Here is a 57,671-nt window from a genome sequence, read left to right as displayed (position 1 = left end):
TCTTTAGTATGAAAATATGGTATTTATAGCTTCCTAACAATTAAGCCCTATAAGTTGAATATTTAAACAATTCATTTAAGAAACATCTACACGCTTTTTATAAATTTTATTTTACTTTTACTATAAATCCCTAAGTTCAAGTGATCACACATGACTAAAAGAACAATAAATATTTATGGAGCCAGACAAAATAACCTTAAAAATATTTCATTAAAAATCCCAAAACATGAAATTGTTGTCTTTACTGGAGTTTCTGGCTCAGGTAAATCTTCTTTAGTTTTTGAAACCATTGGCGCAGAAGCTCAAAGACAAATTAATGAAACTCAAGATAGTTTTGTCCGTAATCGTTTACAGCATTTTGGCGTGGCAGACGTTGATAAAATTGAGAATCTAAATGTACCTGTCATTATTAATCAAAAGCGTTTAACGGGTAACATCCGCTCAACCGTTTCAACAATTACAGATATTTATGCCAATCTTCGCTTACTATTTTCACGTATGGGTGAACCATTTGTTGGATATTCGAATGTTTTTTCTTTTAATCATCCCAATGGCATGTGTCCAAAATGCGAAGGTATTGGTTTAGAACAAACAATTGATATTTATAAAATATTAGATTTAGATAAATCTTTAAATGAAGAAGGCGCTATCAATTTTCCTACCTATCAACCTACTGCATGGCGTTGGACTCGATATGCAGATTCAGATTATTTCGATTTAGATAAAAAATTAAAAGATTATAGTGAAAAAGAATGGGACTTGTTGTTGTATGCCCCTCAGCACAAGCCGTTGAATCCAACAAGTAAATGGAGAAAAACTGCACTTTACGAAGGATTGGTGACCAGATTTGAGCGTAACTTTCTAAAAGGAGAAACGCGGGAAAGAAATCGTTATGGGAATAAACTTGAGCAGATTATTACAACCAAAGAATGTTCTTTATGTAAAGGCCAACGGCTTAATCAAAAATCTTTATCTTGTAAGATTAACGGTAAAAATATTGCGGAATGTACAGCTCTATCTGTATCAATGCTTTTAGAGTTTATAGAGTCCATAAAAAGTGAGAAATTTGAAACCGTTTTACATGAACTCATTAATAAACTGAGTAACTTAAACTTAGTTGGTCTCAGTTATTTAAACCTTAACCGTGTGAGCAATACATTATCGGGTGGTGAATCACAACGAATCAAAATGGTTAAACATTTGGGTAATAGTCTAGTTGATCTACTCTACATTTTTGACGAGCCCAGTATTGGGCTACATCCAAAAGATTTAGATAATATTATTAAAATCATTCAAAAGATTAGAGATAAAGGAAATAGTGTTTTACTGGTTGAACATGACCCTGATCTTATTAGAACAGCTGACCATGTCATTGATATGGGTCCTCTTTCTGGTGTCAATGGTGGTCAAATTATTTACCAAGGAACTTTCGAAGAGTTAAAGAACTCATCAGGTTTAACAGGCCAGTTTTTTAAAAGACCAAATACCTATAAGAAAATACCCCGCATTCGTTGTGAATGGATTTCGATTAAAAATGCTCATTTATTCAATCTAAAAAATATTGATGTCGACATTCCCAAAAATTGTCTAAGCGTTATTACAGGTGTTGCGGGTTCTGGAAAAAGTACGTTAATTAGTAAAGTGTTACCACAACAATATCCTGAAACAAAAGTGATTGATCAATCCGCAATTACTGCAAGCATTCGGTCAAATTTACTGACCTATCTAGACCTTCTTGATCCGATTCGCCAACTATTTGCCAAAGCAAATAAAGTGAGTGCTAAGCTCTTTAGTTTTAACAGCGAAGGTGCTTGTCCTCAATGTAAAGGATCAGGTATCGAGAAAATTGAACTCGCATTTTTAGATGATGTTGAAATGACATGCGACCTTTGTCATGGCTCAGGATACGCCCCAGAGGTGTTAAAGTATCACTATAAAGATAAAAACATTGCTGAAATCTTGAAAATGACTGTTACAGAAGCCAGCCACTTTTTTGAAGATCGTAATTTGCAGCAGCAATTTAATTCATTGATAAACTTGGGGTTAGACTATATTGCAATCGGCCAACGCTTAAATACTTTTTCTGGTGGCGAGCGGCAAAGACTAAAACTCTCAAAAGAGCTCAATGAAACGGATAATATTTTTGTACTAGATGAGCCGAGTACAGGCTTACACCCTTCTGATACTGCAAAATTGATTAGTTTATTAAATAGCTTAGTTGAAAAAGGTAATACAATCATCGTTATCGAACATAATTTAGACATTATTAGCCAAGCAGATTGGATTATTGATATTGGTCCATTAGCTGGTGACAAAGGTGGTGAATTGGTGTTCTCTGGTACTGTTACCAGTTTGCTCTCAGCAGAAAAATCATTCACAGGCCACTATTTGAAAAAATATCTAGAGCTGTAAAGATTTGATTAACTAGCTTGGCACAATCAAGTTTAAATATGAGAGCCCTCTCGACTCTCACATCACTAATTGCAGGAAGAAATACTCAAGCAACTTCTCCCGCTCATTCTCTTGTAGCGCTATGACCGATACTTAGCCTGAATCATCAACATAATAATAACGAACAAAGAAGGGATCGCAGCAATCACAAATAAATGGGTAATAACCAGAAATTGAGAAAGATAACCACCAAATAACGGCCCAATGACCGAACCTAAACGGGCAATCCCAATACTCCAGCCCACTCCAGTGGTACGAAGTGAAACTGGGTAATAACTTGCAGACAGCGCATTAATGGCAGGTTGCCCACCCACAATCGCAAAGCCAGCAATAAAAATGATGATAAATAATAAAACGATATGGCTAACAACATAGCCAATTAAAGCAACACTAATCACTGCAACTAAAAAAACAGGAATTAGTACTTTATAAAATCCAGTTTTATCGATTTTAAGGCCCATTACAACGCTACCAATCGTACCGCCTAATTGTAAGGTAGAGCCGATCATCAGTGCCTGATTTAATGAAAGTCCTGACTCTTTAGACAAAGTCGGTAGCCAGTTCGCCAGAAAATAGAGACTGATCATATTTAAAATACTGATGATCCAGATGGAATAGGTAAAAAATGCACGCTTATTTTTAAATAACTCAAGCGGTGACTTCTTAACCTGAACTTCAGTCGTATTGATGATTTTCATCTCTGAATTGAAGGTCAATGCAGGATAAAATTTCTTTAACCAAAATAAAATTTTGGGCGTATTTTTACTATTTTCACTTAAAAAATATAAAGACTCAGGCAGCTTAAAGAACGTAATAAAGAAAATAATTAAAGGAACAATACCGCCAAAATAGAAAATTGCCTGCCATCCTCCCCAAGGAACTAATAAAGCAGATATGCCTCCTCCCAACATTGCCCCGACCGTATAGCCACAAGAAATGACCATCATGGTGAAAATACGAGATTTATATGGAACAATTTCGGAGCTATAAGCCATTACATTTGGCATGATACCTCCTAAAAAAATTCCTGTAATAAAGCGAATTGCAGTCAATTGCTCAATATTGCCGACATGTGGTGTTACCAGCATCAATATGGAGAACATAAAGGTTGAGATCAGTAATATTGGACGGCGGCCAAAACGATCTGAAAGTGAACTTAGTAAAAATGATCCGACAAACAAACCAAATAAGCTGGCGCTAAACACAACGCCTAGCATGGTTTTATGAACGCCCCATTCTTCTATAATCATTGGGGCTGCGTAAGCCATAGACTGAATGTCATACCCATCCATAATCATCAGCAATAAACAGGTGAACAAAATAAATTTCTGATAACGTCCAACTTTCTGCTGATTGATCAGATCACTTAATGCAACTTCTTTCATGGTCATCCCTTCTCCATGTTGCGCTTTCAATTATTCTCATTTTAATTACGTTATTCATAATTAATTTACGAATAACGTAAAACAAAAATAACAATATTCTCCCCACAAAGTCAAAAGATTATTTTTTGATTTATCGCACGGCGCTTCTGGTCTACTCACCACATCATATTTTTTAAATTATTATTTTATATTCAATTACTTAATTTAAAAAAACTCTAACTCCGCATCTCCTTATTCCAAAATTAAACTTCAATCAAGCATCAGAGGAAATTGAGTATTTCCCCTGACGCATTTAACTTAAGATGAGATTTTTTTCTTAGAAGTTAGCTTTTCCACGGCGCCCAAAATGAAGATAAAGAATACGGGAACAAAGAAAATAGCCAGAATCGTTGCCGAGATCATGCCCCCAAATACACCCGTACCTAAAGCATGTTGAGTCTCAGAACTTGCACCTGTTGCAAGGACTAGAGGAATTACACCGCATGTAAAAGCAAGAGAAGTCATCAAGATTGGCCGTAAACGAAGTTTGGCTGCCGCAACTGTGGCTTCAATCAAACTCATTCCTTCCTCTTTCAGCATTTTTGCAAACTCAACAATCAAGATGGCGTTCTTTGCGGATAGACCAATAATCGTAATGAGTCCAATTTTGAAGAACACATCATTCATTAGACCTCTCGACATAATGGCAATAATTGCACCGAAAATACCAAGTGGAACAACCAACATCACAGATAGTGGAATCGCCCAGCTTTCATAGAGTGCAGCCAATACAAGAAACACCACTAACATTGATAAACCAAGTAAAAAGGCCATTTGAGATTCAGACTGCTTTTCTTGTAGAGAAATGCCTGTCCATTCATAGCCAATGCCTTTAGGCAACTTAGCAATCAATTGTTCCATTTCACGCATTGCCACACCCGAAGATGTATCGAAGTTAGGAATACCGGCAATACTTAAAGATGGTCGTCCGTTGTAACGATTATATTGTTGCGGTGCTTTGTTCCATTGAGGCGTTACCACTTCAGACAACGACACCAATTGACCACTCGAACCCATCACTTTCAAGTTCAAGATATCTTTGAGTTGCATACGTGATTTAGCTTCAACTTGTACAATCACTTGTTGCATACGTCCCTGATTAGGGAAGTCATTGATATACATTGAACCCATTGAGGTTGAAATGATGTCTGAAACGTCTGAAAATTTAACACCAAGGGTATTAAGCTTTTCACGGTCAATTTTTAAAGAAATATTGTCGCCTTGTGGTAAACCTTCATTCCACACCATATAGAACTTTTTGTTCTTGGCAGCCATCTGCATAAGTTGGTCTTGGGCGGCCAATAATGCAGGCATACCTAAGTTAGCACGGTCCTGTAAACGTAAACTAAAGCCTGAGAATGTACCCAGTTCATCAATAGCAGGTGGAAGTACCGCCATTGTTTCACCTTCGGAACTGTTCGCCATTGATGCATTGACTGCATTTGTCATTTCAGTTGCCGAAGAAGTACGCTCGTTGAAATCTTTTAAGGTCGTGAAAGCAACACCTACGTTTTGTCCTGCACCGCTAAAACCCCATCCCATAATCGTCGTATTACTTTTGACATCGGGTTTGTCTTTAAGCGAATTTTCAAATTCATTCACTACATTTCGAGTACGTTCTGTCGTTGCATCTGATGGTAATTGGAAAGACGTCATAAACCAGCCTTGATCTTCCTCTGGCATAAATGCTGTTGGCCAATACTTCATTCCTGCAAAGGTAATACCTGTAATCACCACAAAGATCATCATGACTGGAACTGTATGTTTGATGATTTTAAGGAGCATCAATTCATACTTTTTGGTCACTTTATCAAAGCTACGGTCAAACCATGCAAAGAAGCCTTTCTTCTGATGATGACCATCAATTGGTTTTAAAATGGTTGCACAAAGTGCAGGTGTTAAAATGAGTGCCAATAAAGCCGAGAATAAAATAGACACGGACATGGTCAGCGTAAATTGTTTATAAATGATCCCGACCGAACCACTGGCAAAAGCCATTGGTAAAAACACAGCAGACAATACTAAGGTAATACCAATAATAGGACTGGTAATCTCTTTCATTGCCTTAGACGTTGCTTCTTTAGGATTTAATCCTTCAGTTGCCATAATCCTTTCGACGTTTTCAACCACGACAATCGCATCGTCAACAATAATCCCGATGGCGAGCACCATACCGAACATGGTGAGCACGTTAATTGAAAAGCCAGCAAGCAACATCACGGTAAAAGTACCGAGTAACGCAATAGGTGCAACAATCGCTGGAATAAGCGTATAGCGTACATTGTGTAAGAATAAATACATCACAATGAAAACCAGAACCATCGCTTCAAGTAATGTATGAATTACCTTTTCAATTGAAATTTTAACAAACGGCGCGGTGTCGTAAGGAATACTAAACTCCATGCCTTCAGGTAAATTTAATTTTAATTCTTCAATTTTTGCTTTAACACCTTCTGCTGTTTTTACTGCATTGGCACCAGGGCTTAACTGGATTGCGGCAGCAGTAGCGGGTTTACCATTTTCTAAAATAGCAAAGTTGTAGGCTTGTGATCCCATTTCAACATTTGCGACATCGGACAGACGAATTACACTTCCGTTGGTTTTGCTTTTTAAGCTGATATTCCTAAATTGCTCAACACTTGATAGCTGACCTTGCGCTGACAATGGAACCGTAATCAGTTGACCTTTATTTGCAGGTAAATCGCCTAGGCGCCCCGGTGCAATTTCAATATTATTTTCACGAATGGCATTGTTTACATCACTAATTGATAAACCATAGGAAACCAATTTATTTGGATCAACCCAAATGCGTAAGGCTTTCTCTGCACCAAAAGATTGAACTTTACCAACACCTTCTACACGTTTTAGCTCTTCTACGACATTTCGAACCAGATAATCACTTAAATCTACTTCTGAATATTGACCATTAGGCGAGTTAATACCCACCAACATCAAGAAACCCGAAGATGAGGCTTCAACCTGTAAACCTTGCTGACGTACAACCTGAGGTAATCGTGATTCAATACTTTTGATTTTATTCTGGACATCAACCTGAGCCATTTCGACATCTGTACCCGGTTTAAAGGTTGCAGAAATCTCCGCTGTGCCCGAAGTATCGGTTGTCGCACTATAGTAAAGTAGATTTTTTACACCCGATAACTCTCGCTCAATTAAGGTAACAACACTATCGTTAATTGTTTTAGCAGTTGCTCCCGGATAAGTCGCACTAATGTTGACTTGAGGAGGCGCTACACTAGGGAAACGAGCAATCGGCAATTTTGGAATACTCAGTAACCCAAACAATATAATGAAAATTGCAATCACCCATGCAAAAACAGGACGTCGAATAAAAAATTGAGACATCATGGTTGAGCTCCTTGATTTGTAGAAGGTTTTGTTTCTACATTTGAAGCACTATTTTCTGATGCAGGCTTTTTCCATGTCGTCATTGCCAGTTTTTGATTTGGCTTGATACGTTCAATACCCTCAACAACGACTTTGTCACCGACTTTTAAGCCTTTGTTGGCAATATAGTACTGTTCATATTGCTGTCCGATTTCAATAGGACGAATATCTGCTGCCCCTTTTGCATTGATGACGTAGACCTGAGGCTCACCATTGATATTGCGTTGAATCGCTTGTGCTGGAACTAATAAGGCTTGTGGAATAGAAGCTCGGTCAATATTGACTCGTACATACATACCCGGGAGAAGTTTTCTCTCAGTATTATTTACTTCAATACGGAAGGTCACATCGCCTGTTTCAGGGTCAACATTAATATCTTCAAACAACATTTTTGCTGTGACGTTATATTCTTGTCCTTGGCTATTAGAAATACGCACCGTTTTTTCACTGTTTGCAGATAACTCACCAGTTTTTAAAGCTGCTTGTAAGCGTTCATATTCACTGATTGATTGCTTTACATCGACGTAGACTTTATCAATCTGTTGGATTGTGGCCATAGTATTCGTATCGCCTTGACCAACCAATGCGCCTTCAGTGACAAAAGACTGCCCAATACGACCTGAGATCGGCGCTCGGACAGTGGCATATTGCAGATTCAAATTTTGTCTAGCCAGCAATGCTTTCATTTGAGCAACATCGGCGAGAGCCTGACGATATTGAGCTTGAGCATTACTCACTTCTTGCTTACTAATCGCATTACTTGGTAAGAGTTGCTCATAACGTTCTAACTGGACTTTAAGTCTCGCAACCTCTGCCTCAGCTTTATTAAGTGAAGCTCTATTGCTATTTACATCTGCCTCAAAAGTTTCTGAATTAATTTTATATAAAGCTTGCCCTGCTCTAACTTCACTACCTTGTTTAAATAAAACTCTTTCAATAATTCCTCCAACTTGCGGACGTATTTCAGCTGTACGGAATGCATGTACCCGTGCAGGAAGATTTTCACTGAAATTAACCGATTGTGGTTGAATGCTTAATACACTGACTTTCGCTGGTGCTGGCTCAGCTTGAGCCGTTTCTTGTGAACCACACCCCTGTAATATCAGCCCAATAGATAAAAATAAAGGAAGTAAAAGATGCTTTTGCATACTGTCCAAACTTAGTGAGTTTTTGATGCTGACATTATTTTTGATGAGTGTGTAGCGATCGTCACTAAAGTGTGGAGTAAGTGTGGAGAAGTACCAATAATTTAGCGTATGATAATTTGAAGTACCTCATATAGCCCGTTTTCTATGTTTGATCATTCTTTTTCTTTTAATTGCCAAGATAAAGTTATCCTCGTTGTAGAAGATGACTACGACATTGGCGACATTATTGAAAATTATTTAAAACGTGAAGGAATGACAGTTATTCGTGCCATGAACGGAAAGCAAGCGATTGAGTTACACGCTAGCCACCCCATTGATTTAATCTTACTTGATATTAAATTACCCGAGCTCAACGGCTGGGAAGTACTCAATAAAATACGCCAAAAAGCTCAAACTCCTGTAATTATGCTAACGGCGCTAGATCAAGATATTGATAAGGTCATGGCATTACGAATCGGTGCAGACGACTTTGTGGTTAAGCCATTTAACCCCAATGAAGTCATCGCTAGAGTTCAGGCAGTCTTAAGACGGACTCAGTTAACAAACAAGCCATTTAACAAAAATAAGGTCTACAAAGATATTGAAATTGATACGGATACGCATAGTGTTTATCTGCATTCTCAAAATAAGAAAATATTGCTTAATCTCACTCTGACTGAATATAAAATTATTTCCTTCATGATTGACCAGCCCCACAAAGTTTTTACCCGTGGTGAACTCATGAATCATTGCATGAACGATAGTGATGCTCTAGAACGAACTGTAGATAGCCATGTGAGTAAGCTTAGAAAGAAATTGGAGGAACAAGGAATACTTCAAATGTTGATTAATGTGCGTGGCGTAGGATATAGACTCGATAATCCACTAGCTGTAAAAAATGACGCCTAAATAATATTAAAAATATAGCTAGGGAATTTTCTATGAAAAGTAAGTTAGGAATTAGCAAGCAGCTCTTTATTGCATTAAGTATTGTTAATTTAAGCGTTACGCTTTTTTCCGTTGTGCTGGGTTATGTCATTTATAACTATGCGATTGAAAAAGGCTGGATTACTTTAAGCTCACTTCAAGAAGATTGGACCACTTTTCATTTTGTAGACTGGATCTGGTTGGCTACTGTTATCTTCTGTGGCTGTATGATTTCACTCGTGATCGGGATGCACCTCGCAAAACGTTTTATTGTACCGATTAATTTTTTAGCCGAAGCAGCCAACAAAATTAGTCAAGGTGATCTCTCTGCTAGAGCTTATGACAACAGAATTCACTCCGCAGAAATGTCCGAGCTTTTATATAATTTTAATGATATGGCGCAAAAGCTAGAAGTTTCTGTTCAAAATGCACAAGTCTGGAATGCTGCCATAGCGCATGAATTAAGAACGCCAATTACAATTTTACAAGGCCGCCTACAAGGCATAATCGACGGCGTTTTTAAGCCCGATGAAATTCTATTTAAAAGCCTTTTAAATCAAGTTGAAGGTTTATCTCACTTAGTAGAAGACTTACGTACGATAAGTTTAGTAGAGAACCAGCAACTCAGATTAAATTATGAGTTGTTTGACTCTAAGTCTGTAATTGAAAAAGTTCTCAAGGCCTTTGAAGACCGCTTAGAACAAGCCAACTTGGTCCCAGAGCTTGATTTAACGACAACTCCGGTACTGTGTGACCGTCGCCGTATTGAGCAAGTTTTAATTGCGTTAATTGATAATGCTATTCGTTATTCAAATGCAGGAAAACTTAAAATCTCTTCAGAAGTGGTTTCAGACAACTGGATATTAAAAATTGAAGATGAAGGCCCCGGCATTGCAACTGAGTTCCAAGATGATCTGTTTAAACCCTTTTTTAGATTAGAAGAGTCAAGAAATAAAGAGTTTGGTGGCACAGGCTTAGGATTAGCTGTTGTACATGCGATTATTGTGGCACTTAAAGGTTCCATTCAATATAGCAATCAAGGCTCAAGAAGTATTTTCACCATAAAGATTCCTATGGATCATTAAAACACTGAAAGTCTTCCGCGGCTTATTTTAATTTTTACCCGCTTAACTTATACAAATTTTTTATGCTAAAACTACGATTACTAATTTAAGTAAAAATAAATCTATATGAATAGACTTGAATGTAATCGCATGTTTATTTCGATCATTGAGCAAGGAAGTTTTGTTAAAGCTGCCGAAAATTTAAATACAAGCGTCGCACAAGCATCCAAGCTTATTTCAAAACTAGAGAACGAATTAGGCGTACAGCTTCTAAAAAGATCGACACGCTCATTAAAGCCCACAGAACTCGGATTAGCTTATTACCACCGAATTAAGCAACTTATGGCAGAGTTTGATGAAATTGAAATTAATATTAAAAATCAATCTCGCGCCCCAGTCGGTAAACTAAAAATAAGTGCTCCTAACTCTTTCGGAACAGTGCAATTAAGTAAAACACTGGTTAACTTTGCCCAGAAATATAGTCAAATTGAATTAGACGTGAGCTTTACTGACCGTACGGTGAATGTCATTGAAGAAGGATTTGATATCGCCATTCGAATTGGAGAGCTTAAAGATAATAATTTAATTGCGACTCATTTATCTCAAATTAGATTTGTATTGGTCGCATCTCCCCTTTATTTAGAAAAATTTGGCTATCCTCAAAGCCTACAAGACCTAGAATCTCATTCCTGCATCATCGATACAAACTTTAAAGATCCATATGAATGGGCTTTTTTTGAAAAATCACCTTCGAATGTATTACATACCATTAATGTAAATGGTCGAATTCATTTTGCGAATACAGAAGCCTGTTTAGCTGCAACCATAGCAGGACTTGGCATCGCCAGATTACCCATGTTTATTTTGAAAGATGCACTTATCGACAAAAAGATTATTCCTATTTTAGAAAACTATGAATTACCGCGAAGAGGTCTCTATGCGGTCTACCCACCAGCAAAACATCTAGCCAACAAGGTGAGAACCCTGATTGATTACTTAAAAGAGCAATATGCATATCCTGCCGAATGGGAAATTTACGAGTAATTATTTCCAAAATAGAAATAAATATTCAATTTTAGCCTACTTAATCACTTAAAAATTCAACAGTAGTATGTATTCATCAAGCTAATTCTCATCGAGACATACAATGAATACATCAAACACAGCTCCTTATGCGGCATTACTACTCCGTATAACCCTAGCACTTTATTTCTTTGCCCATGCTGGTCTCAAACTATTTGTATTTACACCAGCAGGCACAGCACAATTTTTTCAATCTGTTGGAGTTCCGGGATGGATGGCATATGTGACTATTCTCTGGGAGATTTTAGGAGCAATATTATTATTCGTTGGTTTTAAACCTCGAATTGTTGCCATTGCACTGATTCCTGTCTTATTGGGTGCAATATTTACTGTACATGGTGCAGCTGGTTTCTTTTTTACAAACCCTAATGGTGGCTGGGAATTCCCATTTATGTGGATTATCTCTTTAATTGCTCTTGCACTCATTGGTGATGGACCGTTTTCTTTAAGTAAATCTTTTAAAAACTAAGCTCGTTAATAGATGAGATGCCATTACATGAATGGCATCTAAACACCAAATATTCAGCTCATTCAGGATATTCAAATGAAAGATCTATTTGTAATTTTATTACACGGCGTAGGTAGTAATGGTGAAGACTTAGAAGCAGTTGGAGAGTTTTTTAAGGCCAACCATTCTAATTTAAATTTTGTCGCACCCAATGCTCCTTTTAGCTTTATGAACAGTAAAGAGGCCTATCAGTGGTTTAGCATTACTGGGGTTAATGAGGAGAATCGCTTTAGTCGCATTAAAGAAGCCAGAGCTCATTTTGATCAAAAAATACAAGAGATCATTACCCAAAACCAATTAGAAAATCATTTAGATAAAGTCGTTTTTTTAGGATTTTCTCAAGGTGCAATAATGGCTTTAGATGCGGTCGTTTCAGGGCGTTGGCCTATTGCTGGGCTGATTAGCATCGCTGGAAGATTAGCAAGTCCAATCAATAATGAAATGAGTAAAAATACGAAAATTTTATTAATTCATGGTGAATCAGACACCGTTATTCCTCCAACCGAAAGCCAAAGTGCATATCAACAAATGCGTGCAGCAAACTTAAATGTTGAGTTGAATATTTTACCCGCTACGGAACATACCATTTCACATTCAGCGCTTCAGTTAAGTCTTGATTTTTTAAACACTATTTAACCTATTTGGCCTACATCCAAATCTGAACTTAGATTGTCTTAAATCTAAGTTCCGTACTTTCTCGTCTCAAATTATTCTTCGGAGTTAAAAATGACTACATCAATCCGTGCAGAAGATATTATCAGCCCCATTACTGATACTATAAAAGCGAATAAACACTCACCAAAAGAAGCAAAAAATCTAGGTTTATTTGCTTACGATAAACCAACCTCAGAAAATACGGTTTTATTACTTATTGATCATCAAGTTGGTTTAATGGCTAGCGTTCGTGATACATCGAGCCTCGCTGAATTAAAAAGTAATGTCCTTGGGTTATCTCGTACGGCTAAAGCTCTTAATATTCCAACACTGATTACATCATCAAACGCACAATGGCAAAACGGCGACACTCTCCCAGAAATTAAATCATTGTTCCCTAATAATTCAATTTATCGACGTACAGGGATCATTAATGCATATGAAGACCCGACTTTTCGTAAAGCACTTATTAATTTATTAGAAGCAACAGGACGAACTCATATTATTATTGCAGGCGTAACCATTGGTACTTGCTGTACTTTCCCAACACTATCGCTATTAAATGATGGATATAAAGTCTACCCAGTCATTGATGCATGTGGCGCATGGAATCAATATGAAGTTCAGGCCGCTACATTACGCATGGCAAATGCCGGTGCAGAACCCGTAACGACCTTTAGTCTAGCTTGTGAATTACAGGCCGATTGGAAAAAGCCTTCAGCAGATCAAATGCTTGAGCCTTTCAAAGAGAACTTATCGGAATATGGGTTTGTACTACAAAACTTCTGGGATAATGTCGGCGCCCCAGCAGTTGAAGATCCTTTCAAAATCAAATAACTGATTTTGCTTAAGCTTTGTATCTTTGATTTTTAGGTAAATTTAGAGATACAAAGCTTTCTTTTGACCTTTTCTCTTTAAATTCTTATTGAAGTGTCATATCTAATCTAACCCAGATTTATAAAATAATTTTTATAATTTAAATAATGGATAATGAAATATGGATCGTTTTAAAACTATTTTACTTATTGCAAGCACATGTTTAACAACAACTCTTTATGCCAAGCAACAAGTCGTCTGTGTGTTTGACCCCATTGGTAAATCGGGAGATGCTTTCGCTTTAGCCAAAGACTATGCGCTTGAAGCCAAAAATTGGGGAGCTGATCTATCTTTAAAAGCCTATGTTGATGAACGTGTTGCAGCTGAAGATTTAAAAGTTGGAAAATGTGATGGCGCTATTATTAGTGGTTTACGTGGGCGTCAATTTAATAAATACACAGGATCTTTAGATGCGGTTGGCGCATTAACAAATATGAAAACGGCAATTAATGCCTATAAGTTGTTGTCTTCACCTATGGCCGCAAAAAACATGGTGGTCGGTCCTTATGAAATTGCAGGTTTAGGGACAATTGGCCCTGCATATTTATTTGTAAATGATAGAAGTATCAATACACTCGCAAAGGCAGCCGGTAAAAAAATTGGGGTATTTAAATATGATGAAGCTCAACCAAAGCTTGTGCAACATGTCGGCGGTCAGGCTGTATCTGTAGACGTGACCAATGCTGGTGCGAAGTTTAATAACCATGAAATTGATATTGTCCCTGCTCCTATTGTGGCATTTAAACCTTTTGAGCTACACAAAGGTTTAGGTGAGAAAGGAGCAATCATTCGTTTTCCTTTAACTCAAATTTCAGCAAACTTCATTATTCGTAAAGACCAGTTTCCAGCAGGTTTTGGGCAAAAGTCGCGGACTTGGGTAGCCAGCCAATTAAATAGAACCTTTGGCATTATTGCTAAATATGAAAGTGATATTCCTTCAAAATATTGGATGGATATTCCTAAAAATGAACAAGTAAATTATATGAAAATGATGCGCGAGGCACGTATACAGCTAACCAAAGCAGGTATCTACGACCCTAAAATGATGAATTTTTTGAAAAAGGTAAGATGTAAAGAAAACCCAAGTAATTTTGAATGCGCGTTAAACGATGAATGAACAATCAAAACATATGCACATCTTATTTTAAGAGGCTCTACCCTCAGTTATTCATTTCCTCTCGGGCTTGTTGTGGCGTTTTACCCGACCACTCTTTATAAGCCCGTGTAAATGGGCTGTGCTCGGTATAACCTAACAGCTCAACATATCACTAACTAATATAATTTCAATATTAAGAGAAGTTAACTTAGCGCTATCTTTGACTTAAAGCTATTATGATGAAAAGTATTGTGCTTTTAATACCTAATTTCTAATAGAGAAAGCGTTTTATGAATGTTTCGCCAATCATTGTACTTGATTTCGAGACCACAGGAGTCAGCCCTGAGGCTGGTGATCGTATTACAGAAGTCGCGGCTTTACGTATTGTAGAAGGTGAAATCACAGAACGTTTTGTTTCATTAATAAACTGTGGTGTAAATATTCCATACTACATCACAAAGTTGACTGGTATTACTCAAGATATGGTTAATCATGCTCCTTTAGTGGAAGAAGTTATTCCTTCTCTATTGGACTTTATTGGAACAGATCCTTTACTTGCTCACAATGCAGGATTTGATGAGAAATTCCTAAAAGCAGAAAGTATTCGACAGGAGTTAAGTCCATCACACAATGGACTCATTTGTTCTTTGAAACTTGCTCGCCGTATTTTACCCCATCAACCCAGTTATCGACTTGGGGCAATGGCAGACTTATTCAATATTAAGTTTAATGGCACAGCTCATCGTGCAGAAGCAGATGCTGAAGTTACGGCTCAATTATTTAACTATCTTTGTACGAATATTTGTAACACATATGGCTTCAATAGCATTGATCAAAATTTATTGTTAGCCATTAATAAACTTACTATATCTAGAGTACCGAAATACCTAAAAAATATAGCTGCTCAATCCTTACTTCTTAAATAGCAATCCATAGGCGACATTCCCTGCTAATTTACAGGTGTCCTCATGACAAATTTAAGATCTCATTTTTCGACGTAAATCATGAATAGAAAATTAATTAGTACTATTGTTCTCATTTCTGTGTTTGGAGTTGCTGCTTGTGGTAAAGCTTCGAATGAACAGATGGATACTTCGAAAAACAGTTCTAAAAACGTAAAAACTGAACTATCAGCAAGTGATAAAGCGATTTTAGATAGATATGACTCTATCACAAATGAAGTTGTAACCTCAGGTGAAGATGAAAAGATAAAGCAAACTTTAGAGCCTTTAATTCCTGAAATAAAGAAAGTTACTGCTAAGAAACAAAGAGAAATGGCATTAATGAATATTTATATGTTGTCAGGAATGTACAAAGAAGCTTATGAGCTAAATGAGCAACAGATTAAAGATAATCCCTTGCCTCAACGGATAATGTTTAGATGTACATTGCTTAAAAAATTAAATGAGGCCAAAGTAAAAATTCAACAGTGTCACGAAGCTTCAGCGCAACTCATACAAACCGAATTAAGTAAATCATCTAACAAAAATGATCCCCAGTACACAGACGCCGAATTTGTATATTTAACTGAAATGTATAAAGCTGGTCACACTGAATATAAAGCTAAAATACAGAAATTTATTGATGAGACTAAAGATGTCGCATCAAAAGATAGATATAAGTCTTTGTATGATAGCGATATTGAGTCATTTTATAGTACTGATTCACCAAATTATATACCAGAATCATTAAAGTAAAACTTGAATGAAAAGCCCGAATATTCAGGGCTTTTTTTAGTTTATTTTACGTAAATAGAGACATTTTACATTATAAAACAATTTATATTATATTAAATAGTAATGTTTATAGTATAATTAATTTTGCCACCCCCCAAAAAACTAAATCTTTCCTTAAGCATATTAATTTAGGACTACAAATGCATACTAAAGAAATGTTAGAAATCTGTTTTAAACAGAATTTAAATGGTGCGCAAATTGACAAATGTATTACTAGTATAGCGGGTAATTCATTAAGTATTGAAATTCCATTAGTTCCAATTCAAATAAATAATCCTCAAGAACTCTTAATAATGATGAAAAATGCTGACCAAATTCACATTTTAGTCGATGGAGGTGTTTTTCATTTTAATGCTATTTATAATTTTAATTCTAAGTTTCCAGCTTCAAGAGTTTATTATGCAAAAGCAAAAGAACTTACGACCGTAGCTAGACTACAAGCGTATCTTCAAAAAAATGAAATTAATTTATTACCGATAACAGATAAACTATTTGGGGAAAGTATCGAAGCTCAAAATTATTCTATGCGTTTTAATGAGTGGGAAATTGACCGTAAGAATAAGAATCTTATTTTTACTCAGTTATTAGATGGTCGATTAAAAAATACTGCTGTTGAAAAAGGAATTTGGCTTTCTACAAATAACCATTGTTTAATTTGTAATACCGAAACTAATACAATATCTACTACCACAATAGTCTCTAAATCAGGGTTAATAATTGGTATGCAATTATGTAATAGACATGCATTGGAATCCCAAGAGAGGAAAAACCTGATTAACTTCTTGGCTGAAAATTATGGAATACCACCTATCTTTGTAGCTGATGCAGAAATAACAAATCATAATAGAGCTGCTTTAGTGATGACTGCAAACATGCTGAAAGAAGAGCTTAATTGTAAATTAGAAAAAATTTGTACTGAAGAATATACAATAACTGCAAAGCGAGAATCAGGGTGTACTATCATATTACGACAAACAGCTCTTAATAATTATGCATATATAATTAAAGACCCTAGTGGTAAAGATATTGCACGTATCGATTCTGCTAATGATCATGAGGTAGCATATGGTCCAGACCATCTACATATAAACCTATCTAAATCAAAGTCGATAAAGAAAAATAAAATGAGTGTCGAATCAAGTTTTACATACGGTTATGCGCCTTTGGATATAAATATTATTAAGGAAATGGTTATATATGCCGAGCAAAATTATACAACCTAAAGTTAATTAAATAGTCTAAATTTTTAAATAGAAAGCCACTGAAAAGTGGCTTTCTAAAACTAGTCTAATAAAACTTAATATAGATATCTAAACTTTAATAAGTTTTTAATATTATTAACTAGTACTACTAGAGGATATAAAATCAATAACTAAATTTTATAGTAATTCCTCTTCCCCCAACACCCTCTCATTAACTTTATCTGAACTTAAACGCTGAATGATTTCTCCATCAATCATATGTGGAAATAGTGTGGCATCGCTAAAGGTTGCATTGCATCAAAAATATACAATAAAAAAATTGGAACAGATTATTTTTTACAAGCATTTAATTCTAAATATTAAAAACACTATCATATTAAAAGAGTCCACACCTTTATAGTGTGGACTCTTCCTTTAATTTAAATTCAGGCTTTACCCTCAATATTAAGTTTTAAAAATTGACTCTACATTATTTGTAAAAAATCATCTTCCATTAATAGTTTCAAATTATGTTTAATTTTACGTCAAAATTGCAAATATTTTTCATACCTTAATAACCCAAAACTTGTCTAATAGATGTAAAAAATAATTTACTAGTAATAAAAAATAATAAGAAACTAAAAATAAAATAAATAATAATATTAAGTTTTAGTTTAGCTAAAATTAAAATTGCTTGTACTAAGTTAAGAATATTTAGTAAGAAACCTATACATATTAACAAGACTGCCCATAAAATATCAAAACTTGGGATAAGGGTTATAGAGGTTTCAGGGTGCTTTGCCAAATAGATACCTAAAAGCATTACTGTAGCTGCTATACCATAATTTCTTACATGATCAAAAATAAATTTTAGATCGACCTTTTTAGGGTCATATTCCAAAATATGGCGTAATAGTCTCTCAGACGTTTTCTGTGGTTTTTGATCATTATCTGTCATAAATTTTCTCTATAGTCATTCTGAAGTCTTATAACCTCACTTTATATTAAACTATATTATACAGAACAGTCTGTATAGTTCAATCTGAAAAATAAGAATTCAAAGATGTATTCATGGCTATTCCTAACTTAATCATCTACTCAAAATTATTTCCCCCTCACCCCATTCCCCTCAAAAACACCTCAACCACTCTCCCATCAACTTCCCCTAAACTTAAGCCCTGAATAATGGCGCCTTCGATCATATATAAAAATAGTTTGGCATCGGTAAAAGAAACATCGGCGTTAAGTGCTCTAAGCAGGCTATAGATTTCGTTGATAAGCCATGTTCTATATCGCACGGCGGTTTGATAGGCTTTTGGATGGGTTAGTTTTGTCTCAAAAATGGCTTTAAATAATAAGTAATACAGCCCGTCTAGGTCTGCATGTAAAAGATAGAGCTTTTTGAGTTTATCCATTGCATTTGTGTCGCGGTCGTATTCAACCACTGAAACCACTTTTTCTTTTAGGCGTTCTTTTTGCACAATCAGGCAAATTTCAATCAGCCGCTCTTTAGAGTGAAAGTAGTTATAAAAAGTTGCTTTTGTAATTTCAGACTCTTTCACAATTCTGTCGATGCCGACCATGTGAAACCCGTTGTAGTGAAATAACTCAATTGCTTTATTTACGACTTGTAATGCACGTGTTGGGAGAACTAAATTTGGCATAGTTTTACCGTTATAAAAAATTATTGTTTTATACAAATAAGATGTAAAAACCGCTGCCTTTGGGAGAAAAAAAGGCATAGCAAAGCCGTAAGACGGTGCTCAGCACATCTCAAGTTTTAATTGTCTAAGTTTTAAGTAATAACGAGCTAAAGCCTGGAAAAGCCTTACGGCGATCAAGCTGCGTTAAGTGTTTTAAGCTGTGTTGTTATAGCTTTTGGCAAGGGCTGCCAAGAAATGATGAATGTGCAAAGCCAACTCCTTATATATGGAGTTCTGCCAACACATTAGAATTATGGTGGCAGAACGAAAGGGGTTCGCAGACTGGCTTCAAGACCCAGCACACCCGAAGGTGTCCCCCTCCGTTCCGCCATAGAGGGGGCACGAGGGTATACACACTAAAAGAATAATCTTTTAATGCTCTTGAAGAACGGTCTGCGACAACCGACTGGCAATGTAGGCCAGCCCCCAAATGGTAATCTTCAATATTTGAGGTGTCAATGTGAAATTGGCTAGAAATTATTTAAATAGTTATTATTTTTCATTTAATTACATAATTAAGGAAATTCTTAAGTAATATTTACAAGCTAATTTTATATCATTAAGTTAAAGTTCAAAATCATTAAAACTGAACGTCTAGCTTGGCTTAAATTTTGAGCACCTATTTTATTTTTATGAGTCTATATCAACAAATAAAAAATATTCTAGATTATTTAAGTAATTAATAGCCACCTCCCACCTATTAATGACATAATTTATAAAATTAAAATGTTTTATCACCACAGTACTAATATTTATAAATATTTCTATAAGGATAATTATTTTATATGAAATATCTATTATTTTTTAATGATTAATATTTATTAAAACAACACCCAATAAAAATTTATAAAAAACTTTAAATTAAAATATTAATAAAACTTAATAGTAACACCACAAATTTAATCAAGCTAAAATATAATATTTATACCAATAACATTAAATACTTATATTAAAAATAAAACAATAAAATTATTTTCAATTAGTGCTTTAATTATCAATATTGGTCACATTTTAATTAAAAATTATCTTTCTTGATAAAAAATAAAACCATTTCCACATCTAAAAACAACATAGTGAAAAAATACCAGTAAAATATAATTTGTATCAAAAACGGTTTATTTTTTAATAAATATAATATTAACAACTCAGCTCAAATGGTATTTTAATAAAGGCAAAATATAAGCCTAAGGCATATAAATAAATCATACTTTAAACGCTTTATAACCAATGGTATTTAAAATACCAGACAAAGCATCCAGCGCGATTACTTTTATAAACAATAAAATAAAGCGATTGGATAAAACATAATTTAAGAGGATTTAATCATGTCAACTTCATCCAACACTGTTGTTATTACCGATGATACTGGGCTATTAACCAATATCACATATATTGATGGTTCTGTTGTATATACAGACGGCGAAACCTGTGAACCGCCACCCTCCATTACTAAAAAAGGAAATGTTTGGACGATCACTTTAGACTGTGACCGTAGCGGCTCTTCGCAGGTTGCTAATAGTTATGTTGAACTATTACAAAAAGGTAGTCACATGTTTGCTGATAGTCAAAGTAGTGGAGACACCCCTAGTAAACTTAACTTCTACTTTGGCGTTAATTTGCAAACTTCGTCGGCTTCTATTCCCGTATATCTCGCTCAAGGTCACTATGTTGGTCATAACAATTGGTGGTTTGGTAGCTTAGCCGTAACCAATATTGGTGGAAATAAACCTGTTCTATTAATCAATGGTACGAATGTCGCTTTAACGGGCGGTAATAGCTCATTCACTTTATCAAATATTTAAAGCTTATGAATTCATTTAAAAATAAGCAGTCTCATTTCGAGGCTGCTTTTTATCTATGCCTAATTTGAGTATTCAGTATAAAATTATGACTTAAGCGTCCCATCTCACAAATTAGGCCGTGTTATATACTTAAAGTGATAAGAGCAAAAAATGACTCAAAATAAAGTTGAATTAGCAGAGAAATTATCAAAAGAATCGCATCAAGGTCAAAAGTATGGTCCTCATGATTACTTTGATTACCATATTAAAGGTGTGGTCAATTCATTAATTGAGCACCAATTTTCAGAAGCCTATATTATTACAGCCCTTCTACACGATAGCGTTGAAGACACACCTCTTACTCTAGACAAAATTGAAAGCTCGTTCGGAAAAGAAATCCGTGATGCCGTTGATGCATTAACTAAACGGGAAACTGAAACACGCGAAGAATATTTAATTCGTTGTAGTTCGAATCCGATCGCTCGAGTTGTGAAACTTCATGATGCAGCCTTTAATGCGCATAACTCGCATAAGGACAATAATCACTCACGTGTAGATTATTACCTTCAAACCTTGTTAATTGTTTCAACAGCGCAAGATAGGTTGAAATGAAAAGACAACGAAATGAATCCGTTGCCTTTTTAATTTTAAGATTGTGCAAATGCCCAAATGTCTTTTGAGGCAACCGTGTCAGATACGAGTCTAAAACTCATAGGTTCTAAGTCTTCATCTACAATGACATAGCCTTTCGAGTTATTTTTTAGCGCATCACACTTATTATCGGTCAGTTGATAGTTTGCCGTATTGGCTAATGCACTTTCAGTAATAACACCTGTAAACACACAATTTGGGTCTTTCGAGACAATTTTGCCTTGTGCATTGACCTCGGCATTGATCGTTGTTCCATCTGGAAAAGATAAATCGTATGTGCCGGCTAATTGATTCAGAGAAATTTTCTGATCATCAATTTTTTCATAATGTGCTAATTCAACTTTCATCGCTTGATTAGCCTGATTACTCTGCCAAGCTTTGGTTTTTGTGTCATAGCTCATCACAATTTTGGCACGGTTTTCGTCATCATCTAAAACCAATAATTTAGAACCATCCGCGCCAGAATAGTATTTACCCGCCATTGGTAACTCTTGATCCGTTTCGGTACTAATAATATAAGTACCGACATCTAAGCTCGGCCCTAATGCAGGTTTTTCAGTCGAGACTTGGTCATCATGATCATTGTCATTACAAGCCGCCAAGCCCATTCCAAGAAGTAAAACCAACAAACAACGTTTCATGGTCTTTCTCCTTACTTGTTAAATAGGCTTTTTAAACGAATTTTGAGCCATTCTTGAGCTGCTGGTCGCTGATCGTAAGCAACTTGCATTGCAGTTACAGCAATCTTGCTTTGCATGACGGCGCTTTCATCCGACATTTGCGCGGCAGTTGGCGCAGATGGTGCAGCATCAATTCCTAGACCAAATTGGTTATTGCCTTTATTGTCTTTGGTCACTTGGAACTTCAATTTATATAAGTCATACGTCCCAATTTTTGAGAAAGCAAACGGCGTGCTGGTTGTTAAATTTTTAGGGAAATTAACATTTAGCGTGATGCCTTTTGGCAACAATTGGCCCTTGCCTGCCTTAGCTTGTAATTCTTTTAATAACACTACGGTTTGTTTTGCCACAATCGCAGAGTTAGGGTTGTTTAAAGTCTTATCATCTACCGTGTTTGTATCGGCACTTAAGGCAATAGATGGAATGCCACGGCCTGCCGAAAACTGTACATTGCCAATCGTGCCAGAGTGTACAACGACTTTTCCGACATTTTGTCCTTCATTCGGGCCAGATAAAACTAAGTCTGGCGCTTTACCCCAGCGTTTTGGTGCAACCACATCTAGTCCATAAACTGTTGCCATCACTGGTGTGCCATGTGTGTAATTCCAGTCACCATTGGTATAACCTGCTTTGGTAAAGGTTCCAGCAGCAGGTGCGCCAATTGGTGCTGCGCCATTGTGACAACCGTTTTCAGCCGCAATTTGCTTGTCATTATCCGCGGTAATCGTCGTTGAGCTGTACATCACAATTGCGCCACCACGACCACTTTGTGGTGAACAAGGTACAGACACAAGCACGTTATGACCATTTGCTTTTAATTCGTCATAAAGTGCTTTGACATTGCTGGTTAGACCGTCATCGTTAACCAATAAAATATTTAGTGCAAAAGCTGGAGTTGTACACAAAGACAGAATAAGGCCACCCAATAAACTTTTTTTCATCACTTAACTACCATGTTCTTAAATTTCGTTTTGTATAGTAGTTGCGCTATATGTACGTTTAGTGACTACGCATCAATAAAAATTAAAATACTTTTCCATTAAAAATTAAATAATTATATTATAAATTATTGCTATGTTTTCTTTTATAAACTGATCTTAAACTTCAGCGCTCGTATTCAAAATGACAAAACCCACTTCCGTGGGCTTCATTCAACATATCAATTCAAGCTTTAAATTAAATTCGCCCAACTTCTAAATATGGAATTAAGTTTTTATCAAAATGTGGTCTTGGGTCGCCTTCATAACTAATAAAACCGTGCATTCCTGTTAAGCGTTCACCTTTATAAAACTGGTTTAGCTGATAGCGCGGGTCTTTATGTGAAAGTGTAAAGCTCACCACACCAACGCCCTGCTGTTTTGATTTGTTATAGGCATCTTCGAGCATTTTATGATGCAAAGCTAAATCTTCGGGATGGCACATAAGCGTATGTAACACATGGTACTGAATAGAGTCACCGAGTTTAGGCAAGCGCATGCCCTTAGTAATTGGAGTCAGCAAGTTATAGACGGGTCTAAAAATTCCAATGACTGAACTGTAATGCAAAATTTTGGTTTGCTTAATACTGTGCTGATCCCACAAACCAAACATGCCCACCAGTTTTTCACCCTTAAAATAAAGTGAAAAGTCTGAGAGTTTTATCCCTGAAAAATACTGATGCTCTTGAGCCAGTTCTTCAAAGTTATAGGCAGGAATAAAGTTATAAAACTCGGCCATGTCGCCAATAAACTGATTCATGGCTTCCACATGCTGAGCTTCAGCAACACATGTCTGAATCTCTTGAATGTCACTCTGCTGAGAAGTCTGCTTTAAAAAAGCCGTGATTTTTCGTTTTGCACCTGTACTCGTCAGACTTAATGTCTCGATGAGTCCTTCATCATAATAATCGGGCATTCCCGTTTTACCTGTTTGGATGGCAGCGCGCGCCGCATGGTTATCATCAAAAATAATCATTTGGCTATAGTTCGGTTCATGCATGGTTTGTTTTACATGCTTCGCTAGAACCTTAACCAGTGATTTACCACGATAGTTATGATCTACCCGTAAATCACCCGCATAGCGTAAGTTTTGAACGTTCCGATCGACATAACATGGGCGGTAACCGTTGCTATAACAAGCGACATTTTTTTGACTCTCGGTGTCTTCAATCACAACATGTAATTTATGCCGATAGACAATGTCAGATGCTCTAAAATAACTCGGTTCGCGCTGAAAGCTAATTTGTATGCCTTTGGTGGTCATCGGTACGGCGATTAAGTCTCGTAAAGCCTGATCATCTGCCAAAGTTGCTTCTCGGGTAATCAGCGTATTGTCAGCAAGTGGTGGATTTATTTTATTCATTATTCACCTGTTGTGCGGTCTGAACGGGAACCAAGTTATTTAAACGCCCCATTTGGTCGAGTAGTTGATAGACAAACACCACTTCGTCTTGGTCATTTACGGTTTTTTGAGTTTCTGCATCGAGTAACTTTTGTTCGGTATTGAGCAAATCAAATGTGGTTTTGGTTCCGACATCGAACTCTTTACGTGTGTAGACAAAGGCGATAGACGCTGCTTCTATGGCATTTGCCAGTGCTTCTTTATTTTGTCGAATGGTTTGAAGCTGTGCATAGGTCGTGCGTGTACGCTTATTTAAATCTAGTTCAAGACTTCGCGTTTTTTGGTTAGCCAAATATATATCGGCCTGTGCTTTTTTAACGTTGGCGCGATTTAAACCATCGTCATAGAGCGGTACATTAAGCTGCACCCCAACCATATAGTTATTACTTTCCGAACCAATATAGCTTGCTTCATCTTGCTTTCCAGCACGGCTGGTGAGCATCACCGTTGGCCACAGTTCACGCTTAGTTAAAGCGTATTGTTTCTCGGCAGCCTGCTTTTCGTATTTACTGCGCATTAAAGCTGGATGGTTTTTGGTTTGAGCCAAAATTTCATCTAAGTTAGCCGGAATAACTGGCAGTTGTTTAATGGCGACAAGGTTCTCAGGCGTTACACCTGTCACTTGGTAAAACTGCGCTTCGCTTACGGTTAAGTTAGATTGGGCCTGTGTAATATCGGCTTGGCCTTGTGCGACTTGTGCCAAAACCTGAGCCAAATCCGCACGGGTAATCATTCCCACGTCAAAACGGCGCTTTGACTCATATAAAGACCGTTGCAGATTTGCCATGGTCTTTTGTCTAAGTTCTAAAATGGCTTTCTTTTTTAATACATCGGTATAGACCATCACGGTATTTAAGATGGTTTCCGATCTTTGATCTGACAAACCTTGGTTTTGTGCCGAGAGCTGACTTTCGGCAACATCTATTCCTAAACGGTGTCGACCAGACGTGTAAATTGGATAATCTGCCTGTAACTGCAAACTTCGGCCTTTACGATTTCCTTCGGTTGGAAACAGGACGTGTGAAGGCGTATCTATTCTTTCATAGTCCAGTTGTCCAACTAAATTAACTTTGAGTCCGTCACGCTGTTTGGCTTGCTCAAGCATAGCAGTGGATTGGTTTACGCTTAAACGGCTGACCTCAAGCTGACTTTCATGCCTTAAACTGGCAGACAAAGCCTCATCTAAAGTCATAGCGTGTGTGTTCGACACAACCAACACGCCTAGATACAAGGCGTGTCGAAGTGTTAAAAACCGAGTGTTAAATGGCTTCATCCCTTTCATAGTTGTTCCAAACTATTGAGGGTGACTTTTTTAAGTGGCTCAGGTTTGATATTGCCTTCGATAATGCCATCAAACATGACCAGTTTCTTGTACGCATTCCAACCATTATTGGCTTGGCGGATTTGAGGCTGGTCGAGTTGTCCTAAGTTTCGAGCAAGTTCGTAATGGAAGTTTTGACGCAAAATACTGTCGATATATTCATTGTTAATGCTGTGATGAATGTCGCCTTCAAAAAGCACGCAATAAAATGGTTTAACCTGTTGCTGGGTATCAATCGCGAGTAAAGAAATCGCTTTCGATTCGGTTTCATTTAACTGCGACAATAACTGATGAGCTGTTTCAGGAGCGAGTTTTTCACCGACCAGATCTACCCCAAAACGACGACCTTGGAACTCAAAACACGGAATTTGCTCTATAAAGCCAGTGACGCGTAAGCAATCATCCAGACAGTAACGCAGTAAGCCATTACCTGAAGTAATGAGCGGGCTGACCACATCACCTTGTTTAAGTTGCCACGACGGAATGATTTGCCCTTGTTTATCGCCTTCTAAATATTCAAATTCGTAGAAGTGACTTTGGTAGGCCAGTGGGTATTGATCGTTATAGGGAATCGTGACGACACCTTCAGTCGCCCATAGCCCTTTGCCTTCAAACTGAACACTGGGTAATTTCTCTTGTAATTTTTCAGCCCAAGCTTTTGAACCTGCGGTATCCCAACTCGACACTAAACTTAACTTTGGCCAGAGCTTTTTAAAGTCAATCTGTGTACCGTTTGAACTTGCAATTAAGGCTTGAGCACTTTCAGGGCTATGCGGCGCAGTGACTTCTTTTAATGAAGCCTGACGGTTACCCCATGAACCACTTTGTAAAACCTCAATCACGTCTCGTTGTAGTGACTCCAAACGCTCAAGCAATTGCAGCGCAAAAGTCGGACTCCACACCGAAATCATGGCTAAGTTACGGTTTGCGACCAAATAGCAAATGGTAGCAAACAGTGCATCGTCAGCATTTGCTGCAAAAGCAACATTACTTGGAACTGCTTGGGTAAACTTAGATAAAATTCGCTTACCTACACCGAGTAGCGCACTATCATCATTTAGGTTTTTGTCTTTTAAAACTTCACGCTGGCTTTCAGGCAACCACGACACCGACCAATAATGTGTGCCCGAACTCAACTGTGGACACTTGCGGTATAAACTTGCCATCCACGGCGCAATCGCATGGTCAAGTTCATCTAAAAAAAGTTTGGTATATGGAATAAACTTGATTTGCTCACTCGAACCACTGGTTGGCTGAAAACGAACTAGCTTACTGCTCGACAGTGAAAGCTTTTGTTCACGGTAACGTTGAATGTCTTCTCGCCATGCGCCATAACGTGTCGCAGGAAATGCTTTTACAAACTGCTCATAATTTTGAACTTTTTTATCTTTCGCAAATGTAGAGGTCTGTAAAATCGAATGCAAGATTTGGTGTTGTGTCGCTTCTAAAGCGTTAAACTGTTTTTGGAAATTACGGTCAGATGCATCACACCATTTTTTTAAAATCAGGTGCGAACCCAAAGTTAGCCATTCATTAGATTTCATTGGATGGCCTCTCTACGTTTTGTTTTAGACGTTACACAAGCTTCAAATTTTCCCTTGCTTGTAGGCTTAGTGATGAGCTTCACGGGGAACCGAGCAATATCTTTCCAGCCAAGACGGCCAATACATGGCAGTTCTGTGCCTGCTTTCCATGTCGGATTCAACTGCTCAAAGAAATGAATATTTGGGTTCTTTTCTCTCATTTCGGCAGTAATTGGTGCGACCTCACCTTTTAATGGCTGATAGTCATCTCCAAAATTTAAGAGTCCCGCATCTTTGTCATAATATTCGCCAAAGAATTTCTCACAGTAGTGCTCGACGACTTCAGAGAGATGCTGGTTTTCATCTTTAATGTTTGGGTAATACACATAGTAGTTATTGGCAAGTAGCAAGTAGGTCTTATAGCCTTTAGAAATCAGGAGCCAATAGAGTTCGTTAAATGGATATTTGATTCGAAGCTTAATCATGAGTTTGAGCATGGTACTTTGCAGACTACGCGTACCCCAAAATTTCTTCAAAATGACCGTATCACCGCTAAATAATACGGTGTAGTCCTTACCATTTAAGTAGAAATGCTGCACCACAACGGTAGAGAAGCCCACAATCTCATTTGTTTGAGAGTCAAAGATTAAGATCGCACCGCTTTTATTTTGGAAATCATCTACGAAAATAGAAAATCTCGTATTTTCATAATACTGTTCGTAAATGGAATACATCACTTTTAATCGCTCAGTATCGATTTGCTCTTTTTCAAAATATTGACCATAAGTCGTGTTTTTCAGGTTCAATTTTGAAATTAGTTTATACGTTGTATTAATCATAATCCTTTAACCTTCCACCTCTAATTTGCGAGTTCCCCGATCTCATCAACCGATTTTAGAAAACTCATCTCAATGTTCTTTTTCTATGAAGGGATACGTTTTGATATGCCCTATTGTTTTTCATTCTTTGAAAGCTGCTCTTTATTTCTAAATCGCTACATGTTCATTTTCTTCCCCCGATCCATAAAGATGGTTAAAAATGCGGTCACAAACATGATGATTGCGAGCATGCGTAATAAATCATTAAAACTCGATGTCAGTGCCTGAAAATGAATGTCGCGATAAATCACACTGAGTGCGATTTGCTGTGCATTTGAGCCAACTTCCTGATATTGCGCCGTGAGCTGGTCGAGTCTTTCTGTGAAAATCCAGTTTTGCGGTGTCATCGACTGATTAAGCTGCGTGACATGTAGCGCAGTCAGCCAGTCTAATGATGAGTTAATCAGTGCTAGCCCAACCGCGCCGCCAATATTACGCATCAGGTTATAAATACCGCTGGCATCGGCAACTTTACTGAGTGGCAAAGTGCTCATGGCTAAATGCGAAACCACAATCAGGCAAATCATGAGGCCAATACCACGGTAAATTTGCGGCCAAAACATAAAGTCGTAATCACTATGAATGCTGAGGTGCGAATTGAGCCAAACACCAAAGCCAGCCAAAATCATTCCGACAAATACAGTTTTTCGGGTATCAAAATTGGGAATAAGCCATGCAAGGAATGGTGCAAAACAGAACATGACAATGCCTGTCACCATCATGACATGACCAATTTGGCTACTGTTCATTTCACGGACTTGCCCAAGAAAGACGGGAATCATGTAACCCAAGCCATAGAGCGCCATGCCAATCACAAAAGTTGTGATGGCACTTAAGGTAAAGTTTTTATTTTTAAATACAGATAAATCGAGCAAAGGCTTTGGCTGGGTAAAACTTCTAGAAAAGAAAATCATGCCGCCTACAACGCAGATCATAAAAGCAATCCGAACGCCTGTGTCTGCAAGCCAGTCATGACGCGCGCCTTCATCAAGGAAATATTCAAGGCCACCCAAAAACATCGCCATACCAACGAGGCTAAACCAATCCATGCTTTTAATGAGTGAATAGTTCGCACGGTCGATATTTGGACCCGAGTAGATGACGGTCGCAATGATAATGCCCGGAATAATATTGATCAGGAACATCCAGTGCCATGAGAAGTTATTAGTGAGCCAACCACCAATGGTTGGACCAATGGCCGGACCCAAAGTACTGATCATTCCAAACATGACTAAAGGCAATGAGCGTTTTGCTTCAGGGAAAAGTAGATACAATGCGGTCATGGAGGTCGGAATCATTCCACCGCCCATAAAACCTTGAATGCCACGAAAGACCAATAAACTTTCTAAGTTCCATGCCAACGCACAAAGTAAAGAACTGACCGTAAAACCAATTGCACAGATGGTGTAATACACCCGTGTTGAAAGCACCCGCGAGACAATACTCGACATGGGAATTGCAATAATCTCGGCAATTAAATAAACCGTTTGCACCCAAGTGACTTCGTAACGACTTGCACTCATCCCAGCTTGAACTTCGTTTAGAGAACTCGCCACAATTTGAATATCAAGAATCGCCATAAAGTTGCCAAAAATCATGGCAGCAAAAATTGCCCATGCCGTCTTTGCGGGAAACATCCACTCGGCGTCAACGTGCTTATTCATTTGTTATTACCTAAAATTTTATTATTAAGTTCTTAGGTCAACGGTGGCACTGACCGACATTCCGGGTTTTATCAAATCAATATGTGGACTTGAATCTATGGCAATACGCACAGGAATACGCTGAACAACCTTGTTAAAGTTGCCTGTGGCATTGTCTGGTGGCATGAGTGAGAAAGTTGCGCCTGAAGCTGGTGAAAAGCTTTCAATTTTTCCGCTAAAGGTTAGGCTTGGGTAAGCATCAAGTTTTAATTCAACTTTCTGCCCAATATGCATTTTTTCAATTTGGGTTTCTTTGAAGTTGGCTTGTACATACAAACTGTTTTCAGGAATAATCGCCATTAAGCGCGTTTGCGGAGAAACACGTGAGCCTTTTTGAATTGCAAGACTACCGATTTTGCCGTCTACAGGACTCACCACTTTTGATGAAGCCAGATCAACCTGATATAAATTTAAGTTTGCATGAGCACTTTGAATATCTGCTAAAAGCTGCGCTCGACTGGCTTGCAAACTCCCCAACTGAGCTTCTGCTGCATTGACGGCGGCTTGAGCTTTGCTGAGTTGAGCTTGGGCTGTTAAATATTGAGACTGAACCCCTTCAAAGTTTTGACGGGTAATCACGCCATCTTTTAGTAAATCTTGATAACGTTCAAAATCTTTTCTTAAACGAGTTAAGTCTGCTTGCGCTGCCACTACACCACTATTTGCTTCAGTAATGGAAGATTTAGCAGACTTTTCATTTTGCTGTTGTACACCCAGCGCCGCTTCTTTTAAGCTGACGACAGAACTCGCCTGATCATAACGAGCTTGGTAATCGCGGTGGTCTAATAATGCCAAAGTTTCCCCTTTTTTTACAAACTGATTATCGTTAATTAATAACTCAATCACTTCGCCTGAAATCTTTGGCATGACCCAAGTAACATCTGCCTGAACATAAGCATTATCAGTAGATTGATAAAATCGGTATACAAAAAAATAATATATAATGCCTGCGACTAAAAATAACAGTAGGACACTAAAAACACCCCAAGTTATTTTCTTTCGACTTTGGAAATTAGTGTCAGTTTCTAGCTGAGCTACGTTATCCATATTCATTCCGTTTATTTGTAATATTCGATTTTTTATTTACACCAATAAACTATTAGCGTCTTTTTTACGTAACTTTTCACTTGGTTTATTCAATGAATCGTGACAGCGTAAAATTTGGTGCAAATTATGGTTCTTAAATCGATTAAATATCATTGACCCTTTTGACATATATTTTTTCTATTTACGCCAATACACGGCATGCTATAAAAAATATGTTTAAAAATTATGTAATTTCATATTTTCTAAAAAATTTAATTATAAAAATTTTCTTTAAAAATTAATTTAAACAAATAAAATCAATAGATTACAATTAAAATTATTAATATAAAAATGATTAATTAGTAGAAAAATTTATTGCATTAATATTAAAAATTGGCGTTTACTTTGTATAACTTGTGTTGATTTAATTAGAGCAATATGTAATTCAAAAAAATTCTTCGAGAATTTTTATAATATTTATAGAAGCATAAAATATAAATATAAATATTTATCAACCATAGTAAAACACAGCTTATTAAATATGTATTTTCAATATACTTATGATTAACAATATTAAATAAAATAATATAAAAGCTTTCCGACCAAATCCAACTTATTTTTGAGAAACCAATCAATATTCAAAAACAAAATTACTCTAAAAAAGAGTTACTTTTAACTCTTTTTTATTTAAAAAATAGAGAATTATCGGTTTATTTTTTTACTTATTTAAAACCTTAAATATTTCTTCTAAAGTTATCCCAATCGCAAGTATTTCACTATCGTGATGAGGTAAACCATCGATTTCCAATCCAATTGGTAGTTTCGATTTCGCTCCCTTTCCAATGGGTAAACTCAGCCCTGGTAATCCGATATTACTTCCAGGATCTGTATTTCGAATTAGTGTATGGAAATTTTCAATTGAATTGGATTGTTCATTTGCGAGTGGTGCAACAATCGGTGATGTTGGGAGTAATAAAGCATGTAAGTTATACGCTTTAAATGTGTTTTGGTAGAGTTCAAGCAATTGAGGCCGAGCTTCACTAATGGCCTTTTCATAGAAAGGTAAAACAGGAACAAGTTGACCCGTTTGATCTTGAATTAATTGGGGAAGAATATTCTGTTGAAAAATTGCCTGTACATCTGGGCTTGAGATCTGATCAACTACAGTCTCAATGGTCAAATTTACATGATGATGTTTTAAATATTGAATAAGGTCATATTTGCCTTCATAAACAACCACTGGAAAAGAAATAGCGTGATTGAGTTGTTCTAAATTCGGCATATCGACAGGAATAATTTCGACTCCCGCATCTTTTAACAGCCCAAGCGCAATATGAGCCTGCTCACGAACATCTGCATCTAAATGATTCCAAAAATATGGATTAAAACCGAGCCTAATTTGATGAGGCTGTAATGGTTCTTTTTTTGGCTCTTGAGTAATAAGCTGATCAATTAAAATAATGTCAGATACTGTGTGTGCAATCGGGCCAGCAGTATCCCGCGTATGTGAAATTGGGGTAATACTGTCTTGTGAGTATCTTCCTACCGTTGGACGAAAGCCGACACATCCATTTAAGGCACTTGGCAAACGAATCGAAGCACCCGTATCTGTACCAATCGCAATTGGAACCATTCCAGCGGCAACAGCCACAGCACTACCAGAAGAAGAACCACCAGCAATGTGCAATGGGTTTACAGCATTTCGTGTACCCACAACACCTTCAATGTGCATTGCAGTATTATAACCGGTTACCCCAAAGGCCAATTCATGCATATTGGTTTTACCAACAATCATCGCACCGTGGTCAATAAGCTTTTGAATAATCGGTGCGGAACTTTGAGGCTTAAAATCAGCTAAAGCTGATGTGCCTGCACTATTTGAGAAACCAGCAACATGAATATTATCTTTAACCGCAATTAAAATACCCATTAAAGCTGGACATGGTTTTCCACTCAGTAGATATTCATCCCAATATTGAGCTTGTTGAATTGCTGAAGCTTTATCTGTGCTAATAAATGCATTTAAAGACTCTTGTTTTTCCATAGTGTCGAAGTAATGATGCACGAGTTCTTCACAAGATACTTTTCTTTCATGAATCAGTTTAGTCATGGCATCTACTGAAGCATTTGCTAAACCCTGTAACTCAATCCAATTATTTTTTTCAACTGCATTTGACATGGTGACTTAAAATCCATTTAAGTTGTGACCTTAAGAACTTAGTACAAATTGCTTGATAATTCGTATCCTCAAAATTGAGGATTGCTTTGCTTTAATGTTGAATGAGTAAAGCCATTTCAGTGCGATTATTGCAGCCTATTTTTCTCATAGAGTTGTTCAGATGGGTTCTTAATGTGGTAAAGCCAATACCAAGTAAATTTGCTACCTCTTTATCACTTAAACCTTTAGAGACCAAATGAACCACTTCTTGTTCACGTGGAGTCAAACTATATTGTGTTGATAAATCTAGTGGTAAGGCTTGGGTAAAATAAGGTTCAAGCAGATTTAATATTCTTTTTTCACGCTCACCAAACATTTCAGCGTCTTGCGCACGCCAAATGCGTAAATCACCAATATTCATACCATTTCGAACAAAATAAATATTTATACCGTGATACAAACCATAGGTTTTTAAAAACTCATTGTAATAGCCTGTTTTTTTCAGGTCTGCCAGAGGCATGACTTCATTTACAAATGTCGGTTTCTGGAGTTTATGAAGCTGTGCAGTAATAGGGTCATCAAATTGCCAAATACTCTCATAGTCCTCCATCGCTTTTGGGTCGATTTTCCATATCACACCCTCTCTCGATAAATTATGTGTTGAATCCCAAATATAAGACGCGGCAAAATCAGCCCGTAACAAGATGGCAATATCTGCAATGATATTTTCACGTAAATTGTATTGCCCTTTTCCTGAGCCAAGTTTCCATAATATTTCAGAAAACAATGTAAACTCAGACGGGCTGAAATCCTTTTCTAAAAGTGCGGTCATCGTCTACCTATTTAACGAAATCCATCGAATTTTAAGAAGATCGGTTAGGCACTTCCTTTGAACTTAATACCCATCCCATCCTTTTCTATAACATATCTATTTTTTGATTTGGTAGGTAAATATTAGTTATAAGTTAAAAACGCGGGTTCAACTCACACCATCCCATGTGAAAGTCACTATTTTCATCTTAAATCCCAATCTTGCTCTACCCCTCTATTTCTACATTCCAAGAAAGATTTTAAATGAAACTTTCCAATCGCTTTAAGTTTATCTTCATCGCTAGAATATAGGGGGTATTCATATGCCTGAAGAACTATTTGTCGTTGCTTCATTTTCATATCTTCAGGAAGACTTCCTTCATCTGCTGTTTTATATACATAGTCAAAAGATAGTCCATTTTGTCTCCCTTCCATGATTGCTTTTGCTAATTCAGAAAGAGTTTTACATTTACTATCCCTTGTTTGTATTTCGTATTTTTTATCAATCATCTTAATAAGCTCTTCCTTGGAAGGAAGCTCTATATTTGTATTTGCGAGACAAATTTTAGGCATCAACACTACGGCAACTAATAAAACTATCTTCTTCACCTCAATCCACCTTATTCTAAGCCAGCCAATTCTTTTTGAAATGCATCGGCGCAAGTCATATACATCTTGTTGCTGAACTCAGTAATAGCATTATCTTGATTCTCTTTTGTAGACCACTTTGGTTCTCTATAGGCTTCATAAATAATTTCCCTATGATAGGACTTTATTGGCTCTTCCATATTTTTTTGTTTATTAAGTACAGCAATATTATTTGCAATATTCTCCCCTAACTGTCTAGAAGTCATCACTGATTTTGCATACTCACCAATTCCTCCACAAATTACATCTATTGCATCGTTTTTTGTCATTTTCTTTTCTGCATATACATTTACCGAAACCAAAGCAGTACATAGAATAATAAATATTCGGAACATTTTAATCTCGCTTATTTTCATGATATCTCAAGATACTAGCTATCTTTTGGAATAAATACCCAATTAAAAAACCATTAAAGATTATCCCAATACCTGTAATAACCATAATTCCTGACCATACAGTCTCAGTACCATAATAAGTTCTCGGTACTTCAACTCGACCAAACACAAGGATAAATATAAATCCAGATATAACACCTAGAACAATTAATCCCCATCCAATAGCATTACAAACATCACTTTCTTTCATGCCTTGATTTTCTACATTCATCTCAATCAACCTTGTTAAAGTTCTTCAAAACTTTGTAAGTGATATCTTGATTAGTAGCATCAATTACTTCTAATAAAGCGCCTTTATAACCTATTTGCTTAGATTGGCTTAAATCATATTCAACATCATTATTGAATGCAGGACGTGCTTGATTACTTGAAAATTCACGGTAGCCTACATTAATTTTATTTCCAAATTTTCCACTATAAATTAATGTTTGTTGGAAGGAATTATCTGATGCAATTGCTACAGTCTTCATAGTAGCTTGATGTTTATCAGTACAGTTTTTTGCATTAAATATTGTTACTACACAAAGCTTACCTTCATTATCAAACATAACTACTTTAAATGGGTCAGCTAAAGGGTTTTTCTGAACCATACCCCCACCGCTTACAGTGTTGAATGGCTGAAAATATTGCCCTTTTTCATTTTGGCCTGTTTTTAAGTAAATGCCCGAAGTAAGTGAATAGGCAAAGCTAATTTTAATATTTTCAGGCACGTTTAGAACTTCACGATCAACTACTATACCTTGTTCAAGCATTTGATCCCCTACAAATGCTTTATTAACTGAACCAATTGGCGGCTTGCTTATATTTTTAGGGACAGCTTGATAATTGTAGGATGGAGAAGCGCAACCAACTATGCCAATACTTAAAATGAGTAAACTAATATTCTTTTTCATGATTTAACCAGCTTTATAAAGTTCACACAATCTAACAAATTGGTTACTAATTGTCACATATAAAAATAAATAGTAATCTTAAGAATTGTTTAATTTAAAAAACTTGTTTATTGGATCAAAATTTTATGCTTATTACTTCCTTTAATAAAAAATTTTTAATAACAATTTGTAGTTTATTAATTGTTGGGTGCGCTGCAAATTCAGGTATTGTTCCTATGGGAAATAATACTTATATGGTCTCACGACAAGCTGCTACTGGGTTTAGTGGAATGGGAACACTTAAAGCAGAAGCAATGAAGGAAGCATATCAAGAATGCCAAAAAACAAATAAATTCGTTAATGTCTTAGAAACTATTGATGCAAAACCACCCTATATTTTGGGTAACTTTCCTAAAACTGAAATCAGATTTAAATGTATAAATGAAGAATAAATTGAGCCATTAGGAAACAGTTTACTTTTTTGGACCTCAATTGTTTCACGGGAAGGTAAAGAGATTGCCAGAACCAAATTTGCAGCTTGTGGATGTAGAGGTTTAACTAGGATATACCACAGTAATTTCAGATACAGTGGATAGTCGGGCTTTTTAAAAACTAAAACCCACTCATTGAGTGGGCTTTTTATTACTAACCGTTTTGCCTGAGGTGGTCTTGGAACTCTTGGTCGTGTATTTTGTCGTAATTAACAGGGTCGTAAACGCATCCAGTTAAAACAACAATTACAGCAAGTACAGCAACCAACTTTTTCATTGAGACAGCTTTCCTTTTAACGCAAAAGATTCGCTTTAAGTATACTCCTCGGTAGTCATCTTGATTGAACATAATTAAGCCAAACAATTGTTATTTTTAAATTATTGCCGTGCTTTAGCATGTGAATTAGTTTTTTAACAAAATCAAATCAAGGAAGTTATACAAAACTTAAGCCTCAGTCGCTAAATACCAATTTTTCCAAGAACTGGTTCCTCTGGTTTCAATTGGTACAGTTGGAATGAGTTTTTCTTTTAATATTTCAGTTTGTTCAAGGGCTTTAGCAAGCCTTGCTTTGACTGAATGAATGCATTCACGGTCACCAAATTCACAGCGGTCTAAAGTTGTACCGCCACAAGGCCCGTTGGCTAAACCTTTTGGACACGTTTCAGGACAAATATATAAAGTATCGCTTAGGCGACACTGACCACAGCTTTCGCAGCCCACTAGGCTATGTTTACTCAGCACTTCTGTTTTAAGTAATACTTTGGCGATCAAAGCATTTTCCCAAAATGACGCTTTAAAAATAAACCGTCCAACACCTTTAGCAATTTTTGATCCAAACATTGCTTCATGCATAACATGCAGTTGGCGATATTTAATTAATTGTTTAGACGTTGGCTGACGTGAAAACCGAGCAACTTCAGGTGAAAACTCTTTGCCTGACGTGACTTGCCAAAGTGAATTCCAAAGCTCTTCTAAAACTTTAAGCTCCAGATGTCTGTATTGCTCGACGTAGCTTTCAAGCAGCATTTGCTCTTCTGGCTTATGGCAGGCAGATAAGTGAATTCCTGCAAACCCCAAATATTTGCATATTAAAATCTGTAAAGCGCAGCGCAAATAAACTCGGTCTGTATACCCTGCTTGTTTTTCGTCTTTCAAAACTTTTAGCATGTGGGGGGTAATCACAATACCTGCAACTTTATGCTTTACCATAAAATTGGCACGCCCCAAAGTCAGTGGCATGATACAAGCCAGTATTTGCTGCGAATAAGCATGCTTTGTTAAAAATGATTTGGCTTGTTTTAAGGCTTCAATGTCATAGCCTAATTGGGTAATGATAAAGTCAGCACCTGCTTTAATCTTCTTATGCAGTTTTAAGTACTGTGCATCACGCTCAGCTTCAACATATTTAAAGGGGTTAAAAGCAACCCCAATACGAAACCCACCATGTTGCTTGGCAGCCATTACGGCGTTTACCGACTCCAGGTATCGGCTACGAGGCTGTCCATCTCGACCATTATGGTGTTCTTTAAGTTTATCGCCTGTAAGCAATAACAAGTTTTGAATATTGGCTGCTTGAGCTTGTTTTAAAAAGTGCTCAAAGTCTTGTATATCTCGCGCCTTACCTGAAAAGTGTAAGACTTTATCGATTGAGTCAGGGTAACTTTTGCTGGCTTCAAGCGGCGCAATATCATGATCTGAATGTACGCGATCTGCCAATGTCATTGCAGCCGGATATCCTGCAAACTCATGTTTCACAGGATAAATTTCATGCAGTGAAGTGAGATATTCCACCAGCACAAAAAACTGGTTTTGCTGGAAGCAGGGAGAAACGTGTGACATAGGCAAAGTGCTGATCAAAACATGACATCAATCATAAGCGCGGCATTATAAATCAAAGTGCATCAAGATGCGCTAGTCAGAAAGCTCAATGTTTTGCTTATCTTCACCCTCTTTATTTCTGGGTAATTCGAGTGAGCGAGGAAATATAAAATCAAAAGAATCGAGTGCATAGCGATAAAGCTGAGCTGGTCGTTTGCCCACAATTTTACTTTGGTTGGTTTCTTCAACTGCACCCGCTTCTATCATACGGCGTCTAAACGCTTTTTTATCTAAAGATTGCCCAAGAATAATTTCATAAATGGTTTGTAGCTCGGTCAGCGTAAATAACTCGGGCATAAGACTGGCTGGTAATGCGGTATAGCGGGTTTTATTGGTGAGACGCTCTAATGCCAACTTAAGCAACTCATTATGATCAAACGCTAATGCGAAATCTTGTGCTTTTGCTACAGGCACCCATTCGCTGTATTCAGCCAAAGCTTGATGTTGATAGGCATTAAAATCAATTAAAGCAAAATACAAAATGGTCACGGCCCAACCACGCGGATCACGTTTTGCATTACCCACAGAGGCAACTTGTTCCAAATAAGGTGAACTAATTCCTGTTTTTTCGACCAGCTTACGATAAGCCGTGGCCATCAAGTCTTGATCATGGGTTAAATCGGCAAAACCGCCGGGTAAAGCCCACTGGTCTTTGGCTGGAAAGTTTGGGCGCTTAATGAGTAGTACCTGCAACTGACCATTAAATACCGAGAAAATAGCCATATCGACCGTGAGTAAAGGTGCGTCATAATCTCGGCGATCATAACTGGCAAGGAATTCTTGTTCAGTTTGAATAGTCACGTTCAGCCTCTCAATAAAAATGATGAGCCGATACACTTGCAACGACTCATCTAAACTCAGTTATGCGATGGATAAACGCTCACGAATTTGATCCAAAGTACACTCATATTGAAGTTTACCATTTTCAAAGACAGTTTTTAGTGCTCCGCCTTGTTCTTGTTCGGCTGTTTGCTCATCAAACAAGGTAAAACCATTTTCACTTTCTTCGATGCGTAACAGACCTTTCGCAGATTTTTTCACACCTGAGTCAGTAATTGGGTCTTTAAACAACTCTCGGCCTACACCATTCACTTGGCCCCAAGTTGCTTTCACAGCAAACCCAAAGGTATCGCGAGTTAAGTAGTTATAGGTAAAGCTACCGATCCCAAACACCAAGTTATTTGATGCAAAACCTTTGGCTTCTAGCCCTTCTAAAATGCGCTGCGCACGGTCTAGGGTAATCGAGTCACCATAAATTAAACCGACACGTTCATTCAGAACTTTATAGCCTTGGTCAGTTGTTGTACCGCCAAACACTTCCCATAAGCATTCAACCGCGCCTTTATAGGCTGGGCTTCCAACTTCAGCGTCTGGGTCACCACAAATAATTTTAACAGGGTCACCAGAGTCTGGACGGAAAACCAATTTAGCTAAGCCTAAAGCATTGGGTTGTCTTGCCAAAATTTCAGGTTTTAACGCTACCGTAAACTCGGTAATCACTCGCCAAAAGTCCCAAGTATCAGACACGACACTAACAACACCAGATGGATAAAGCTCACAGATTAAACGCTTAAAGGTTTCTAGCTCACTGTTTTCTGTGCCCATACACATCACACTGTGTTCGGTTGCTGGTACAGATACCCCAATGACACCTGAGGCATTGTAATATTCTTCTGCATAGTCAATTGACGCAACTGAGTCTGTTCCAATAAAACTGGTTAAGTGGCCCACACCAGACTGAGCAGCATCATAAATTCCACTCATACCACGGCTACTAAAATCGTGTCCTTGCACAGGTACAAAATCGAGTGGTGCGCCAGTTTTTAAAGCATATTGCGTTAATAAACGTTTGTACTCATAGGCAATTGTGGCCGTAGTACAGCTTTTCCAAAGCTCAGCACTTAATACAGTTTCGATATAGTTGGTTAACCAAAAGAAACGCGGGTCGGTATTAATAACGGTGAGCACGGGTACGCGCATATTGACACGGCTGCCTTCTGGCAAGGCTTTAATGCGTAATGGTAAATATCCCAAATCGTGTAACGCTTCAATGTGATCAACTGGTACTGCGCCTTCACCTAATGAACTATCCATACGGCGTTTATATGCAGTTACTACTTTTTCTTTAGGTTGTTTGAAAAAGCCTTCATTCCACGTATCAATTAAAAAGTGTTTAATGAAACCCTGAAGTCCAAAGAACACAACTTTATCGTCAAAGTCAGGCAACATTTTAGCGAGTCGAGATGAACGCGGTGTAAAGTTTGCGTACACGTACTCTGTGCCTGCTGGATACTGACGTCTGTGATCAGCTTTATAAAAATCAATAGCGTTTAATGGATTAAGTTTAATAGTCATCTTTATTCTCTTTATTTTGCTTCAAAAGCAATTACTGAAATTTTGTCTGATGGTTGTTGTGGAAAGCTGTCCGAGGTAAATAGCTGGTCAAGCAGTCCATCAAAAACCTCTATTCCTTTACTAAAAATACCGTGGGTCACATATAGAACGACCTTAGTGCAATTGAGGCGACGGAGTTCTTTGGCAATACCAATAAAAGTTGCACCGCCGTCACAAATGTCATCGGTAATGACCGCTGTTAGGCCTGATAAATCAGTCGCATGTACATGTGTACCTAAAATTTTGCCAGTCACTGGGTCACGTTTTTTATCACACTGAACAATAGTGATTGGTTGTTTGCGCTCCAGGTCAAAAGCGTCTGCAACCATTTGTGTGCGTGCCTTTGCACCTTTGTCTGGGCAAATCAGTACTGTTTTTTCATCTTTTAACAATGTGCTCAGCGCTTCACTCTTTGCGATGATGTCGACTGAACTGACATTCACAACTTCGCTAAAAGAAGTATTTGCAGCGAGTAATGCTGTGGTTACTTCACTATGGCAGTCCCACACAGTGATTTTGCCTTGTTTGCCTGCTTTCTTATCCGCATTGATATTAAGTAGCTTCGTCATCACATCGAGTGAGAACGCTTGGCCTACTGCACAAATACGGTCCTGACGTGCATATGGAAAATACGGAATTTCTAGGTCAACGGTTAAACCCTGATTTAGCAATATATTTTCAAGTAGTAAATAGTCCATCACATCGTGACTTGAGACCATCTGTGCGCGGACCAATACCTTGCCAGATAGTGAACCTAACGTTATCTCACCAATTTGAACATGACGCTCGCCACCAGAAAACTGCGTGAATTTCACTGGAATTTCATTTCTTGCCGCATCTAAAAGCTGGATAGCCATATCATCCTCTTTTTGTCTGATGACCTTCGATGAATATATAGTGGCATAAAGCCACTATATATTTCAAGTCTATTTTTCAAACTTTTTTCAAAGCCTTTTAAGACATAAAATTTGCAGTTTTAGAGCATTTAGAGATTCGATATTCAAGAAAAATTATTCTTTAACCAATTGAAATAAAAAATTAATTTACAAAAAGCATGACGAGTAAAACTATTATTAAAAGTAATGGATACAACTTTGCACGCCATAAATCTGGTAGTTTTGAAATAAATTTTTCTGAAAAATATAGTCCGATCCATGTTCCAGCAACCAAGAATAAAGCAGCTTCAAACCAGATTAGACCGATAAATCCGTTGGGTGTAGATTGCCAAATTGACAATACACAATAGGTCAGCGTTGCAGTTAAAGACAAAGGCAGCGTTAGAATGTTTGCGATAGCTGTGGCCTCTGCCATAGAACTACCCCGCCGCCGTAATAAAGGAACCGTCATTACACTGCCACCCACACCTAAAAGTGCTGCAACCCAACCAATAATTCCCCCTTTAATGAGTTCACTGTTCTGCCCATAGTTTTGCTTTTGCTTTGATATCACCATAAATCCTGGTCGGTAATAACAATCAATAATCGTTATGAACACATAGCCCATAAATATCCAGCGAAGCCAGCTGCCATTAAACAATGAGGCCATTACTGCACCGACAATTCCACCAAGTGCAATACCAGACCATAAAAAGCGGATCTTTTGCCAATCTATGTGTCCAGACTTATAGTGCCGAAAAGTTGCAAAACTTGCCGAACACAGCATCACAAAAGCTGATGTAGCTACGGCGATTTGCATCGCATTTACCCCCACCATGCTTTCGTTACTGTACTTTTGAATAATGACTGTATAAAGCAAAGGCACAGCAACAAAACCGCCACCAAAGCCAAATAACCAAGTGGTAACACCGGAAAGTAGTCCAAATAAAAATAGCTCATATAGCATCGTTATCTTCCTCACATTTATAGAGGCATGATATAAAATAGCTCTATGGCAAACTAACGTAGAAAAGCCATTCTTTTATTTATTTCAGACAAAAATATATGCGTAATATTCCAATTAACGATGTAGACCATCTACCGCAAGCGGTTTTAGCGTTAGGATCGGACTATCCTGCTGATACTTTGTTAGATACGCATAGCCATCGCCGTGCTCAGTTCTTGTATGCACCCGAAGGCCTCATGAAAGTTGAAACTGAAGATGGACAATGGCTCGTGTTGCCATACAGCGGTGTATGGATACCCGCAGGCAAACCACATCGAGTATGGCTATCTAAAGTCAGTACTTATAGTCTGTATATAGAATTAAGTAATGCCCCAAGACAGGCAAACTATTGCGAGGTCGTGCAAGTTTCACCGCTAATGCATCAGTTGCTGATTCAAGCAAATCAACTGCCTGTTGACTACCAACGTTCAGACCGTGACGGCGCTGTTATCGATTTATTGTTATATGAATTAGAAGCTGCACCAGCCCTGCCTCTGTTTATTCCATTGCCTCACAACACATTATTATCTAATCAGTGTGCTGAGTTTATGGAGCATCCCGATATTCATAGCAGCCCTAAAGATTGGGCACATGACCACAATAAAAGTGAACGAACTTTTCATCGTTGGTTTAAGTCAGAAACGGGCATGTCATTTCAGGCTTGGCGTAATCGAGTCTGCATCATCTATGCTTTAAATGCGTTAAAAGCAGATATCTCAATTACGGAAATTGCCTTTAGTTTGGGCTATGAGCACTCGGCAGCATTTACTGCAATGTTCAGTAAAATTATGGGTCATCCACCTACCCATTTTCAAAAAAGATTTCATACGCATAATAAAGCGCTATAAAGATTTACTCATGTGAATGGTGTCATAGGTCTCGATCCACTCACGTTTAATAACATCAAAGCCTTGTAGACGCCAAAACTTTTCAGCCGCTGGCAAAAATGGATGAGTATGCAAATACAAAGTCGTAATTTCATTGTTTTTTGCATGGCTAAACAACATGTCACATAGCTGAGTTGCGATACCATTACGGCGGTATTCAGGCAATACAAACAACTTAACCACTTCCACTGTATTAGATGGCAAATTTAAATCAAAACGATGGTCATATGCCCGATATGCAATAGTGCCAATAATACGGTTTTTATCTTTTACCGTAATAAAGCAACCTAATGGATCATTGACATAATATTGCCCAAAATTTTTTAAATCTTTGGGAACTTGCCCATGATAGATTTCTGGGAATAAAAGCTGTCTAGTATAAAGTGCAAACTCTACCGCAGAGGCATAGTCTGATTTGTCCGATAGTTGATAGTGAAATGTCATATTTATAGCCAAGAATGATCAGGTATCACAATGGTTTTGTCTTGAATCATGGCTTCATGGAACTCAACATCGTAGACACTTTTTAAAAACTTTGGATCAGTTATTCGTGTTTTTGACTCAGGCTTAACCACTTCGTGTTGGCGCATAAAAAACAGATGATCTGCAAATAAAAAAGCTAAATTGGGATCATGCATAATCGCAATCACCGTAAAATTTTGCCGCGATAACTGACGCAATTTTTTCATTAAATAAGACTGGTAATAAACATCGAGATGATTGGTTGGCTCATCGAGCAAAATGACTTTTGGGGCTTGCACTAAAATACGGGCAATCATGACCAATTGTCTTTCGCCACCCGATAACTCGGTATAAGGACGGTCACGCAAATGCTCGATGTCTAAATCAAGCAAAGCTTGATCTACACGTTCCCAATCTGATTTTGAAGGTCTATATCTGCTAAAAGCGGCACGCCCCGTAATTACTACATCTTTAACTAAAAATGGAAATACGGTTTTATGAAACTGTGGTAAAAAGCCAAGTAACGCAGCCCGATCTTTGCCTTTAAAGTCTGATAATGGTTTTCCAAAGTAACGAATCAACCCATCTTTTACAGGTTCTAGGCCCGCCATCAATTTAAAAAGTGTCGATTTGCCACAGCCATTGCGCCCTAAAATCACTGAAAACTGATTTTCAGGAAACTCCAGATGAATGTTTTTGAGAACCTGTTTATGCCCATAGGCATAATTTAACTGATCAATTTGAATCATGCCCAATGAGTCCTCTGTGTTTTCATTAACAATAAGAAAAATGGCGCACCAAGTAGCATGGTAAAAATACCAATCGGTATTTCAAACGTCAGTAAAACCCGAGAAAAGTTATCAATCAACAGGAGAAAACTACCGCCCAAAATCATATTGGCAGGAATACTGTAGCGGTGATCTGGCCCAACCAACATTCTCACAATATGCGGCATAAACAGCCCATATAGACTAATAATGCCCGCCGCTGCCACAGAAGTTGACGTACATACAGTCACCAACGCAATTAAAAGAAGCTGTTCCCAGCGTGGGTTAACACCAACCGCCTGCGCTTCTTCGGCACCGAGTGCCATTAAGTTTAAGCGCCAACGCATTGCAAATAATCCGGCAAGACCAATACAAATCGGTAACACGGCGTATTGAACTTTTTGCCAAGATGCCTGATGTAAGTTACCCATCGTCCATTGCACAATGGCTTGTAATTTAAATGGATCGCTTAGGTATTGAATGACTGTAAGTCCTGCCAAAAACAGGCCCGAAACAATCATGCCCGATAAAATTACCATCACTAAAGACGTCTGGCTTTCATGTTTTTGATGCGCAAATAAATACGTTAAGGCAACAGCACTAACGCCAAAAATAAAGGCGGATAGATTTGGTGAAAGCCAACTTAAAGAAAGTGCCAAAGCTGCACCAAACGCCGCACCAGATGAAATACCGAGCACATATGAGTCAACTAAAGGATTACGAAACAATGCCTGCAAACCATTACCCGCAGTTGCTAATGCAGCTCCCACCATAAAAGTCAGTAAAATTCTCGGTAATCTGACATTGACCAGAATGTTTTGCATCAGTCCAAATTGTTCCGCATCAAAATATGGTGTACCAAAAACTGCTTGTACACCCCACCGCAAATAGTCCCATGCACTCAAGGTCTGCGTTGGGCCTATGAGCAACGAGATAAAAATCATGAAGAAAGGTAAAGGGTAAAACCAATAATATTTCAGCTTTTCCATATTCATTGCACCAACGCTTTGGCAAGGTGCTCACCATACAACTTAGTTAAAATACGCTGTTGTAAAGCACTTACAGGTAAATCAGACTGTTCAGGATAAATACTATGATTCAAATAAATCGCCGTAATAATGATTTTGATGGTATGCGGGTTATATATAAATGCAGGACTCAAATTAAATACCTTACGGTTTTGTACGGCGCTTAAACCTTGTAATTCTTTTCGTTCATAAATCAGTTTAGGGTTGGTATTCCAAAGCACAATATTGTCAGGGTTCCATTCAATTAAAGTCTCGGGATTTACATTGGGCTGGTTAGCATCGGTCTGAACAATGTTGTAAGCACCAGCGAGTTCAATAAAGTCATTGGTAATCGACTGACGTCCAGAGGTAGAAAAAATCCGCCCTCCTGACCACGCATAATAAATCGATTGTTTATTTGGCTGACGTGCCGTTTTTGCTGCAACTTCTGCCACAATTTCATCTGAGAAATTTAAAATTTCCTGAGCACGCTTTTGGGCACCGCTCAAAACGGCAATTTCTGATAGCTCTTCTTTTACTTGCTGGTAAGTACCGGACTCCATGACATATACAGCAATGCCAAACTGCCGTAACAGTTCAATGGTTTGAGTCTGCCCGCTCCCCAAAATTACCAGATCAGGTTTTAACAACACAAGACTTTCAATATTAGTTGCATTTGCTCCTTGCGAAGGCGTCGCAAGCTGTTTATTGGCAATACGCTTATCTATTTTTGAATAGGCATTAAATAATAAAGGCTGGATGTATACTTCGGCTGGTATGCCAATCACTTTGTGACCTTGCCCTAGTATATATAAGCCATCTAAACCCGACTCAAATAAAGAAACAATTCTTTGGGCTGGTTTGGCTACACAGACTTTTGTATTTGTACTATCAAAAACGCATATCGAATGGACTGCTAAGTTTTCTTTAGTTTTTCTACTTTGTTCAGATGAAGAACATCCACATAGAATGAGTAAAGTGAGTATTGAAACCAATAACTTCATTACAGCATCCAATGCACAAATATAGTGCAGAATAAAAAGACGTGTCTATTTGGTGCGTTTTTCATATGAAAAAGACACCATAAGAGAGCAAGACGGTTTGAATCATCATTTATAAGTTAGTAAATCAAATGTTGTACTAAAGATAAGAGTAATTAAGCAATAAAAATGCCAAAATTACAAAATAAACTTAATAATCATGCAATTGTGATTTGTATTTTAAAACTCAAAATATAGATAGCCCTATACAAAACCTTTAGAGCATGCATGCTAACCATTCAAATAAAATAATTTTTAATATTTAATTTTAATCAAAAATCTTCACATCTAACATTTTATTTAATAATGAGACTTTAAACCCATAAATTTAAAAAAACAAAACACATTAAGCAAAAATATAATTATTTTTATTTTAAAAATTTTTAATTATTAATAAAAACACATTGAAAACAATATATTAAATAATTAAGTTTTTCTAAAAAATTACAAGATTTAAAATTAAATTTTTTCATTATTAATATCAAACATAAACCTTTAATAAAAACTTCTTTATATGCTAGATTAGATTAAGAATTACCCAACCTAAGGGTAAATTCATACATTACAAATAATCAAATATAAGAACATCAAACATGACAAGGATTTAAAATTATGAAGAGAAATTATTATATTTTAGGCACTCTCTTATTTAGCATGAGTTTAGCAACTCATGCTGATTCACTACGAATAAGTGCCACGGAGTTTGCAAAAGATCCAGCCAAAGTAAGCGCATTACAAAAGGGTCTGGAAAAAATGCGAGCAAATAATAGTGCTCCCCCTTTATCACCGGAGTTTCGTACAAGCTTTAATTACTGGGCCAATACACATGGCTATTTTGGTACAGGTACACATGCAACCAATAAAGACACATATCTTAAAGGTCGTATGTCAGGTTGTTTAGAAGAAAATAGTCAGGCCTTATGTGATAGTTACTATAAACACATTCAAAATTCCACAGTTCCAAACGATGGTTTTACCGATGACGTTTGGGGTACATGCCAACATGGCAATTTAAATTTCTTACCTTGGCACCGTATGATGCTTTATTTTTATGAGCGAACAGTACGTAAATATGTTGGGCAAGATTACTCCCTTCCATATTGGGATTATTACCAAGAAAAAGCTGCTAATGGTAAAGGCTTAGCACTCCCTCAATTGGTCCGTGGTAAACAGGCTGGTACTTTATATGATCAGTACCGTACACCGGGTTTAAATGCAAATATCAGCGCCATAGATCCAGACAATGCCAGCGCTGCTCAAGCATTTAAATGGGATAACTTCACAGACTTCTCTAACCAATTACAGTCTCAACCCCATGGTGTCATGCACTGTGCAGTCGGTAAAAACTGTGTGCTACCGGATATGGGATTTGTACCTATTGCAGGCTTAGACCCCGTATTTTATATGCACCATGCAAATATCGACCGCTTGTGGCAATGCTGGTTAAATAAAAAAGCAAATGGACAACCAATTACGCTTGAATGGGCTAAGAAAAATTTAGGTATGCCAGATAGTTGGTATGACACCCGATATACCTTTGCAGATGAAAACGGCAACAAAGTCACTATGACGATTGCTGATGTATTCACCCCCGGTAAAATTCCAGTGCGATATACCAATGAAAATGCTTGTAAAGTTGAAGCTACTGTCATGAGTAGTAAAGGTGCTGAAAAAGCAAACCTATTTAAAATGAATCATAAACCAGTCAGCAGTAATAAAAGCATTAAACTTATGGGTGTAACTCAAAAAGTAGCTTTAGCCCCTCAAACTGCAAGTTTCCTAGAGAACTCAAGTCAACTTACTCAAACAAAGCTCTCATCAGGACAAACCTATTTGATCTTAGATAATGTCCAAATGATTGGTAATCCAAATCTAACCTATAAAATTTATCTATCTCCAAAAAATAAACCAGACCAAAAAATTTATGTTGCCACAATTAACTACTTCGGTGTGTTAGACCATGACCACGGCGGACACCCAGGTCATATTGGCCAATTGGTCTATCAAGTCAGTGATCAAGTTAAGCAATTAGGCATGGCGGCTGAAGACTTAGAAGTTCAGTTTGTTGCTACTGATTTAACGCTTGATCAAGTGAAAGAAAAAGTAAGCTCTCAAGGCTTGAGTATTTCTCAAGTTCGCTTAGAAACGTCAAAATAATAATTAAGGGAGAGGCCTGATTTTTTCAGGCCTATATTCATTATGAAAATAGCTCATTTAATATTATGCACGCCTCTAACTTTAGTAAGTTGGTGTGTATCAGCAAATGATTCTTCTGAACGTATATTAGAAGACCCACCCGATATGACTGTTGCGCGTAAACATATTGCATTACTTGCTGCCCCCAACCCGAAAGTTTCATCACCAAATACGCCGCAAATGCAATCTTCAAATGAAGCATTATTTACATGGGAGGTTAAAAAAACGAGGAACAAACTATGGAACCCAGCGACAAATCGTTATGACGAAGTTGTTTTACGTAGTTATCAAGGTACAGATACACAGCCCAATACGCCTTATATTGCTCCGACGATTGAAGTATTTCCGGGAGAAACCGTACGGGCAAATTTAGATAATCAACTTGATATAGACCCGATTACTCACAAAAAATTTCCTAAAGACCCAAGTTGTACTGGCGATCATTTTGATGTGAATAAACCCCATTGTTTTGATGGCACTAACATGCACACTCACGGTTTATGGATTAACCCAGCAGGAAATAGTGATAACGTTTTAATTTCGATTAATCCGGGTGTTAATTTCCAATATGAATACAACATTCCACCCGATCATCCAGCAGGAACATTTTGGTATCACCCGCATCGACATGGTTCAACCGCTATTCAAGTTGCAAGTGGTATGGCGGGAGCTTTAATTATTCGTGGATATCGTCAACCTACCCCCAATAAGACAGGTGATTTAGATTTACTCACTTATGGTTTTAAGGAAAGAACGCTAGTTTTTCAGCAAATCCAATATGCTTGCTATGATGCTAACGGAAATATCGAAACCGATAGTAATGGCAACTATATTTGCCAAAATAATCAAATTGGTGAAATTAGAGATTATCAAGGGTTTGGCCCGGGTGATTGGGGGAAATCAGGCCGATATACGAGTATTAATGGCGAAATACAACCTTTTATTACTCAAGCGGTTGCAGGACAAGTTGAGCGTTGGCGAATGGTACATGCAGGTGTCCGCGACAGTATCAACTTAAGCGTTCGTCAAATGCAAAATATTCCTTCCAAATTCGATTTGACCCCAATGGGTGAAAAGAAATTATTAAGTGAGAGCTGTACAGGTCCTATTGTGAACCAACACCTGATTGCAGCCGATGGTCTAACCTTTAAGCAGGTTATGGATAAAACAGTTACCGTTTTTCAACCGGGTTACCGTTATGATGCATTAATGCAATTCCCGCAAGAAGGCCGTTATTGTTTAATTGATGAAGCGGCGTCAGCTTCGGCGAACGTAGACCGTACGTTTTCGCAAAGACGCTTACTGGGCATCATTCAAGTCAATAAAGCCACTTCAACACCTCAATCTTTAACAACAGCATTAAGCAATAATGCAGCACGCAATATTGCCCCAGATATGCGTCCTGCTGTGCTTCAAGATTTACAACAAAATCTGAAATTCAGTCACTTTGTTCCTCATCAGGACTTACCAGCTACACCGTATAAACAATTTTTAGAATTTAATATTGATACAAATGCTGATCCAGTTCAGTTTCAGGTAAATGGAAAACCGTATCAACCAGATCGAATTGACCGTACGCTCGAGTTAGGCAAAACCGATGAATGGATACTTACCTCTAAATTAGCCAGCCATCCTTTTCATATTCATGTAAACCCATTTCAGGTCGTGGCAGTGTATGACCCTAACGGTAAAGATGTCAGTGATATAAACGCCGTGGATGACTATGACAAAACAGCTGCCCCTGACCCACAATATCGCGGTCTAAAAGGGACATGGAAAGATACTATCTGGGTTAAAAACGTACAAGGAGCCAGTTATAAAGTGATTGTTAGAACCAAGTACGAACGCTACATCGGTGACTTTGTATTGCACTGCCATATTTTAGATCATGAAGATCAAGGCATGATGCAAAATATTCGAATAAGTCTTTCAGATGGAAATGGTGGTATTTCCCAAGGCCATCATTAATTTGGTACTGTATACAATTTTATTCTAATAAAACCGCTTATCCTAAAATAAGCGGTTTTTTAAATATTAATCTGATATTTATGTCATCCGATCTTGTAGCGAAAAGTATGCTAAAAAATCCAGATTATTTAAATAATAAGTTGTTTCATTATTAAATATGTCATGTAAATAAGATCTTAAGGCGTAAATAAAAAAATATACAATTTACCAAGTAATAAAAACCATTTAACTATCAAACCAAACAATATGCCTAAGAGCTACTCAAATAATTTAATACTGGTTACAGCTCAATCAGCATCAAGATAAATAAGTCGTTATAATCCGCCCACCACCTGACAAACATTCTTTTCTGATGCTGACCCAATCATCCTTCTGGCGTAGTCTTTACCGTTTAATTCATATTTATGCTGGTATTTTTATTGCGCCATTTATCTTGTTCGCAGCAATCACTGGTTTACTCTATGCAATTACACCTCAAATAGAGCAAGCGATTTATAAAGATGTTCTATATGTTGAGCCACTGAAGCAACCGCCACATAAGCTGAGCCAGCAAATTGAAGCCGCAAAGCAAGTAATGCCTAAGTCTGCACAGGTGATTGAAGTTAGACCAGCCCCAAGTGCTGACCAAACAACTCGTGTAATTTTCTCGGATCCTATACATGATTTTACGAGTGAAGCCGTTTTTATTGATCCTTTTACGCTTCAAGCCAAAGGCCATCTAGCGGTTTATGGTACCAGTGGGGTTCTGCCGTTTCGAACTACACTCGACCAGCTACATAGCAATTTATTACTAGGAAAATGGGGACGCTTTTATAGTGAACTGGCAGCAAGCTGGCTAGCTATTTTGACTTTAACTGGGCTATATAATTGGTGGAAACGTCGTCAAAATCTTAAAATTAGGCAAACACAAAAAAATAGATTACTGAAATGGCATAGCACGTTGGGTTTAGCGTTATTCCCTCTCTTATTAATAATCGCCATTACAGGTCTTACATGGTCTGAATGGGCTGGAGATAATATTCGGGTTGCTCGTCAATGGCTTAACTGGCAAACCCCAACATTGGCAACTTCGCTTCAAGAAGATAATTTACCTACAGTGATGCACCATGAACATCACGAGGTGCCACATAGTGAAAACCTGAATTTAAATATTATTTCAAATGAGTACGATAGCGCTCTTTCAATAGCAAGAGCACATGGCATTGATGCAGCACAAATACAAATCAAACCACCAACTAGTGGAAATCAAGCTTGGACGATAGCCGAAATTCAGCGTAAATGGCCAACTCAAGCAGACAGTATCGCTATTGATATGGAACAACATAAAGTCATCGATCAACTTGCGTTTAAAGATTACTCATTGGTAGCAAAGCTGACTCGTTGGGGAGTTGATGCGCATATTGGTGTTTTATTTGGCTGGATAAATCAATTAGTACTGGCACTTTATGCTTTCGTGCTGTGCATTATGATTATTTATGCATATAAGGCTGCGTTTAAAAACTCGAATTTAAAACTCATGACGAGCCACTTTGTTGGGCAAAGCTTATTAGTTTGGAACCGTGCAACTGGCTCACAAAAAATAGGGTTAATATTGGTGGGTCTCGTGTTAGGGCTAAGTTTACCTGTTTTTGGTTTCAGTATTTTATTTACGCTATTTATCTTTGCTATGCGTAAATACATTCCTTCTAAATCATAACACTCACATTGGTATTAAATCTTTGAGCTGTGCACACTACGCATAGTATGCACAGCCAAAATGACGACTAAATTAATCTTCAGACAGTGTTTTCATATCAATCACAAAACGATACTTCACGTCGCTCTTTAGCATACGTTCAAAAGCTTCATTAATGTTTTGCATATCAATCATCTCGACTTCAGACACAATATTATGCTCACCACAAAAATCGAGTAGCTCTTGTGTTTCCTTAATTCCGCCAATGACCGACCCTGCAATTGATTTTCTTCCTAAAATCATAGGTACTGAATTTGCGCTAATTTCACCTAAATATCCAACTAACACAATTGTTCCATTTAAAGCTAAGGTTGGAATATAAGGCTTCAAGTCATGGTTATAAGGCACCGTATCAATAATCAAATCAAATTGATTTAACACTGATTTCATTTGAGCTTCATCTGTTGATAACACAACATGATGCGCTCCGAGTTGTTTTGCATCATGTTCTTTATTTGCGGAGCGGGTGAATAATGTCACTTCAGCACCTAGTGCATTGGCAAGTTTAATCGCCATATGCCCTAAACCACCTAAACCGACTACAGCGACTTTACTACCCTTTCCAACATTCCAATGACGCAGCGGTGACCAAGTCGTAATACCCGCGCACAGTAGTGGTGGTACAGCTCGAGCATCCAGATTTTCAGGTACTTTTAATACAAAATCTTGGCTACATGTAATGCTTTGTGAATATCCACCATAAGTTGGTCGTTGATCATGGCGATCTACGCCGCCATAAGTCTGTATGTTACCTTCTTCACAATATTGCTCTAGTCCTGAATGACAAGCCGAACAAGTACGGCATGAATCGACCATACAACCAATGCCCACTAAATCACCGACCTTATATTTTGTGACTTTAGGACCAATTGAGGTGACGCGCCCTACAATTTCATGGCCCGGAACTATTGGATAAGCACTAAATCCCCAATCGTTTTTAGCTTGATGTAGATCGGAATGGCAAACACCACAATATTCAATTTGAATGACAACATCATCTTCACGTGGGGTTCTACGTTCAAACTTAAACGGAACTAAAGGAGTTTCTGATGACAGCGCGGCATAACCTAAAACTTCAATTGTCATATTTTTTCTCTCATGTTTAATGTTTAAATAAAGACGATTTCTTTGCTGGGCATTCATTGATGGCTATAGATTTTGAAAAATCCATAAATAGGTTTTGGAACGTTTTGGTTCACTAAGTTACAACTCATCGACTTCGTGCCATGTAGATCAGTATAAAAATGAAAATCGTAAGCTGTTGTTCTATTCCTCTCACAGATTTGCCTAATCCTCCGAATTGTTGCACTTCTCTCTATTTTTCTTATTTGAAATGCCTACAATAAAAACACAGAGGGTAATCGGTAGAATCTGAATGGCGAATAGGTCTCTAAACCATAATCAAGAATTAGCTCAACTTGTCGATCAATGGACCCGAGAAAAAGGTACATTCGAAACACCTATTATGGGACTGACTTTATATCGTGCAGAAACATTGACCCAACCAAGTAGCAGCATGATGGATGCAAGTCTATGTATGATTGCTCAAGGTAAAAAACAGGTGATTCTTAGCGAAGAAACCTATACGTACGACTCTAACCATTTCCTTTTTACTGCAATTGACCTGCCTGTCATTGCTCAAGTTCTTGAAGCTTCAGTTGAACGACCTTATCTTTCAATAGTGCTACGCCTAGACCCGTATGTACTCGCCCAAATCATGCTTGAAGCCCATATTCCTTTTAAAGACGTAAATACTGAGAAAAAAGGAATGGCTGTTGGAGTAGTCAATTCAGAGTTGAATGATGCTTTTATACGGTTAATAAAACTACTAGATACACCACAAGACATTCCCATCTTGTCTCCCCTGATTATTAAGGAAATTTTTTATCGTTTATTGATGAGTCCACAAGGCGATCGACTTAAACGCATTGTGGCGGCCGGAACTACCGGCCATCGAATTGTGAAAGCGATTGAATGGCTGAAAACAAATTTTGCAAAATCTTTTAGCGTTGAAGAACTTGCAAGCACAATGGGTATGAGTGCTTCAAGTTTTCATCAGCATTTTAGGGATATCACTTCAATGAGTCCCTTACAGTATCAAAAGAGAATGAAGTTAACCGAAGCACGGCGTTTATTAATGACCGAAGAATATGATATTTCAACTACCAGTATTCAAGTCGGTTATGAAAGTTTGTCGCAATTTTCTCGAGAATATAAACGTTTTTTTGGGGTTTCTCCGTCAGTAGATATTAAGAATATATAAAAAAAAGCCCTTAATATTTAGGGCTTTTTTTATAGCAGCTTATTACTGAGGAATAATATTCACAGCACTTGGACCTTTTATCCTTGAACGATATTAAATACTTTTTTTAATATTTATATTTTTCATAAATAGATCAACAGCATATTCAACCCAAGTACTAATTTCACTATCAGAAATTGTATAGTTGGGATGTGTCAGACATTTTAGATGGGCATCACTTCGTAATAATGCCAAGAATATATTTGCTGCTATATCAGCAGAGGAATTTAACTCAATCTCATTATTTTTTTGAGATTTTTCAAGGTAACCCGCAATAATATTTGCAAGCTTTTGTGGACCTACTTCAAAGAATTTTTCAGATAACTCGGGAAAGCGAACTGCTTCTGCAATACAAACCCTAAAAAAAGCCAATCCTGAATGCGACAATATAAAACACAGATAGGTTTTCCCTATCTCGGTTAAAGCTGACCGTAAATTTTCAGCTTTTGTCTCGACTAAAATGATTTGCTCTTGCATGTTCCTGCATTGACGTTCAATCACCGCGGCAAACATCGCTTCTTTATTTTTATAGCACCCATACATCGTTGCTTTTGAAACACCCGCTTCCTTTTGAATCATATCTGTCGTTGTTCCACTAAAACCGTGAATCAAAAAAAACTTGGTTGCCGCATCCAGAATTTTTTGATCTTTTTCATTAGCTTTAGTTGAAACTGACATACTGACCTTATAAAAATTTTAGCGATTTCGTTCTAAGTGTAACTCATCGAAAAGTTCAAAATCGAGAATTGACGGAAATTTAATTAAAGAGTAGAGTACCGATCGGTACAGTACAGTAAATATCTGCTCCTTGCAATGAATGGATGTTTAAGATTTAAGGTAAAAATGAATACAAAGCCACTCATCGGTTTAGCAGGTGCAATATTTGCTGCAATGACTGTTGAATTTAATAACCGAATCACCAGCATTACCTTAGTCGACATTCGTGGCGCGATGGGAATTAGTGTTGACTCTGGTTATTGGGTCAACAGTATTTACGCGAGTGCCATGATTATTGGCATGATTCTGTCTACCAGTTGGGCGGTAATTTTTTCTATGCGCAGAGTTCTGCTTTTTGCTATAGGACTTTGCCTCTTTTCTAGCGTTTTAATTCCTTTTAGTCCAAATATCGAAATCTTTTATTTATTGCGTGGCTTACAAGGGCTCGCCAATGGTTTAACCATTCCTTTACTCATGGCCTGTGCGCTTAGATTTTTAGGACCTGACATTCGGCTATGGGGTCTCGCCTGCTACGCATTAACTGCAACATTCTTTCCTAACCTAAGTGCCGCACTCTCTGCTTTTTATTTAGATGTAATTGGCTGGAAAATGATATTTTTCCAAACCATTCCTTTTTGTGCGCTAAGTGCTGCGCTGGTTTATTTTGGGATTCCCCAAGATCCATTGAATTATTCAAGAATAAAAACTTACGATTGGATGGGGGCGATTTTAGCGATTATTAGCTTAGCCAGCCTGAGCACCATATTATTGCATGGCAACCATTTAGACTGGTTCCATTCTCAATTAATTTGTGTTTTAGCTTTAATTAGTGCAATAACTTTACCTTGGTTTTTCATACATGAATGGCGTTATCCATCACCATTAATTAAACCGCAAATGCTCGAAATCCGAAATTTTGCATACGCTGTTATTGCTCTCTTTTGCTTTGTCATTATTGGTATGTCCACCAGCACATTACCACTGAATTACCTTAGTGCTGTACATGGCTATAAACCCACTCAGACCATGTGGATTGGCCTACAAATTGCGGCATTGCAATTTATCTATATTCCTATTGTTGTGAAGCTTTTAAATCAAGCTTGGGTGGATAGCCGATATGTACACGGGTTTGGTTTACTTCTGGTCATCGCGGGTTGCCTAGGTGCAAGTCAACTTGATACCACATGGAATCAAGATCAATTTTATTTTTGGCATGCAATCTCATGTTTGGGACAAACCTGTGTCGTGCTCTCGCTATTAATGATGGGAACAAACAGCGTTCACCCAACCATGGCAATTTATGCATCACCAATGATTAATACCCCGCGTGCGATTAGCGGTGTACTGGGGGTGTGCATATTGGATTGGATCAATCGAGTGCGTGGTGAATACCATTCAACACGGCTGATTGAAAATACTGCCCAACATGTTTTCCAAAATATTCAAGGCCCTGTCATTAATCCGCTTACTCCCCCTGTGCTTAACGCAAATGGTACAGACCATGTTTCAGGTGGTTTATCTGCCCTAAATTCTGCGATTCAAGCGCAACAATCTGTTTTAGTGATTAGCGATCAATATCTCATCTTAGCTGGCCTTACCGCTGTTTTGTTCATCGTGATGTTGATTTTGCCAGTTCGAACTTATCCGCCACGTATTGCTCTCATTAAGTTAATGAATAGTCATAACTCAGGAAAATCTTTATGAGTACTCTCGAAGCCCAAGATACCATCCACACCGAACCACCTAAGTTAACAAAGGTGCAATATCTCAAAAAGCATTGGGTTATGGTTATTGCGTTCATTATTGTCTTAGCATCTATTTTATGGGTTTTAAAACTTATATTTTTACCATCTTCGATTATTGAAACAGATGATGCGCGTGTGGA

Annotated in this window: 52 protein-coding genes and 2 pseudogenes (1 of these 54 cut by a window edge); 21 read left to right on the top strand and 33 right to left on the bottom strand. The window is 37.5% G+C overall.

Annotation, left to right across the window (positions count from 1 at the left end):
• Positions 1 to 150 precede the first annotated feature (150 nt).
• Positions 151 to 2,412: an ATP-binding cassette domain-containing protein gene (locus MJX77_RS14575; RefSeq protein WP_252059472.1), complete on the top strand. Its 2,262-nt coding sequence runs from the start codon at positions 151 to 153 to the stop codon at positions 2,410 to 2,412.
• Positions 2,413 to 2,531: 119 nt separating this feature from the next.
• On the opposite strand, the gene MJX77_RS14570 is transcribed toward MJX77_RS14575, so the two are convergent.
• The 3 genes from MJX77_RS14570 to MJX77_RS14560 form a co-directional block, all read right to left on the bottom strand.
• Positions 2,532 to 3,836, bottom strand: a complete 1,305-nt coding sequence (locus MJX77_RS14570; protein WP_252061340.1) for an MFS transporter — start codon at positions 3,834 to 3,836, stop codon at positions 2,532 to 2,534.
• A gap of 297 nt (positions 3,837 to 4,133) precedes the next feature.
• Complete coding sequence (gene adeB / locus MJX77_RS14565) at positions 4,134 to 7,241, bottom strand: multidrug efflux RND transporter permease subunit AdeB (protein WP_252059471.1); 3,108 nt, start codon at positions 7,239 to 7,241, stop codon at positions 4,134 to 4,136.
• Positions 7,238 to 8,428 carry an efflux RND transporter periplasmic adaptor subunit gene (locus tag MJX77_RS14560; RefSeq protein ID WP_252059470.1) on the bottom strand — a complete coding sequence of 397 codons (1,191 nt, stop codon included), beginning with the start codon at positions 8,426 to 8,428 and terminating at the stop codon, positions 7,238 to 7,240. Before MJX77_RS14560 ends, adeB begins: the two co-directional genes overlap by 4 nt.
• Before the next feature lie 144 nt (positions 8,429 to 8,572).
• Between MJX77_RS14560 and adeR the strand changes: the two genes are divergently transcribed.
• From adeR to adeT1, 7 genes are all read left to right on the top strand, one after another.
• Positions 8,573 to 9,316: an efflux system response regulator transcription factor AdeR gene (gene adeR / locus MJX77_RS14555; RefSeq protein ID WP_252059469.1), complete on the top strand. Its 744-nt coding sequence runs from the start codon at positions 8,573 to 8,575 to the stop codon at positions 9,314 to 9,316.
• Between the two features lie 32 nt (positions 9,317 to 9,348).
• Positions 9,349 to 10,419, top strand: a complete 1,071-nt coding sequence (gene adeS / locus MJX77_RS14550) for a two-component sensor histidine kinase AdeS (protein WP_252059468.1) — start codon at positions 9,349 to 9,351, stop codon at positions 10,417 to 10,419.
• Between the two features lie 129 nt (positions 10,420 to 10,548).
• Complete coding sequence (locus MJX77_RS14545) at positions 10,549 to 11,442, top strand: LysR family transcriptional regulator (protein ID WP_252059467.1); 894 nt, start codon at positions 10,549 to 10,551, stop codon at positions 11,440 to 11,442.
• A gap of 103 nt (positions 11,443 to 11,545) precedes the next feature.
• Complete coding sequence (locus MJX77_RS14540) at positions 11,546 to 11,950, top strand: DoxX family protein (RefSeq protein WP_252059466.1); 405 nt, start codon at positions 11,546 to 11,548, stop codon at positions 11,948 to 11,950.
• Between the two features lie 75 nt (positions 11,951 to 12,025).
• Positions 12,026 to 12,625, top strand: coding sequence for an alpha/beta hydrolase (locus tag MJX77_RS14535; RefSeq protein ID WP_252059465.1), 600 nt, complete (start codon positions 12,026 to 12,028; stop codon positions 12,623 to 12,625).
• A 90-nt stretch (positions 12,626 to 12,715) separates the two neighbouring features.
• The gene (locus MJX77_RS14530; protein WP_252059464.1) at positions 12,716 to 13,480 is read left to right on the top strand and encodes an isochorismatase family protein; all 765 of its coding nucleotides are present in this window, start codon (positions 12,716 to 12,718) and stop codon (positions 13,478 to 13,480) included.
• Positions 13,481 to 13,640: 160 nt separating this feature from the next.
• On the top strand, positions 13,641 to 14,636 hold the full coding sequence (adeT1, locus tag MJX77_RS14525; protein WP_005305422.1) for a putative multidrug efflux protein AdeT1: 996 nt from the start codon (positions 13,641 to 13,643) through the stop codon (positions 14,634 to 14,636).
• A gap of 43 nt (positions 14,637 to 14,679) precedes the next feature.
• On the opposite strand, the pseudogene MJX77_RS14520 reads toward adeT1, so the two are convergent.
• Positions 14,680 to 14,775 (bottom strand): annotated as a pseudogene (locus tag MJX77_RS14520) (hypothetical protein); the annotation flags it as partial.
• A 130-nt stretch (positions 14,776 to 14,905) separates the two neighbouring features.
• Between MJX77_RS14520 and MJX77_RS14515 the strand changes: the two are divergent.
• The 3 genes from MJX77_RS14515 (at position 14,906) to MJX77_RS14505 (ending at position 17,574) form a co-directional block, all read left to right on the top strand.
• Positions 14,906 to 15,541 carry a 3'-5' exonuclease gene (locus MJX77_RS14515; protein ID WP_252059463.1) on the top strand — a complete coding sequence of 212 codons (636 nt, stop codon included), beginning with the start codon at positions 14,906 to 14,908 and terminating at the stop codon, positions 15,539 to 15,541.
• 78 nt (positions 15,542 to 15,619) lie between these two features.
• Positions 15,620 to 16,312: a hypothetical protein gene (locus MJX77_RS14510; RefSeq protein WP_252059462.1), complete on the top strand. Its 693-nt coding sequence runs from the start codon at positions 15,620 to 15,622 to the stop codon at positions 16,310 to 16,312.
• Positions 16,313 to 16,491: 179 nt separating this feature from the next.
• Positions 16,492 to 17,574 carry a hypothetical protein gene (locus MJX77_RS14505; protein ID WP_252059461.1) on the top strand — a complete coding sequence of 361 codons (1,083 nt, stop codon included), beginning with the start codon at positions 16,492 to 16,494 and terminating at the stop codon, positions 17,572 to 17,574.
• A gap of 156 nt (positions 17,575 to 17,730) precedes the next feature.
• Here the strand turns inward: MJX77_RS14505 and MJX77_RS14500 are convergent.
• The 3 genes and pseudogenes from MJX77_RS14500 to MJX77_RS14490 all read right to left on the bottom strand — a co-directional run.
• A pseudogene (locus MJX77_RS14500) lies at positions 17,731 to 17,847 on the bottom strand (hypothetical protein); the annotation flags it as partial.
• A 256-nt stretch (positions 17,848 to 18,103) separates the two neighbouring features.
• The gene (locus MJX77_RS14495; protein WP_252059460.1) at positions 18,104 to 18,490 is read right to left on the bottom strand and encodes a hypothetical protein; all 387 of its coding nucleotides are present in this window, start codon (positions 18,488 to 18,490) and stop codon (positions 18,104 to 18,106) included.
• Positions 18,491 to 18,647: 157 nt separating this feature from the next.
• Complete coding sequence (locus MJX77_RS14490; protein ID WP_252059459.1) at positions 18,648 to 19,196, bottom strand: TetR/AcrR family transcriptional regulator; 549 nt, start codon at positions 19,194 to 19,196, stop codon at positions 18,648 to 18,650.
• 1,364 nt (positions 19,197 to 20,560) lie between these two features.
• On the opposite strand from MJX77_RS14490, the gene MJX77_RS14485 reads away from it, so the two are divergent.
• Together MJX77_RS14485 and MJX77_RS14480 are read left to right on the top strand one after the other, a co-directional pair.
• Positions 20,561 to 21,037: a hypothetical protein gene (locus MJX77_RS14485; protein ID WP_045125480.1), complete on the top strand. Its 477-nt coding sequence runs from the start codon at positions 20,561 to 20,563 to the stop codon at positions 21,035 to 21,037.
• A gap of 150 nt (positions 21,038 to 21,187) precedes the next feature.
• Positions 21,188 to 21,628 carry an HD domain-containing protein gene (locus MJX77_RS14480; protein ID WP_252059458.1) on the top strand — a complete coding sequence of 147 codons (441 nt, stop codon included), beginning with the start codon at positions 21,188 to 21,190 and terminating at the stop codon, positions 21,626 to 21,628.
• 35 nt (positions 21,629 to 21,663) lie between these two features.
• Here the strand turns inward: MJX77_RS14480 and MJX77_RS14475 are convergent, their stop codons facing one another.
• The 14 genes from MJX77_RS14475 to MJX77_RS14410 form a co-directional block, all read right to left on the bottom strand.
• Complete coding sequence (locus MJX77_RS14475) at positions 21,664 to 22,308, bottom strand: hypothetical protein (RefSeq protein ID WP_252059457.1); 645 nt, start codon at positions 22,306 to 22,308, stop codon at positions 21,664 to 21,666.
• An 11-nt stretch (positions 22,309 to 22,319) separates the two neighbouring features.
• Positions 22,320 to 23,291 carry a 5'/3'-nucleotidase SurE gene (gene surE, locus MJX77_RS14470; protein ID WP_081274014.1) on the bottom strand — a complete coding sequence of 324 codons (972 nt, stop codon included), beginning with the start codon at positions 23,289 to 23,291 and terminating at the stop codon, positions 22,320 to 22,322.
• 232 nt (positions 23,292 to 23,523) lie between these two features.
• On the bottom strand, positions 23,524 to 24,687 hold the full coding sequence (locus MJX77_RS14465; RefSeq protein ID WP_252059456.1) for a hypothetical protein: 1,164 nt from the start codon (positions 24,685 to 24,687) through the stop codon (positions 23,524 to 23,526).
• Positions 24,680 to 26,008 carry a TolC family protein gene (locus tag MJX77_RS14460; RefSeq protein ID WP_252059455.1) on the bottom strand — a complete coding sequence of 443 codons (1,329 nt, stop codon included), beginning with the start codon at positions 26,006 to 26,008 and terminating at the stop codon, positions 24,680 to 24,682. Before MJX77_RS14460 ends, MJX77_RS14465 begins: the two co-directional genes overlap by 8 nt.
• The gene (locus tag MJX77_RS14455; RefSeq protein ID WP_252059454.1) at positions 26,005 to 27,591 is read right to left on the bottom strand and encodes a GH3 family acyl-acid amido synthetase; all 1,587 of its coding nucleotides are present in this window, start codon (positions 27,589 to 27,591) and stop codon (positions 26,005 to 26,007) included. Before MJX77_RS14455 ends, MJX77_RS14460 begins: the two co-directional genes overlap by 4 nt.
• On the bottom strand, positions 27,588 to 28,376 hold the full coding sequence (locus MJX77_RS14450; protein WP_192454519.1) for a hypothetical protein: 789 nt from the start codon (positions 28,374 to 28,376) through the stop codon (positions 27,588 to 27,590). Before MJX77_RS14450 ends, MJX77_RS14455 begins: the two co-directional genes overlap by 4 nt.
• Before the next feature lie 188 nt (positions 28,377 to 28,564).
• Positions 28,565 to 30,112 carry a DHA2 family efflux MFS transporter permease subunit gene (locus tag MJX77_RS14445; protein WP_252059453.1) on the bottom strand — a complete coding sequence of 516 codons (1,548 nt, stop codon included), beginning with the start codon at positions 30,110 to 30,112 and terminating at the stop codon, positions 28,565 to 28,567.
• Positions 30,113 to 30,136: 24 nt separating this feature from the next.
• A complete protein-coding gene (locus tag MJX77_RS14440; RefSeq protein WP_252059452.1) occupies positions 30,137 to 31,198 on the bottom strand; it encodes an HlyD family secretion protein in 1,062 nt (353 codons plus the stop codon).
• 697 nt (positions 31,199 to 31,895) lie between these two features.
• The gene (gene iaaH / locus MJX77_RS14435) at positions 31,896 to 33,356 is read right to left on the bottom strand and encodes an indoleacetamide hydrolase (protein WP_252059451.1); all 1,461 of its coding nucleotides are present in this window, start codon (positions 33,354 to 33,356) and stop codon (positions 31,896 to 31,898) included.
• A gap of 91 nt (positions 33,357 to 33,447) precedes the next feature.
• Entirely contained in the window at positions 33,448 to 34,167 is a 720-nt protein-coding gene (locus tag MJX77_RS14430; RefSeq protein WP_252059450.1) for a response regulator transcription factor, read from the bottom strand.
• A gap of 182 nt (positions 34,168 to 34,349) precedes the next feature.
• A complete protein-coding gene (locus MJX77_RS14425) occupies positions 34,350 to 34,754 on the bottom strand; it encodes a hypothetical protein (protein ID WP_035364285.1) in 405 nt (134 codons plus the stop codon).
• A gap of 11 nt (positions 34,755 to 34,765) precedes the next feature.
• Entirely contained in the window at positions 34,766 to 35,149 is a 384-nt protein-coding gene (locus MJX77_RS14420) for a hypothetical protein (RefSeq protein ID WP_035364283.1), read from the bottom strand.
• Positions 35,130 to 35,399, bottom strand: coding sequence for a hypothetical protein (locus tag MJX77_RS14415; protein ID WP_005040512.1), 270 nt, complete (start codon positions 35,397 to 35,399; stop codon positions 35,130 to 35,132). Before MJX77_RS14415 ends, MJX77_RS14420 begins: the two co-directional genes overlap by 20 nt.
• A 1-nt stretch (position 35,400) precedes the next feature.
• Positions 35,401 to 36,081 carry a hypothetical protein gene (locus tag MJX77_RS14410; RefSeq protein WP_191104368.1) on the bottom strand — a complete coding sequence of 227 codons (681 nt, stop codon included), beginning with the start codon at positions 36,079 to 36,081 and terminating at the stop codon, positions 35,401 to 35,403.
• A gap of 125 nt (positions 36,082 to 36,206) precedes the next feature.
• On the opposite strand from MJX77_RS14410, the gene MJX77_RS14405 reads away from it, so the two are divergent.
• The gene (locus tag MJX77_RS14405; protein ID WP_005040508.1) at positions 36,207 to 36,512 is read left to right on the top strand and encodes a hypothetical protein; all 306 of its coding nucleotides are present in this window, start codon (positions 36,207 to 36,209) and stop codon (positions 36,510 to 36,512) included.
• Positions 36,513 to 36,705: 193 nt separating this feature from the next.
• Here MJX77_RS14405 and MJX77_RS19340 read toward each other — a convergent pair whose 3' ends face one another.
• The 6 genes from MJX77_RS19340 to MJX77_RS14380 form a co-directional block, all read right to left on the bottom strand.
• Positions 36,706 to 36,828: a hypothetical protein gene (locus MJX77_RS19340; RefSeq protein ID WP_013197824.1), complete on the bottom strand. Its 123-nt coding sequence runs from the start codon at positions 36,826 to 36,828 to the stop codon at positions 36,706 to 36,708.
• Positions 36,829 to 36,996: 168 nt separating this feature from the next.
• Positions 36,997 to 38,391 (bottom strand): methylenetetrahydrofolate reductase C-terminal domain-containing protein, encoded by a 1,395-nt coding sequence (locus MJX77_RS14400; RefSeq protein WP_252059449.1) that lies wholly within the window; start codon positions 38,389 to 38,391, stop codon positions 36,997 to 36,999.
• Positions 38,392 to 38,463: 72 nt separating this feature from the next.
• On the bottom strand, positions 38,464 to 39,231 hold the full coding sequence (ntrR, locus tag MJX77_RS14395) for an ADPR responsive transcriptional repressor NtrR (protein ID WP_252059448.1): 768 nt from the start codon (positions 39,229 to 39,231) through the stop codon (positions 38,464 to 38,466).
• Between the two features lie 60 nt (positions 39,232 to 39,291).
• Positions 39,292 to 40,785 (bottom strand): nicotinate phosphoribosyltransferase, encoded by a 1,494-nt coding sequence (locus MJX77_RS14390; RefSeq protein ID WP_252059447.1) that lies wholly within the window; start codon positions 40,783 to 40,785, stop codon positions 39,292 to 39,294.
• A gap of 11 nt (positions 40,786 to 40,796) precedes the next feature.
• On the bottom strand, positions 40,797 to 41,681 hold the full coding sequence (locus tag MJX77_RS14385) for a phosphoribosyltransferase family protein (RefSeq protein ID WP_252059446.1): 885 nt from the start codon (positions 41,679 to 41,681) through the stop codon (positions 40,797 to 40,799).
• 181 nt (positions 41,682 to 41,862) lie between these two features.
• The gene (locus MJX77_RS14380; protein ID WP_252059445.1) at positions 41,863 to 42,666 is read right to left on the bottom strand and encodes a sulfite exporter TauE/SafE family protein; all 804 of its coding nucleotides are present in this window, start codon (positions 42,664 to 42,666) and stop codon (positions 41,863 to 41,865) included.
• 98 nt (positions 42,667 to 42,764) lie between these two features.
• On the opposite strand from MJX77_RS14380, the gene MJX77_RS14375 reads away from it, so the two are divergent.
• The gene (locus tag MJX77_RS14375; RefSeq protein WP_252059444.1) at positions 42,765 to 43,553 is read left to right on the top strand and encodes an AraC family transcriptional regulator; all 789 of its coding nucleotides are present in this window, start codon (positions 42,765 to 42,767) and stop codon (positions 43,551 to 43,553) included.
• Here the strand turns inward: MJX77_RS14375 and MJX77_RS14370 are convergent.
• From MJX77_RS14370 to MJX77_RS14355, 4 genes are read right to left on the bottom strand one after another with little or no spacing between them, the layout of a single operon-like run.
• Complete coding sequence (locus tag MJX77_RS14370; protein ID WP_502806533.1) at positions 43,548 to 44,036, bottom strand: GNAT family N-acetyltransferase; 489 nt, start codon at positions 44,034 to 44,036, stop codon at positions 43,548 to 43,550. The genes MJX77_RS14375 and MJX77_RS14370 overlap by 6 nt on opposite strands.
• Before the next feature lie 2 nt (positions 44,037 to 44,038).
• Entirely contained in the window at positions 44,039 to 44,803 is a 765-nt protein-coding gene (locus MJX77_RS14365) for an ABC transporter ATP-binding protein (RefSeq protein WP_119685310.1), read from the bottom strand.
• Complete coding sequence (locus MJX77_RS14360) at positions 44,800 to 45,810, bottom strand: FecCD family ABC transporter permease (RefSeq protein WP_252059443.1); 1,011 nt, start codon at positions 45,808 to 45,810, stop codon at positions 44,800 to 44,802. The genes MJX77_RS14365 and MJX77_RS14360 overlap by 4 nt, the downstream gene beginning before the upstream one ends.
• A 2-nt stretch (positions 45,811 to 45,812) precedes the next feature.
• On the bottom strand, positions 45,813 to 46,832 hold the full coding sequence (locus MJX77_RS14355; RefSeq protein ID WP_252059442.1) for an ABC transporter substrate-binding protein: 1,020 nt from the start codon (positions 46,830 to 46,832) through the stop codon (positions 45,813 to 45,815).
• Between the two features lie 648 nt (positions 46,833 to 47,480).
• Between MJX77_RS14355 and MJX77_RS14350 the strand changes: the two genes are divergently transcribed.
• The 3 genes from MJX77_RS14350 to MJX77_RS14340 all read left to right on the top strand — a co-directional run bounded on the left by MJX77_RS14350 (position 47,481) and on the right by MJX77_RS14340 (position 52,728).
• Complete coding sequence (locus MJX77_RS14350; protein WP_252059441.1) at positions 47,481 to 49,025, top strand: tyrosinase family protein; 1,545 nt, start codon at positions 47,481 to 47,483, stop codon at positions 49,023 to 49,025.
• Between the two features lie 42 nt (positions 49,026 to 49,067).
• Positions 49,068 to 51,032 carry a multicopper oxidase family protein gene (locus tag MJX77_RS14345; protein ID WP_252059440.1) on the top strand — a complete coding sequence of 655 codons (1,965 nt, stop codon included), beginning with the start codon at positions 49,068 to 49,070 and terminating at the stop codon, positions 51,030 to 51,032.
• 352 nt (positions 51,033 to 51,384) lie between these two features.
• Complete coding sequence (locus MJX77_RS14340) at positions 51,385 to 52,728, top strand: PepSY-associated TM helix domain-containing protein (protein WP_252059439.1); 1,344 nt, start codon at positions 51,385 to 51,387, stop codon at positions 52,726 to 52,728.
• Between the two features lie 72 nt (positions 52,729 to 52,800).
• On the opposite strand, the gene MJX77_RS14335 is transcribed toward MJX77_RS14340, so the two are convergent.
• On the bottom strand, positions 52,801 to 53,853 hold the full coding sequence (locus MJX77_RS14335) for an NAD(P)-dependent alcohol dehydrogenase (protein WP_252059438.1): 1,053 nt from the start codon (positions 53,851 to 53,853) through the stop codon (positions 52,801 to 52,803).
• Between the two features lie 289 nt (positions 53,854 to 54,142).
• On the opposite strand from MJX77_RS14335, the gene MJX77_RS14330 reads away from it, so the two are divergent.
• Positions 54,143 to 55,030: an AraC family transcriptional regulator gene (locus tag MJX77_RS14330; protein WP_151828084.1), complete on the top strand. Its 888-nt coding sequence runs from the start codon at positions 54,143 to 54,145 to the stop codon at positions 55,028 to 55,030.
• Positions 55,031 to 55,123: 93 nt separating this feature from the next.
• Here the strand turns inward: MJX77_RS14330 and MJX77_RS14325 are convergent, their stop codons facing one another.
• Positions 55,124 to 55,747: a TetR/AcrR family transcriptional regulator gene (locus MJX77_RS14325; RefSeq protein ID WP_252059437.1), complete on the bottom strand. Its 624-nt coding sequence runs from the start codon at positions 55,745 to 55,747 to the stop codon at positions 55,124 to 55,126.
• Positions 55,748 to 55,912: 165 nt separating this feature from the next.
• On the opposite strand from MJX77_RS14325, the gene MJX77_RS14320 reads away from it, so the two are divergent.
• Together MJX77_RS14320 and MJX77_RS14315 are read left to right on the top strand one after the other, a co-directional pair.
• A complete protein-coding gene (locus tag MJX77_RS14320; RefSeq protein WP_252059436.1) occupies positions 55,913 to 57,490 on the top strand; it encodes an MFS transporter in 1,578 nt (525 codons plus the stop codon).
• Positions 57,487 to 57,671: the beginning of an HlyD family secretion protein gene (locus MJX77_RS14315; protein ID WP_005305563.1), read on the top strand. The gene runs 901 nt beyond the window's last position; the window shows 185 of its 1,086 coding nt (coding positions 1-185); it begins with the start codon at positions 57,487 to 57,489; the stop codon falls past the right edge of the window. The genes MJX77_RS14320 and MJX77_RS14315 overlap by 4 nt, the downstream gene beginning before the upstream one ends.

It is taken from the genome of Acinetobacter sp. AHP123 (genome assembly GCF_023757925.1).
Lineage (GTDB): Bacteria > Pseudomonadota > Gammaproteobacteria > Pseudomonadales > Moraxellaceae > Acinetobacter > Acinetobacter oleivorans.
The sequence above is the reverse complement of the archived record's forward strand: the minus strand, read 5'-3'. Positions and strand labels throughout refer to the sequence as shown.

What these genes read in the sequence shown, in the direction of transcription:
- MJX77_RS14575 (WP_252059472.1), top strand. Translation starts at nt 151, where the DNA reads ATGACTAAAAGAACAATAAATATTTATGGAGCCAGACAAAATAACCTT.
- MJX77_RS14570 (WP_252061340.1), bottom strand. Translation starts at nt 3,836, where the DNA reads ATGAAAGAAGTTGCATTAAGTGATCTGATCAATCAGCAGAAAGTTGGA.
- adeB (WP_252059471.1), bottom strand. Translation starts at nt 7,241, where the DNA reads ATGATGTCTCAATTTTTTATTCGACGTCCTGTTTTTGCATGGGTGATT.
- MJX77_RS14560 (WP_252059470.1), bottom strand. Translation starts at nt 8,428, where the DNA reads ATGCAAAAGCATCTTTTACTTCCTTTATTTTTATCTATTGGGCTGATA.
- adeR (WP_252059469.1), top strand. Translation starts at nt 8,573, where the DNA reads ATGTTTGATCATTCTTTTTCTTTTAATTGCCAAGATAAAGTTATCCTC.
- adeS (WP_252059468.1), top strand. Translation starts at nt 9,349, where the DNA reads ATGAAAAGTAAGTTAGGAATTAGCAAGCAGCTCTTTATTGCATTAAGT.
- MJX77_RS14545 (WP_252059467.1), top strand. Translation starts at nt 10,549, where the DNA reads ATGTTTATTTCGATCATTGAGCAAGGAAGTTTTGTTAAAGCTGCCGAA.
- MJX77_RS14540 (WP_252059466.1), top strand. Translation starts at nt 11,546, where the DNA reads ATGAATACATCAAACACAGCTCCTTATGCGGCATTACTACTCCGTATA.
- MJX77_RS14535 (WP_252059465.1), top strand. Translation starts at nt 12,026, where the DNA reads ATGAAAGATCTATTTGTAATTTTATTACACGGCGTAGGTAGTAATGGT.
- MJX77_RS14530 (WP_252059464.1), top strand. Translation starts at nt 12,716, where the DNA reads ATGACTACATCAATCCGTGCAGAAGATATTATCAGCCCCATTACTGAT.
- adeT1 (WP_005305422.1), top strand. Translation starts at nt 13,641, where the DNA reads ATGGATCGTTTTAAAACTATTTTACTTATTGCAAGCACATGTTTAACA.
- MJX77_RS14515 (WP_252059463.1), top strand. Translation starts at nt 14,906, where the DNA reads ATGAATGTTTCGCCAATCATTGTACTTGATTTCGAGACCACAGGAGTC.
- MJX77_RS14510 (WP_252059462.1), top strand. Translation starts at nt 15,620, where the DNA reads ATGAATAGAAAATTAATTAGTACTATTGTTCTCATTTCTGTGTTTGGA.
- MJX77_RS14505 (WP_252059461.1), top strand. Translation starts at nt 16,492, where the DNA reads ATGCATACTAAAGAAATGTTAGAAATCTGTTTTAAACAGAATTTAAAT.
- MJX77_RS14495 (WP_252059460.1), bottom strand. Translation starts at nt 18,490, where the DNA reads ATGACAGATAATGATCAAAAACCACAGAAAACGTCTGAGAGACTATTA.
- MJX77_RS14490 (WP_252059459.1), bottom strand. Translation starts at nt 19,196, where the DNA reads ATGCCAAATTTAGTTCTCCCAACACGTGCATTACAAGTCGTAAATAAA.
- MJX77_RS14485 (WP_045125480.1), top strand. Translation starts at nt 20,561, where the DNA reads ATGTCAACTTCATCCAACACTGTTGTTATTACCGATGATACTGGGCTA.
- MJX77_RS14480 (WP_252059458.1), top strand. Translation starts at nt 21,188, where the DNA reads ATGACTCAAAATAAAGTTGAATTAGCAGAGAAATTATCAAAAGAATCG.
- MJX77_RS14475 (WP_252059457.1), bottom strand. Translation starts at nt 22,308, where the DNA reads ATGAAACGTTGTTTGTTGGTTTTACTTCTTGGAATGGGCTTGGCGGCT.
- MJX77_RS14465 (WP_252059456.1), bottom strand. Translation starts at nt 24,687, where the DNA reads ATGAATAAAATAAATCCACCACTTGCTGACAATACGCTGATTACCCGA.
- MJX77_RS14460 (WP_252059455.1), bottom strand. Translation starts at nt 26,008, where the DNA reads ATGAAAGGGATGAAGCCATTTAACACTCGGTTTTTAACACTTCGACAC.
- MJX77_RS14455 (WP_252059454.1), bottom strand. Translation starts at nt 27,591, where the DNA reads ATGAAATCTAATGAATGGCTAACTTTGGGTTCGCACCTGATTTTAAAA.
- MJX77_RS14445 (WP_252059453.1), bottom strand. Translation starts at nt 30,112, where the DNA reads ATGAATAAGCACGTTGACGCCGAGTGGATGTTTCCCGCAAAGACGGCA.
- MJX77_RS14440 (WP_252059452.1), bottom strand. Translation starts at nt 31,198, where the DNA reads ATGGATAACGTAGCTCAGCTAGAAACTGACACTAATTTCCAAAGTCGA.
- iaaH (WP_252059451.1), bottom strand. Translation starts at nt 33,356, where the DNA reads ATGTCAAATGCAGTTGAAAAAAATAATTGGATTGAGTTACAGGGTTTA.
- MJX77_RS14430 (WP_252059450.1), bottom strand. Translation starts at nt 34,167, where the DNA reads ATGACCGCACTTTTAGAAAAGGATTTCAGCCCGTCTGAGTTTACATTG.
- MJX77_RS14420 (WP_035364283.1), bottom strand. Translation starts at nt 35,149, where the DNA reads ATGAAAATAAGCGAGATTAAAATGTTCCGAATATTTATTATTCTATGT.
- MJX77_RS14415 (WP_005040512.1), bottom strand. Translation starts at nt 35,399, where the DNA reads ATGAATGTAGAAAATCAAGGCATGAAAGAAAGTGATGTTTGTAATGCT.
- MJX77_RS14410 (WP_191104368.1), bottom strand. Translation starts at nt 36,081, where the DNA reads ATGAAAAAGAATATTAGTTTACTCATTTTAAGTATTGGCATAGTTGGT.
- MJX77_RS14405 (WP_005040508.1), top strand. Translation starts at nt 36,207, where the DNA reads ATGCTTATTACTTCCTTTAATAAAAAATTTTTAATAACAATTTGTAGT.
- MJX77_RS19340 (WP_013197824.1), bottom strand. Translation starts at nt 36,828, where the DNA reads ATGAAAAAGTTGGTTGCTGTACTTGCTGTAATTGTTGTTTTAACTGGA.
- MJX77_RS14400 (WP_252059449.1), bottom strand. Translation starts at nt 38,391, where the DNA reads ATGTCACACGTTTCTCCCTGCTTCCAGCAAAACCAGTTTTTTGTGCTG.
- MJX77_RS14390 (WP_252059447.1), bottom strand. Translation starts at nt 40,785, where the DNA reads ATGACTATTAAACTTAATCCATTAAACGCTATTGATTTTTATAAAGCT.
- MJX77_RS14385 (WP_252059446.1), bottom strand. Translation starts at nt 41,681, where the DNA reads ATGGCTATCCAGCTTTTAGATGCGGCAAGAAATGAAATTCCAGTGAAA.
- MJX77_RS14380 (WP_252059445.1), bottom strand. Translation starts at nt 42,666, where the DNA reads ATGCTATATGAGCTATTTTTATTTGGACTACTTTCCGGTGTTACCACT.
- MJX77_RS14375 (WP_252059444.1), top strand. Translation starts at nt 42,765, where the DNA reads ATGCGTAATATTCCAATTAACGATGTAGACCATCTACCGCAAGCGGTT.
- MJX77_RS14370 (WP_502806533.1), bottom strand. Translation starts at nt 44,036, where the DNA reads ATGACATTTCACTATCAACTATCGGACAAATCAGACTATGCCTCTGCG.
- MJX77_RS14365 (WP_119685310.1), bottom strand. Translation starts at nt 44,803, where the DNA reads ATGATTCAAATTGATCAGTTAAATTATGCCTATGGGCATAAACAGGTT.
- MJX77_RS14360 (WP_252059443.1), bottom strand. Translation starts at nt 45,810, where the DNA reads ATGGAAAAGCTGAAATATTATTGGTTTTACCCTTTACCTTTCTTCATG.
- MJX77_RS14355 (WP_252059442.1), bottom strand. Translation starts at nt 46,832, where the DNA reads ATGAAGTTATTGGTTTCAATACTCACTTTACTCATTCTATGTGGATGT.
- MJX77_RS14350 (WP_252059441.1), top strand. Translation starts at nt 47,481, where the DNA reads ATGAAGAGAAATTATTATATTTTAGGCACTCTCTTATTTAGCATGAGT.
- MJX77_RS14345 (WP_252059440.1), top strand. Translation starts at nt 49,068, where the DNA reads ATGAAAATAGCTCATTTAATATTATGCACGCCTCTAACTTTAGTAAGT.
- MJX77_RS14340 (WP_252059439.1), top strand. Translation starts at nt 51,385, where the DNA reads ATGCTGACCCAATCATCCTTCTGGCGTAGTCTTTACCGTTTAATTCAT.
- MJX77_RS14335 (WP_252059438.1), bottom strand. Translation starts at nt 53,853, where the DNA reads ATGACAATTGAAGTTTTAGGTTATGCCGCGCTGTCATCAGAAACTCCT.
- MJX77_RS14330 (WP_151828084.1), top strand. Translation starts at nt 54,143, where the DNA reads ATGGCGAATAGGTCTCTAAACCATAATCAAGAATTAGCTCAACTTGTC.
- MJX77_RS14325 (WP_252059437.1), bottom strand. Translation starts at nt 55,747, where the DNA reads ATGTCAGTTTCAACTAAAGCTAATGAAAAAGATCAAAAAATTCTGGAT.
- MJX77_RS14320 (WP_252059436.1), top strand. Translation starts at nt 55,913, where the DNA reads ATGAATACAAAGCCACTCATCGGTTTAGCAGGTGCAATATTTGCTGCA.